The sequence below is a fragment of the Culturomica sp. genome, assembly GCF_003524185.1.
In the GTDB taxonomy this organism is placed as follows: Bacteria; Bacteroidota; Bacteroidia; order Bacteroidales; family Marinifilaceae; genus Culturomica; species Culturomica massiliensis.
Genome location: NZ_DOED01000032.1, coordinates 3,170 through 43,877, shown reverse-complemented (window position 1 = coordinate 43,877; position 40,708 = coordinate 3,170). Strand labels below are relative to the sequence as shown.

Annotated in this window: 29 protein-coding genes; 14 read left to right on the top strand and 15 right to left on the bottom strand. The window is 42.2% G+C overall.

Going from position 1 to position 40,708, the window contains the following annotated elements; genetic code table 11:
- From DD657_RS11205 to DD657_RS11190, 4 genes are all read left to right on the top strand, one after another.
- A partial coding sequence (locus DD657_RS11205; RefSeq protein ID WP_287049913.1) for a hypothetical protein occupies nt 1-312 on the top strand: 312 nt, incomplete at its 5' end.
- A 484-nt stretch (nt 313-796) separates the two neighbouring features.
- Complete coding sequence (locus DD657_RS11200) at nt 797-991, top strand: hypothetical protein (protein WP_287049911.1); 195 nt, start codon at nt 797-799, stop codon at nt 989-991.
- Between the two features lie 42 nt (nt 992-1,033).
- A complete protein-coding gene (locus DD657_RS11195) occupies nt 1,034-1,366 on the top strand; it encodes a hypothetical protein (protein ID WP_287049909.1) in 333 nt (110 codons plus the stop codon).
- Complete coding sequence (locus DD657_RS11190) at nt 1,306-1,782, top strand: hypothetical protein (RefSeq protein ID WP_287049907.1); 477 nt, start codon at nt 1,306-1,308, stop codon at nt 1,780-1,782. Before DD657_RS11195 ends, DD657_RS11190 begins: the two co-directional genes overlap by 61 nt.
- A 143-nt stretch (nt 1,783-1,925) precedes the next feature.
- On the opposite strand, the gene DD657_RS11185 is transcribed toward DD657_RS11190, so the two are convergent.
- Both DD657_RS11185 and DD657_RS11180 read right to left on the bottom strand, forming a co-directional pair.
- The gene (locus DD657_RS11185) at nt 1,926-8,621 is read right to left on the bottom strand and encodes an aminotransferase class I/II-fold pyridoxal phosphate-dependent enzyme (protein ID WP_287049905.1); all 6,696 of its coding nucleotides are present in this window, start codon (nt 8,619-8,621) and stop codon (nt 1,926-1,928) included.
- Between the two features lie 737 nt (nt 8,622-9,358).
- Nucleotides 9,359-10,006 carry a porin family protein gene (locus DD657_RS11180; protein WP_193617567.1) on the bottom strand — a complete coding sequence of 216 codons (648 nt, stop codon included), beginning with the start codon at nt 10,004-10,006 and terminating at the stop codon, nt 9,359-9,361.
- Nucleotides 10,007-10,817: 811 nt separating this feature from the next.
- Between DD657_RS11180 and DD657_RS11175 the strand changes: the two genes are divergently transcribed.
- Nucleotides 10,818-11,435, top strand: coding sequence for a cytidylate kinase-like family protein (locus DD657_RS11175; RefSeq protein WP_068691663.1), 618 nt, complete (start codon nt 10,818-10,820; stop codon nt 11,433-11,435).
- 75 nt (nt 11,436-11,510) lie between these two features.
- Nucleotides 11,511-12,503, top strand: coding sequence for a DUF3810 domain-containing protein (locus DD657_RS11170; protein WP_287049902.1), 993 nt, complete (start codon nt 11,511-11,513; stop codon nt 12,501-12,503).
- Between the two features lie 26 nt (nt 12,504-12,529).
- Here the strand turns inward: DD657_RS11170 and DD657_RS11165 are convergent, their stop codons facing one another.
- The 4 genes from DD657_RS11165 to DD657_RS11150 all read right to left on the bottom strand — a co-directional run bounded on the left by DD657_RS11165 (nt 12,530) and on the right by DD657_RS11150 (nt 17,307).
- Nucleotides 12,530-13,231, bottom strand: a complete 702-nt coding sequence (locus DD657_RS11165) for an inorganic diphosphatase (RefSeq protein WP_287049899.1) — start codon at nt 13,229-13,231, stop codon at nt 12,530-12,532.
- A gap of 237 nt (nt 13,232-13,468) precedes the next feature.
- On the bottom strand, nt 13,469-15,175 hold the full coding sequence (locus tag DD657_RS11160) for a hypothetical protein (protein WP_021989145.1): 1,707 nt from the start codon (nt 15,173-15,175) through the stop codon (nt 13,469-13,471).
- Nucleotides 15,176-15,177: 2 nt separating this feature from the next.
- Nucleotides 15,178-15,702 (bottom strand): exonuclease domain-containing protein, encoded by a 525-nt coding sequence (locus tag DD657_RS11155; RefSeq protein WP_021989146.1) that lies wholly within the window; start codon nt 15,700-15,702, stop codon nt 15,178-15,180.
- 9 nt (nt 15,703-15,711) lie between these two features.
- On the bottom strand, nt 15,712-17,307 hold the full coding sequence (locus DD657_RS11150; protein ID WP_287049914.1) for a YfcC family protein: 1,596 nt from the start codon (nt 17,305-17,307) through the stop codon (nt 15,712-15,714).
- A gap of 169 nt (nt 17,308-17,476) precedes the next feature.
- Between DD657_RS11150 and DD657_RS11145 the strand changes: the two genes are divergently transcribed.
- From DD657_RS11145 to efp, 4 genes are all read left to right on the top strand, one after another.
- A complete protein-coding gene (locus tag DD657_RS11145) occupies nt 17,477-18,373 on the top strand; it encodes a diaminopimelate dehydrogenase (RefSeq protein ID WP_068691655.1) in 897 nt (298 codons plus the stop codon).
- 265 nt (nt 18,374-18,638) lie between these two features.
- Nucleotides 18,639-19,214, top strand: coding sequence for an L-threonylcarbamoyladenylate synthase (locus DD657_RS11140; protein WP_021989149.1), 576 nt, complete (start codon nt 18,639-18,641; stop codon nt 19,212-19,214).
- Between the two features lie 13 nt (nt 19,215-19,227).
- Nucleotides 19,228-19,914 carry a tRNA (adenosine(37)-N6)-threonylcarbamoyltransferase complex dimerization subunit type 1 TsaB gene (gene tsaB / locus DD657_RS11135; RefSeq protein ID WP_287049894.1) on the top strand — a complete coding sequence of 229 codons (687 nt, stop codon included), beginning with the start codon at nt 19,228-19,230 and terminating at the stop codon, nt 19,912-19,914.
- Nucleotides 19,915-19,983: 69 nt separating this feature from the next.
- Nucleotides 19,984-20,553, top strand: coding sequence for an elongation factor P (gene efp, locus DD657_RS11130; protein ID WP_021989151.1), 570 nt, complete (start codon nt 19,984-19,986; stop codon nt 20,551-20,553).
- An 86-nt stretch (nt 20,554-20,639) separates the two neighbouring features.
- On the opposite strand, the gene rnc is transcribed toward efp, so the two are convergent.
- Genes rnc through DD657_RS11115 form a run of 3 tightly spaced genes read right to left on the bottom strand, consistent with a single transcriptional unit; the run spans nt 20,640 to nt 22,898 of the window.
- The gene (gene rnc, locus DD657_RS11125; protein ID WP_021989152.1) at nt 20,640-21,383 is read right to left on the bottom strand and encodes a ribonuclease III; all 744 of its coding nucleotides are present in this window, start codon (nt 21,381-21,383) and stop codon (nt 20,640-20,642) included.
- A gap of 21 nt (nt 21,384-21,404) precedes the next feature.
- Nucleotides 21,405-22,643: a beta-ketoacyl-ACP synthase II gene (gene fabF / locus DD657_RS11120; RefSeq protein WP_068691649.1), complete on the bottom strand. Its 1,239-nt coding sequence runs from the start codon at nt 22,641-22,643 to the stop codon at nt 21,405-21,407.
- 18 nt (nt 22,644-22,661) lie between these two features.
- A complete protein-coding gene (locus tag DD657_RS11115; RefSeq protein WP_009137766.1) occupies nt 22,662-22,898 on the bottom strand; it encodes an acyl carrier protein in 237 nt (78 codons plus the stop codon).
- Nucleotides 22,899-23,066: 168 nt separating this feature from the next.
- Here DD657_RS11115 and purN point away from each other — a divergent pair, with 168 nt between their 5' ends.
- The 4 genes from purN (at nt 23,067) to DD657_RS11095 (ending at nt 28,836) form a co-directional block, all read left to right on the top strand.
- Complete coding sequence (purN, locus tag DD657_RS11110; RefSeq protein ID WP_021989154.1) at nt 23,067-23,636, top strand: phosphoribosylglycinamide formyltransferase; 570 nt, start codon at nt 23,067-23,069, stop codon at nt 23,634-23,636.
- A gap of 59 nt (nt 23,637-23,695) precedes the next feature.
- Nucleotides 23,696-27,382, top strand: a complete 3,687-nt coding sequence (gene dnaE / locus DD657_RS11105; RefSeq protein ID WP_287049888.1) for a DNA polymerase III subunit alpha — start codon at nt 23,696-23,698, stop codon at nt 27,380-27,382.
- A 128-nt stretch (nt 27,383-27,510) separates the two neighbouring features.
- A complete protein-coding gene (gene trxA, locus DD657_RS11100; protein ID WP_021989156.1) occupies nt 27,511-27,828 on the top strand; it encodes a thioredoxin in 318 nt (105 codons plus the stop codon).
- An 84-nt stretch (nt 27,829-27,912) separates the two neighbouring features.
- A complete protein-coding gene (locus DD657_RS11095) occupies nt 27,913-28,836 on the top strand; it encodes a DUF58 domain-containing protein (RefSeq protein WP_021989157.1) in 924 nt (307 codons plus the stop codon).
- Here the strand turns inward: DD657_RS11095 and DD657_RS11090 are convergent.
- The 6 genes from DD657_RS11090 to DD657_RS11065 form a co-directional block, all read right to left on the bottom strand.
- Nucleotides 28,833-30,374 carry a sulfatase gene (locus DD657_RS11090; RefSeq protein ID WP_287049883.1) on the bottom strand — a complete coding sequence of 514 codons (1,542 nt, stop codon included), beginning with the start codon at nt 30,372-30,374 and terminating at the stop codon, nt 28,833-28,835. The genes DD657_RS11095 and DD657_RS11090 overlap by 4 nt on opposite strands.
- A gap of 21 nt (nt 30,375-30,395) precedes the next feature.
- Nucleotides 30,396-32,465, bottom strand: a complete 2,070-nt coding sequence (locus DD657_RS11085; RefSeq protein WP_437124781.1) for a Sip1-related alpha-galactosidase — start codon at nt 32,463-32,465, stop codon at nt 30,396-30,398.
- A gap of 23 nt (nt 32,466-32,488) precedes the next feature.
- Nucleotides 32,489-33,823 carry an alpha-L-fucosidase gene (locus DD657_RS11080; RefSeq protein ID WP_235837452.1) on the bottom strand — a complete coding sequence of 445 codons (1,335 nt, stop codon included), beginning with the start codon at nt 33,821-33,823 and terminating at the stop codon, nt 32,489-32,491.
- Between the two features lie 206 nt (nt 33,824-34,029).
- The gene (locus tag DD657_RS11075) at nt 34,030-35,919 is read right to left on the bottom strand and encodes a RagB/SusD family nutrient uptake outer membrane protein (RefSeq protein WP_068691641.1); all 1,890 of its coding nucleotides are present in this window, start codon (nt 35,917-35,919) and stop codon (nt 34,030-34,032) included.
- A 12-nt stretch (nt 35,920-35,931) separates the two neighbouring features.
- Nucleotides 35,932-39,435 carry a SusC/RagA family TonB-linked outer membrane protein gene (locus DD657_RS11070; RefSeq protein WP_287049878.1) on the bottom strand — a complete coding sequence of 1,168 codons (3,504 nt, stop codon included), beginning with the start codon at nt 39,433-39,435 and terminating at the stop codon, nt 35,932-35,934.
- An 82-nt stretch (nt 39,436-39,517) separates the two neighbouring features.
- On the bottom strand, nt 39,518-40,708 hold a 1,191-nt coding region (locus tag DD657_RS11065), incomplete at its 5' end, for a FecR family protein (protein ID WP_287049877.1).

Below are 40,708 nucleotides of genomic sequence, written 5' to 3'. Positions count from 1 at the left end.
AAATGGGGAGGCTTCTTCTGGGGGCCTTCTCCTATAGCACAAACAATGCGTTATCGTATTTTCAGAGATTTGATAGTTTTTACATCGGCCATTGTTATTTGTTGCATAGCTCCCTGGGAATCGGCAGGAATAAAGGAAGATTATTATCTATTTTTAAAAAAGATGGCATTTGTTCTATTGGTATTGTCCGTCATCCCAATCCTTATCGATATGATAATCGATATCAAAAAAAATATATTAAACATAGCGTCATTAAGTATAGCAATAGGTATAACAGGATTGGCATTTTTTGTCTTGTTTTTCAACTTTTAATTCTATAGGTAAGGACCGCAAGGACAATCCCTCCTTCCCTTTTAAAACCGAAGGTAAACAGGTTACAGAAATACCTGATTTAAAATGCATTACAAAGGATGATATCCATGCCGGTTATGCGGCACAAAAACTTTGGGATTGGATTTGGGACTAATATTTGATATATTCATCATGAAAAAAACAGGCAAAACTATCGGAGGTAGTTTTAACTTATTTATATTACTATGTTTTACTTTACTAATACTGATAAAACAAATCGTCGATAAATATGATCAATTCTATCTTGATTTTTGAAAAACACGATGTAGTATTGTTTTTGTCACTACTATAAGTTCGATATGCATAGTATTCGTTTAAAGGCATTTACATTTATTATAAAAAAGAATAAGAAATAGTATTGCTTTTACAGGTGTTTGTTATTCATCAGCAGGACGTGAAATTGTAGCGTTACTTGATCATTGGGAAATTTGGTAATTTAATTGTTATGAAAAAGAAAATAAAAACATTTTTTATTCTTTGGGCTATATTCAGCGTCGGCCTTTTTGGGGGAGAATGGTTGTTAGATATCGTTTTTCATAGCAAGAGAGACATTCTGAAAATTGAGATTATGGAATCTGTCATCATTGGCTTTCTTGTCGCTTCATTTTGGATAATTGGAAGTAAATCCTTGCATAAATAAGATGCAGAATATGTCTTTTTTCCTGATCATAAAATAACAATTATGAAAAATATTGTTTTTTTTATTCTTTTTCTTTCCTCCGGTTTGTTCATGTCTTGCAGATCCGTCATATATGCTGTATTTTTACAAGGCAGAACGGTTGTAGACAACGCGACATTAATGGTTAATCATACGGAAGGAAGGGAAGTGATTCTGATCCCGATGATGCATACAGGCCGGCAGGCTTACTACCAGAAAGTAAAAAATTACCTGGATACACTTAGGCACAGAGGATATGTCGTATATTACGAAGGAATAGGAACTGTAACCCCAGGATGCTTCCGGACAGTTTACGACCGAAATACGACACCATACAACGTAAATTCAGAAGAGTAACCAGTATGCATCTGACAGGTTATGACCGCAAGGACAATCCCTCTCTCCCTTTTAAAACCAAGGGTAAACAGGTTACAGAAACACCGGAGTTAAAAGGCATTACAAAGGAGGATATCCACGCCGATCTGTTTATCGCCGAACTGATAAAAAGATATGAAGCGGCAAAGGGGAAAATCGTATTAACAGAGTATGATTTTCAGACCGGCCTACTGGAAAAATACAAACTCAGCCGACAGGAAAAGGAACAATACAACTCATTTTTTATGTTACAAGAACTTCGAAACGAATATGTGAGTGAATTATACCGTACTTACCGACATCCCAAAGTCGCTATTGTTTATGGAGCAGGTCATTTTTGGTTTCTGTATGCAAAAATCAGAGATATGGGATTTGAAGAAGTAAAGAAAAAGATATAAAAACCCAAAATCACTGATTCTCCTTTCCTGAAAAGAATAAAAAAATCGCACAGAGAAGCGTCTCAATACCCCTCTGTGCGATAAACAGGATTCGAACATTACGCCGAATATGGGTAACAAATCCCCATACGGCGTTTTCCGTATTACTTTTTCCGTCCTTTAGAAGTCGCTTTTTTTGTAACTTCCTTGGTCCCGACGGTAGATTGTAACGAAGACAAATACTGTACGACAGCATATTTGGCTGCAGCTATCGTCTCGCGGTTCACCTTCTGGATCACACTGCCGCGGGCAACGTCTTCCGTCGTAATATATCCCTCCATCAATAACAACTGCACAATCATATTGTTGATATTGGTCTCCTCACTATATCCTTCCGCTATATACAACTGATCCACTTTTTCGGCAAATTCACAGGCAAAATCACCGTAATTCGGCAAACTCATCAATTCTTCGAACGTTTCGCTGAAGCTGCTCAATTCGATATTCAGATTCGGATTTACCAGCAACGGACTGAACTCTTTCTTCGGATCGACAGGAACAAAATTCACCAAATTACTCATATCTACTTTTCGGGTAATATCGTCCATCCGCCGGTAATCGGCTTTCCGCATATTTTCCAACTGATAGATAAAGAAATTATAACGCCATAATTCGGAACTGTTCATTTCCCCATGGAAAATAGGACGGTATTTTTCATTCAACAAGCGTTTTACCTTAATTTTGCCCTCATTGATTTCAGGACGTGTCACCCGTACCTCCTGAATCATCCGTTTCAGTTCCATAGCTGCTTTTTGCGGTCCGGTAATTTCCCGGCCTTTTTTACCGATTTCGGTAGAAAGTACCCCGCATTGAATATTCCGGGCCTTACCTTCCCCGTCTGCGCCCCCACGCATCACCCGTATCAGATTCATAACCGTTTCCAATTGTCCTTCCTCGGCAATAAACGGTTGTCCTCCCGGTGTACTGGCCAGAGAGTCAAAAATGGCACTGAACATTTTCCGGTCAACCGGCATTTCCCGGATCTCTCCGTCTCCATACGAAACCTCTGCCGGAAAACGGTTCTGGATCATATCGAACGCTACCGAACGTATGGTGTAACATACCCCGTTCCGTTCAAACTGCTTACCGATAAAAATCAGATTCACAACTTCCGTAATATCTATCTTATCCAGTAATTTATAAGAAGAAGCCAGATAATACTGCTTATTGCTATCGTCAAAAGCCCAATCCAGAATATCATCCAGATAATTACCGTGGCGGGCCATGACAGTGACAATATTCTTATCCGCCGTATAGCGTTTCAGCGTACGCTGGAAATTCGGTCCGTCCTGGCTGGTCGCTTTCTCTTTCCGTTCCCCGTGGGCATCGATATACAGTACAAAAGTCTCCGGATTATCTACCCGTGTAATACCGGCTTCATCCTTAGAATAATTACTGGCACTCAGCATGATATCGATTTTATAGGGCATCGTGATGTCGCACATCCCGCTCACCGTGCTCCGGGAATTCAGGTCTTCGACATTACTGTCGGCACTGCTCTCGAACAGGTATTTGTAATATTTGATATAATCCGGGTCAAAATCCGTTGTCCGTGAGAAATCCCCGACTTCGGTTCCTATCCCGTACAAATTTCCTTCTGCATCCTGAAATTCATGGAACATATCACCGGCAATCAATTTCACCGAGCGTACTCCCTGTAAATTGTTCCGCAACCATTTCAATATAAAGGCAGCTATCATTTCCGATTTACCGACACCGCTGTCACCGTTGATTTCCACGACAAAAATACTACCGTCGTTCTCTTCAACAGCAAACAACGACCCGTGGCGCGGATTGCCGCCGATCTCTTTCATTTTCTCATTGATCACTGTCAGTCGCGGCTTCTTCACATCCCCGAAATAATCCACTTTTTGTTTCAATGGGGTAACGATCGTTTTGATGTTCCCGTTCGGTCCCTTGATATCAAAATAACCGATTTGCGGGAAAGAAATCAGTTTTTCCGGGGCACCCAGAAAACTGATCACATCCGGCACAAAATGACGTATATCTTTCAGACTGATATCCTCCGTATAATTCAACCGGTAATTATCTGTCAGGTATTTCATATACCCTTTCTGAAAAATCACCAGCTCTTTCACCATACCGTGTTTTACCACCTTACACCGGTAATCGTCCGAATCCATATTAGCGATAAAACGGGCCAAACGATCAGTAAAAAACGAAGAATCAGGACGTAAATCAAGCAACTTCAAATAATCGTTCGGTCCGGCTTCCTCCGTAAAATCCTTTTCCCTGGTCTCTGCCCGGTCTATCTTATGGAAAGGATACTCCCTTTTCTTGGCATCCGTGACGATACGGGTGTGTTCCTGTACCGGCTGTTCCGAAGAAATAACCCCGCATTTCTGCATCAATTCATTGATCCAACGAATTCGTCCGTCGTCATAGCTTTCCAGCACTTTATTTTCCATTTCGAACCCTTTGTAAATAGAGATACCGTGTTGTACCATCTCGTTCACGCTGGAGTTCTGTTTTCTGAAAGCCGTTTCTACCAAACGTACCATGATATGCGTATAGCGTTTGTAATAATCCGTTCCTTTGGTGCGCTTGATCATGCTGATATAAAACAACACCACCCGACGGCTGACCCGGTGAATCTCACTTTCAGCCACCTTGATGTCTTTCTTCCGCATAATATAATCGTTGATCTCATTCAATTGCGAAGGCATGATCTCGTTGATAAATTCCTCCCGGAACATCCGAAGCTCATTGTCATCACAGTTTTCGATCTTTTCACTGAAATATTTCAATTTCCCGATCACCAGATCGTAAAACGAATCGTCATTACGTAACAAATAAAGATACAATATCTTATCGGTCACTCCCAAGCTGGTATCATTGATCCCGGAAGAAATGGCATCCATGATATAACCGATCGTTTTCTGGGATAACAATGTCTCTTTAAACTCCGGCAATTCCCGTAATTTCCCGATAAACTCATCCACCCAGATATTCAGGTTCAGGTCTTTCAGCTTAATTCCGATCACCTCCTCAAAAGTTTCTCCGGCAACCTTGATAATTTCACTCCGGCTCGGTTCGAGACTTTCTTTCTCAAACGGCAAATTGAAATGAAGCAATATTTCCCGGATGTATTTTTTGAGAATCACATTGATACCTTCCAGTTTTGACTTATCGAGCTCCGGATTTCCGGTAGCATCGATAGCCAGAATCTTCACTTTACTGTCGGAAAAAAGAATATGCTCCATCTCGATCAAAATCTCCCGCATGATATTCTTTTCCATCGGATCGTCGAGTACATTGTGATTCGGCTGAAAAGTCCGTTTATTTGTAATGTATTTCAAAATAACGGCCTTGCTGTATTTCGAACTGACCGTATTAAAATCCAGATCGGCGATATCCGGCACTTTCTTATAAATCTGTGCCAACAAATTCTCGTATACTTTCGAAAAAGCAGCACTCCGGATAAATTCGAGCACATCCCGGCAGGAACCGATCTTATCACCATGCAATTCGATAACCGAATTCACCGAGCGGTCAATAGTCGTAATCGTAACCCCGCTTTTTTCCGGCGAAGCGTGATACAATGTCCGGATATCCCGGATCTGTAAAGAAGGCGCCTTGTCTTTCTCCGACTTACCGGACAACGGATAATCGGCAATGATCGCCTCTATTAATTCCTTATCTTTTTTATAACTAAAAATTTCGCCTAAAATTGTGTGACTTTCTATCTCTTTATAGACCGGATTTTCCCGTTTGGCTGCAAACATCAGCCAATATTTCAGGAAAATGGTAAAACCGTCCTCCAGCTCATTTTTAAATACCTTGATATTTTTTTCATTATCCGACAAAAATCCCCCCAAGGCAAAACGCACCACTCCCGTTGAATAGGGTACTGCTGCAATTCCTCTGTTCTGAGCCAGGTATTGACAAAAACAAAGCAAATCGGCATACGAAAAATGTCCGTCTACCCGGAAATTAAACAGATACGAACCGTCGGACGGCAAATAAGTTATTCCGCATTCCGGATATTTGGCCAAAGCCCGTTCTGCAGCCTCTTTCGCCCACTTCATCCGTTCCAGCGACTCTGTCCGGAAATTTTTATTCACCCGGAACCGGTTCAGATTTTTTACCAGCTTATTCTGGTAATATACAAAGAAAGGTTCGTTCTTGTATTTAAAGTCATCCGGCAAAGACAAAATATCCAGCTTATCCAGAGATACCAATTCGTCCAATAAAAACAAATACAACGGGCTCCCCTCGAAACCGGCCGTCTTATGCAATTGCCGGTTAGCCCGGCTATTGGCATTCGCCTGTTCGGTACGCCCGATCTGGTCGTTAATGAATTTCACCAAGCTTTCCTTGATCTTATAACGGGAAGCGTTTTTCGGCAGCTCACTTTCCATCGTATCCTTGATTTTCTTCGCCACTTGAGCCACTTCCAGCAAATTGTTCAACATCAGCAACGAATTATTATTTCCATGCGAACTGGAATTGTGCTGACGCACAAAAGCCGCCACAGCATGTGCCTGCGGAGTAACCGCCAGTGCCCCCAAACGATCCCCTGTTGCCGATAAATTTTTGGTAGTCGACAAAGAAGAAACAGCCCGGATATTCCCCTGGGCATTGATATTATTAATAATATAACGGGAAATCGTCCGCCATTTCGGCATGTTGCTGTCCGTCACCTTCACACTATCCGCATAAGCTTCATCCAGAAACAAAGTGATCTTAGACGTATTCATCAAACGCAGAAATCCATTTAAAGCTTCCGTATTAAAATCCGTATAACCGGTCGGATTATTCGGATCGTTGATCAGAATCGTCGTATTCTCACAGAACAAATCCCACAAACTGCCGCTATCGTCGAACAAAGCCAACGTTGATTTAATGCGGAGCAACTTATCTGTCAAGCGCTCATACGCCAAACGGCCGTCTTCCAGGTTTTCAATCTCAATATCAAACGGATTGATATCGAAGGTATCTTCCGGCAATAAATCCTTATATTCCCAGGCCTGAATAGCATTGTAAATGATATAAGGTTTCGGACGTCCGTTCGGATTGAATAACAGATCCCGGATAATCATCTGCACGGAATCAGATACCGATGTTTGTTCCAGATTCCCTAAAGCCGATAAGAAATTCTTTACAATATCCTGCTGACCGGAAGTCAATGCCCGGTACTTGTCCCGGATACCCAGATCGATTAAAAAATTATCGAAACGCCCCTTATTATTCGATTCATTATCTACTTTCGTAATATAAGCCTGGTATTTTTCAAGAAACAGATTGATCCCGAAATTTTTATGAAAATGATTTTTCAGAGTACGTTCATAATTGCTGGGAATAATATCCAAAATCAAACGACAGGCTTCCACCACCTTTTCGTTCAGCGTATGAAAAGGTTTTTGCAACAGATACTGTCCGTAGGTACGAATCTGATTTCGTCCTCCTCCTTCCAGTACACTCAAAACTTCGATATTGGCATTATCGGAATAGAAATACTGACGAATCCGGTTTTCGAATTCTTCGATCAATTCCTTCGTCTGAATCTGACGTTTTTCTTCCCGGTGACAATTCTCCAGAAAATAAATAAAATCCCGCAGTTTTTCCAAAGAATACTTATCCTGAACAATCTTACGGGAAAACATATCCAGTTTAAATACATTCAGACGTTTCAACGGATCCCCGCCTCTACCGACCTGCTCCGTCAATATCCGATCGATCTCCTTCTCATATTCTTTGATCTGCACCTCGATTTTTTCCCGGAACTCCGTCAAGTACAACGGATTTACATTTTCCAGAATCAAACGCAGATTCAATTGTGTATTTGCCGGAGAACCTAATTTCTTCGTATGTACCTTATTTAAAGTATTGATTATACCGTTATGAAAGCAAAATACCAACGAAGTATTGGAACTGCGCGATTCCTTGGAGTCGTCTACAATCACCAAACGGGTCAGCAAAGGAAACCATTTCTCTCCCGAATACAAATTTACACGCATGTGTTTCACTTTTACCACAAAAATAGAAGTCGTATCCACACACATCTGTTCGTATAAATCTTCTGCCGACGGATTTTCCAACACCTGTACACTGGCCTTGTTGAATACGTCTCCCCGGATCAGACTGACAGCCTTATCCGCATTTCCGGAAACGACGGTCCGGATCATTCCGTTCAATCCCTTAAAATTCACCGTCCACCGGGTACGATTCAGAAAATCGGCTACTTCGGCTTTTGTCGTATAATGAGTACTCTGGCTGATCATCTGCTCCAAAGTATCCATCAGATAATTCCAGTGCCCTTCATTCAAATCCCCCGTAACCCCGATCACATCCCGGTATTTCCGCAACTCACTGACCTGACCGCCCAACTGCATCTGCGAAATAAAATCGATATGACTGCTCTTTACCGGAGGCGTACCTACAGAAAAATCATGCGTATCTTTTATGTTCCGAAGCCACACCTTATATTCCGGAGAAACCGCTTCCGTATCCAGGAAACCGCTCAACTTCTTCGTAAACTCGGCACGACGCCCACTCAGTTCAAAAGCCTTCGAACTGGCATGCGGACAAAGCATCAAAGAAACATCCGTATATCCCGGTATATCCTCCCGGAATTTTAATAGATAACGATTGATCTCCGCTTGCTGTGCTGCCGGATCATCCGGCTCCTCAAAACAAAGCTTGACAAAACTGGTCAGATTGTCATAAATATGACGCGGCAGAAAAATTTCCGCCCGTTCTCCGAGCGATTCATAAAGATTCAATAGCTGTTGAGCTTCACTGCTCAAAAATGCCCTGGGTTCTCCTTTGATGTACATACTCTATTGTTACAGGTTTCAAGTCACTATATAAAAAAAGCTCGCCTTTCAGCGAGCTTCCTGATTCAAATGTATCTTTCCGGTGATGTAAAAGAAGCCCGCAACGTAGTTCTACGTTTCATAAATCGATCTGCCAGCTTCATATTTCTGATCACCATAAATCCGAAATTTCATAATTACAGAATTCATCTTACGGTATTACAATGAATTCCAGGGACAATATTAAATATTAATTATCGGAAAAGAAAGCAATTAAGACATAAACGGGAAATCAATCCACGAAAACGTTTGTATTTTGTGTTTTTTATATACCGAAAATGAAATTCTCCAATTATACATGAACAATCATTCAATATTTATCCAAATCATATTAGTTAATCGACTTAAAAACCAAAAGAAAATACCGGAGACAAATAGACTCAAATCACTGTATTTAAATACATTAAAAAAACAATATTACCGGGATTCAGATTAAAAATATGATTTTTAACCATCAGAGCGGTTTAAACTTTATATAGAACAATCGTTCAAATATTTATAGAAAAATAGCATTCCATTCAATGGAATAATCCCTACAATTTACACCACAAAATAAGCCTGTCAAAAATGCTTTTGACAGGCTCTGCAACCAATTTTCAGATTCATTTGATTTACGATTTACGATTACGATTCCTCTTTTTGCAGGGAAAAGTCGTGTGTATCATCTAAAATCGTAAATCTAAAAATTAAAACTCCTTTTAAAAAGTATATCCGACAGAAACGGCAAAATTCCGATTTTTAATTTTCGTATCGTCCCACGAATCTTTATCGGCAATATTCGTCAATCCGAGATCATATTTTACACCGACATAAATGGCATTGAAACTGACACCGGTACCGAAACTCAATCCGAAGTCAAAACGTTTTAACCCAGCTTCATCCTCTCCGGTACCGAAAGCATCTTCTTTTTCATCACCCTCTTCTCCTTCATATTTAAATTTTCCTCCGATTCCGTAAGCCAGATACGGTCCGGCATTTACATGCCATTTGATATTATCGGACAAAGAAAAGCGATAAGAAGCCAGGATCGGCAACTCCAGATAGCTCAGATTTACTTTCGTTTTGTAGCTATCGTCTTCTTTATTTTCAAATTTCACACCTTTATTACCGTAATACAAACCGGGCTGAATATAAAAGTTTTCAGTCAGACCCCAATCCAAAAAAGCTCCGATGTGAAAACCGACTTTGGTTTTCTGATCGAAATCTCCATCCTTCATAACATCTTTCAAATCTTTACCGGCTGTCGTTAAATTTAATCCGGCTTTTACACCCCATTTGATTTCCTGGGCTTTCACGCCCACAACAAGTGCAGCAATTAAAACTGCCGATACAATCATTCTTTTCATATTCATTCTTTTTGTGCCCCAAAAGAGCTGATTAATACTAAAAACAAACCGGGAAGAGCAACCAAATCAAATAACACGTAAAAACGATCATTTTTATAGGGGACACCTTTTTCCAAAAAAAGAAAGAATAAAAAAAGTTAACAAATTGAATAAAAACTAATTGCATTTTTCTATCTTTGTCACAAAATCGGTGTGTGTTTATCTTAATTAAATGATCGTTTTTATCAATACACAATCATCTTATTATCAAACAAATATCCAAAAATACATGTAAAACAACCGATTTTATATCATAACAAAAAATCCCGTTTTTGAAATTAACAGCCAAATCTATGGGAGAAATTTATGTGTACGACACAAGGTACGTCCGGATAAAAAGATCTGTGTAGACCCGGATTATAAACTCAATTTGAAATTAAAATTCTTCCGCCGGCACTATGGTTGTAACCCTGCTCAATCGCAACCTCCACTAAGCCATAAGTTTTAATGTAGATTTACAATTCTTTTAGGGTTGGCTTGCGGGCTCAACCTAAAATCATAAATCATAAATCGTAAATCTTTTAGGGTCGGCCTGTGCGTTTAATCGTAAATCTAAAATCGTAAATCTAAAATTCTTTTAGGTCGGCCTGTGAATTTAATCGTAAATCTAAAATCATAAATCGTAAATCTATATTTTACACCTATCCTTTTATCCTGTCCTTTTTTTTATTATTATTGCATAAGATAGACTGAACCTCGATATATCCCCGTAAACCGGGACCTGTATTCAGATGAAACTATCCAAGTTAAAAACCAGTCATATCCTTTCAAAATGGAAAAAATAATTGTTACGATCGGCCGGCAATTCGGGAGCGGAGGTCGGGAAATCGGGAAAAAATTAGCAGAAAAACTGAATATCTCATATTACGACAAAGAGTTATTACAATTGGCAGCCAAAGAAAGCGGTTTGTGTTCCGAACTTTTCGAAAAAGCCGACGAAAAAACATCAGGCGGCTTTTTGCAAGCCCTTGCGATGGGTTTTTCCATGAACGGAGCCATATATCAACCCAACGACTATTTCACGGATGCGACTTTATTTCAGGTACAATCGGACGTTATCCGTAAATTAGCCACAGAAAAATCCTGTATCATTGTCGGGCGGTGTGCCGATTATATTTTACAGGATGAAAAAAACTGTACGAACGTTTTTATACATTCCAACATGCAGGATAGAGCCGAACGGGTAAAAAAATCTTTAAACCTTCCGGAAAAAGAAGCTTTGGAACTCATTCGTAAAACAGATAAAAACCGCTCCAGCTATTACAATTATTATACAGACAAAACCTGGGGAGCAGCCTCATCCTATCATCTAAGCATCGATTCGTCGATACTGGGGACGGATAAAACAACAGAGCTTATCGAGTTCTTTATCCGCCAGAGAATAAAATAACCAGTCGGACAATACATGCATAACGGGAAAAAATGTTCAGTGCTTCTGCTTATTGCTTTTATAATAGCAATAGGAATGGTCCGTTTCTTCCCCGCCGCAGGAGAGTTTTATGCCCGTCATATCTATCCGGGTATTACTACTGTCCTATCTGCCTTTTCTTCTGTTTTTCCATTTTCAGTCGGAGACTTATTCATCCTGTCAGCTTCTCTGTTCTTACTCATTTATTTTCTCCGCATTCTTATCCGGAAAAAGAGCCGGAAGGAAAGAATTTTCAATTTATTGCTGATACTGGGTTGGATTTACGTATGGTTCTATCTGGCCTGGGGTTTGAACTATTTCCGGGAAAATTTTTATGCACGCACGGGTATAACTCCGGTTTCTTATACCGAAGAAGAATTCCGCCACTTTTTAACCGATTACGTAGAAAAATTAAACAACAGCTACACCGTAACCCATTCTCCGGATTCCCTCCCGGTAGCTGAAGAAATACAAAAAGGATATGCCCGTCTTGAAAAAGAATTCGGTCTGATTCACCCACCGGCCCATTTAAAAGCCAAAACCATGCTAATCAGCCCGCTATTATCTAAAGTTGGTGTTACCGGTTATATGGGACCTTTCTTCTGTGAATTCAATTTAAACCGGGAATTACGGCCGGAAGAATACCCCGGTGTATTTGCTCATGAAACAGCCCACCGATTAGGTATCTCGAGTGAAGCCGAAGCAAATTTCTACGCCTGGTTGATATGCAACCGGTCTGAATCAGCGGCCATACGTTATAGCGGTAACTTTATACTTTTGGGGTATGTGCTTCAAAATGCCAACCGTTTGCTTTCCGAAGACGAATTCAAACAATTCACCACCTCCATCCGTCCTGAAATTATCGGGCAATACAAAGCCTATTTAAAATACTGGCGCAATAAATACAGTCCGGGCATCGGAAAAATTCAAAACTATATTTACAACCTGTTTCTGAAAAGCAATCAGATAGCTTCCGGGACAAAAAATTATTCGGAAGTAATCGGGATCATTATTTCCTGGGAGAAAGCATCCGGACACGCTGCAAATTAAAGTACGCCTTCATTTTTAGATTACAGTTAAAACTTCAAATTGCAAAAGTGTTCCGCCAGACTCTGCATATCCGGAAAAAGTAAATTCGCGCCGGCCCTCCGCAACTGCTCGTCAGGAATCGGTCCCGTATTGACGGCAACCGTAAAAATTCCCGCAGCCACACCGGCTCTTACCCCCAAAGGTGCATTCTCAACGACCATTGCCTCGAAAGGCTTTACTCCGGCTTTTTCCAAACCTTTCAAATAAGGCTCCGGATCAGGCTTACCGCGTTGCACATCAAAAGCCGTCACCATACGTTCCGGCGCAAATACACCGGGATACACCCGGTTTAACCGATCCAATAAGGAACGCTGACCGGAACCTGTCACCAATACCGGAATCAATCCTCTCCTTACAACTTCCGTTAACATCTCTTTTGCTCCGGGCATCGGTTCGGCTTCTCCCAGCTCGTTAAAGCGGCGGCTTTTCTCGCCATAAATATACTCAACCTCATGATCGGTTGCATCTCTTCCATAAGTCCGTTGATAGATATGATCGATTGTCCCCTTACCTGTCGCTCCTTCATACTGATAAAACTCCTCCCGCACACAGGGAATTCCCATCCCGGAAATCGTCTCATACCATGCCAGCGTATGATTCTTCATCGAATCGAAAAGTACGCCGTCCATATCAAAAAGTACCGCTTTCAACGCCGCATGCTCAACGTGGCAGCGACCTAAAAAACGCATATATGCTGATTCTATATCATACATTATTTTATCCGATTATATTCGACATATAAAGTGTAAATCGCTTGACAAAGGAATTCGTCATCGGATTTACTTAATCTAAAATCGTAAATCATAAATCGTAAATCTTTTAGGGCCAGCCTGTGCGTTTAATCGTAAATCTAAAATCATAAATCTAAAATCTTTTAAGGCCGCGCTGTGGGCCCAATCTAAAATCTAAAATCGTAAATCTAAAATTTATATATATTGTTTCATTCCGGCAAAAGGATTAAAATCATCCGAATAATTAAAACGTGTAACATTGGTCAGATCCTGACCAGACAGCCACTCCAACACCCCGACCTGCAATCCCGAACAATCAACAATCGAGGGTACCAAATGATCTTCGTAGCAACGAACAACCATATCCGTCTGTATCTCATAATTCCGGAAAGAAGAAGAAACCGCTATAGAGTAACTCTCTTCCCCGGTCTGTATCTTCAACATACGCTCGTCAAAATCCATAAAAACAACTCCATTTTCAAACCTCACCTCACAATAGCGTTTCCGGAAAAGATCATTTATAAATTTTCCGACCAGTAATGTAAAACAATAGCCGTTCGTCTTCCCCTTACAACCTATAAATGTTTCGGTTTTTATATCTTCATATACGCCTAAACTCCATTTCACATCCGTCCATACAGCCTCTTCTCCCGATATAATCCGATTAATCAATGCAGGGTGGATAAATGTCTCGAATAATTGCCCACCCGTTGCCGAATCGTTCGCCCAGTCCCGGGCATCCTTACCTTCCACCAAAAATATCCCGACGTCCTTGATCTTCCCCAATCGCTCCCTGATTTCAGCCAACATCTTTTTATTCAATAATTCCGGAAAGGTCAGGTATTTCTCATAAAAAGACAACGGATTGAAAAAATAAGTCAAAGGCAGTGCTTTCTCCTGCACATAATAACTCAATGAAAAGATTTTATTCCAAATAGAAGGAATAGCCATTAACTTTTTCAACAAGGGAATCTCATATTTTACAGAAGTCAAAGGCTTCTCCAGCACGATAAACATATTATCGTTCATAAAACTTTCCAAATACGGAAGATGCTTATACGAAGGTGTTGCTATCCACAAAATTTCAGAATCCCGGGCCGTCGCAGCAATCTCAAAATCATCCTCAAACAATCTCAAGCCCGATTTTACGGTCGTAAAGAAATCAGGATTTACCGGAGTATTTTTTTTGTGAAAAATAACGATATCCCGATAAGGACAAAGCCTCTGAAGTGCCGGATAAAGCCGTTTACAGACAACATCTCCGGCGCCGATAATCGTCATAAAATGGCTTCTCTTTTCGGTCTTGACTGATTCCGACGGTAAGGTCGATATCACCACACTGATAATAATCGCAATATAAAGCACACTCAGAATCGTTACATAAAAAGGAAAATCTGCAGACGGGAAATTACCGGCCAAAGCCTGAAGAGTTATATTGAGATCGGCATTTTCTATTAAGGATATGGCTTTGGCTTGTGAAAAAAATACAACCGGAATCAGTACAAAATACTCCATCTGATGGCATATCGAATATTTTTCTTCATAAAATCTCCGGAATACATTATAATACAACAACCAAACCGACGATTCGATCAAATAATAAAACAAAATATACTTATTCCGAAAAACAAAAAAAATCCCTAAAGCAAAAAAGATAAAATAAAGTTCAACCAGCAACACCGGGATATTTATTCTTTTACTCCCTTTATCCAAAGAAAACTGCTTGATACAAAAAGCAATTTTCCGATAAATATATTTGATGATCTGCAATAAAGAAAACAAACGTATGATCCATAAAAGATGGAAAAGAGTAAATGACAATACCGACACCGAATCTTTCCAAACCCAGGCGTTTTTACTGGGAAAAGTCGATATCCCGCTGATTATTTTTTTTAAAGACATAATTATTTCCTTTGAGACAACAGACAATTAGGGGCCTCCAATAACTTTAACATAATGGCAGCACATGCTTCTGCATCGGCCAAAGCATGGTGATGCCTTGTCAGATCATAGCCGCAATAAGCCGAAACCGTGTGTAATTGATAGTTTTCCAATCCTTTAAACGACTTACGTGCCAAACGGTAAGTACAATAAAAAGGATAACCGGGATAAACCATTTCATATAAAGCATGAACCGCCTTTAAACACCCTTCATCGAACACACTGTTGTGAGCCACCAGGGGAAGTCCCTTAATCATAGGCAGAATTTCCCGCCACACGGTCGGGAATGCCGGAGCTTCCTCCGTATCTTCCCTTGTCAGGCCGTGAACTGCCGTATTTCGCCGCGAATAAAAATTAGGAGCCGGATGTATTAAACTATAATACTTGTCTTCGATGTTTCCCTCCTTTACAACGACCACCCCTACAGAGCATACACTCGTAGATTGCCAGTTGGCCGTCTCAAAATCAATTGCAGCAAATTCATTCATAACCCGAAATTAAAATCCCGGCAATTCGAACCAAATTGTCGGCAACAACAATACAAAACCCAACACAATAAAAAATATCAATATTTTCACAAACCATTTCACCCACACCTCATAAGGTATACGAGCGATACCCAATGCTCCGATCAGAACGGCCGAGGTCGGAGTAATCATATTCGTAAAACCGTCTCCAAATTGATAAGCCATTACAGTCGCCTGACGTGAAATACCGATCACATCGGAAAAAGGCGCCATAATGGGCATTGTCAAAGCAGCTTTGGCCGACCCGGAAGGAATAACGATATTGATCAACGTCTGAATCAGATACATCACACCCAACGAAACACTCTTGCCGACATCATTCATCAAAGCTGCCAAACTGTGAAGAATAGGGTCTATAATACGACCATCCTGTAATATTTCGATTATTCCACCTGCCAAACCGACAACAATCGCAGCCGAAAGAATATCCTTCGCTCCTTCCAAAAATAATTTTATGACTTCATCCGACGACCTCCCGAATGCAAATCCCGACAAAACGCCCATAGCTAAAAAAAGTGCAGAGATCTCCGTCAAATACCAACCATGCCCCATTACCCCTATGACTAAAAAGACAATCGTGAATCCCAATACCGTCAGAATAAAAAAATGAGACGACTTCCGGAGTCCTAAAGCACCCAATAAAGCATACAAACCAGTCATCACAGGTAAGGCATAAAAAGAAATAACAGCATCTCCCAGGCGGAACTCCGTCAACGGATAATAAACCGAAAAACCGATTAAGGCCACCAATATCAGAAAATATACGACACAGGAAGCCCGGGAAGTATTGTATTCGACTGCCGCCACATTCTCACTCCCCCGGTTCCGCCAATATTCATCAGCCTCATACATGGGGGAAAGGGCCGGATTGCGCTTTATCCGGGCCGCATACCACAAAACGACAGCAATCAGAACAGCCGTCAGTATTCCCCAACAAACCAAGCGATATTCGAACCCGGAAAACAAAGGCAAATCGGACAACCCCTGAGCGATACCAATCGTAAAAGGATTTAAAACCGCACCGGAAAACCCGACATGAGCCGCGACATAAACCATACAAAGTCCTGTAATCGAATCATACCCCATTTTAATAGCCAAAGGAACGATAATAATTACAAAAGCCAGTGTTTCTTCACTCATTCCGAAAACAGAACCAAAAAGGCTGAACAGAATGATAACCAAAGAAATGACGACATTATTGACTCCGATACGCTTCATCCACTTATAACGCTCCAATCCCCGGGTAAAATGTAAAAAAGAAAAAATCCCCACATCTACAGCTTTGCTGCTATTCATAATCTGAAATGCTCCGCCGATAATCAATAAAAAAGCAATGATTCCCGCCTGCTTTTCGAATCCCTCCAATAAAACGCCGAAAACCTGCCAGGTTTGAGGAGATTGTTCCACCCGGTGAAAAGAATCATCAACAATAATCGTGCGCTTCACCCCATCTAATTCGACGGTCTGTCTGTCGAATTCTCCTGCGGGAATAATCCAGGAAAGCACGGCACAAATAAGAATTATAGCAGCGATAATCGTATAGGTATGAGGAACTTTTTTAAACAACGCCATAACATCTGTTTTAGATCAGGCGAAGATAGCAGAAATAGTTGAAAATCGTAAATCAAAAAATTAGACATCCGTTCACGAATCAGTTGAAGGCTAAACAATCTATACAGCGCATTTTGATGTATAACGAATTATTCGCAAATTTGTAATTCAAAAAATAAAGTCTATGAAAAAAATAAGAGCCGCCATTGTAGGATATGGCAACATTGGGAAATACGTATTAGAAGCGCTTCAAACCGCACCGGACTTTGAAATTGCCGGAATCGTCCGGAGAAACCCCGAAAATAATCCGGTAGAGCTGAAAGCTTACCCGGTAGTTGCCAATGTAAGTGAACTGAAAGAAGTAGATGTAGCAATATTGTGCACGCCAACCCGTAGTGTCAAGGCATATGCAACGGAAATGCTCTCTAAAGGTATTCATACCGTTGACAGTTTTGACATTCACACCCAAATTACCGACTTGCATTCACAACTGAATGAGATTGCCCAAAAGCACAACCGGGTTTCCATTATTTCTGCCGGCTGGGATCCGGGAAGTGATTCGATCGTCCGGGCCTTGCTGGAAGCCTGTGCGCCTAAAGGCATTACTTATACAAACTTCGGACCGGGCATGAGCATGGGACATACCGTAGCAGTAAAAGCCATTGAAGGTGTAAAAGCGGCCCTTTCGATGACCATACCGACAGGAACCGGTATTCATCGCCGGATGGTTTACATCGAATTACAAAATGGCTATGATTTTCACGAAGTTGCTGCCCAGATAAAAGCCGATCCTTATTTTGCAAGCGATGAAACTCATGTACTTCAGGTAGACAGTGTAGATGCCTTATTAGACATGGGACACGGTGTCAACCTGACCCGGAAAGGCGTTTCAGGCAAGACGCAAAACCAGTTATTCGAATTCGATATGAAAATCAATAATCCGGCCCTGACCGGTCAGATTCTGGTATCCGCTGCCCGAGCCGCTATGCGTCAGAAACCGGGATGTTACACCCTGATTGAGATTCCGGTGATCGACATGCTTTACGGAAACCGGCAAGAACTGATCAGGCATCTTGTTTAGTAATCTCCCGACACACTAAAAACAGGATGTTTTAGGGTTAAACCGACATTAATTTTAGACTTACGGTTTTTGATTTACGACGTTTTCTACAAAAATCAGAAGGCAGATGCAAATAATCTAAAACCGTAAATCTAAAATTTAATAAAAAATGTCTTCGATAAAAACAAGCAAACGGAAGTCTTCGAATATACATCCAAACATTTTTATTATCCTGTAAACTTTAGTACTTTCGCAAGGCAGAATTTTCAATTTTGCCTCAAAAATCATGACAGATAAGTTAAAAGAAGAAGTATTCAAAGCAACTGAAATTCTTAAACAAGGAGGAGTTATTCTCTATCCTACAGATACGATTTGGGGACTCGGTTGTGATGCAACCAACGAAAAAGCCGTAAAACGCATTTACGAAATCAAACAACGTGAAGACAACAAATCAATGCTCGTTTTACTCGACGATGCAGGAAAAATAGCTTCTTATGCAGATGTCCCGGACATTGCGCTACAACTGATAGAAGTCAGTGACAAACCGATGACGATCATTTATCCCAATGCCCGCAATCTGGCATCCAATTTAATCAATGCCGCAGATCAAACGATAGGCATCCGTATCACGGAAGAGGAATTCAGCAAATCCCTGATATTCCGGTTTCGCAAACCCATTGTTTCTACGTCGGCCAATATCAGCGGACAGCCCTCGCCCGGTTGTTATGCGGAAATCAGTGACGAAGTTAAAAATGCAGTCGACTACATCGTCGACTTCCGTCGGGGCGACAAACAAAAACATACTCCTTCGAGCATTGTCAAACTTGACACAGACGGTACAATCCAGGTAATCCGAAAATAATAAACATACATTCATGGCACTTATTCTCAATATCGATACAGCGACTTCCGTATGCTCTGTTGCTTTGGCCAAAGAGGGACAAATACTCGGAATAAAAGAAAATACGGAAGGGTTAAATCATTCTGTACTACTGGGCACTTTCATCGACGAACTGCTGAAAGAATTCAATATGGAAGTCAAGCAACTGGACGCTATAGCAGTAAGCATGGGTCCCGGTTCATACACAGGCTTACGCATCGGTGTATCTATGGCCAAAGGCCTTTGCTATGGAGGTCAGAAACCCCTGATTGCAGTGAATACACTCCAGGCTTTAGCCCGGTCTGTATCGGATAAACTGAAAGAAGAAGCCTGGTATTGTCCAATGATCGACGCCCGAAGGATGGAAGTATATACAGCCTTTTTCGACCGGGCCAACCGGCCCATGGCCGATACGAAGGCTGAAATCATCACACAGGATTCTTTCGCAGCCATTCTTTCCGCCCGCAAAGTATATTTTTTCGGGAACGGTAGCCACAAAACCCAAACACTCATAACTTCCCCTAATGCTCATTTTTTGGAAAACATAGAAAGTTCGGCTTCTTATATGACAGAAATTGCCGAAGAAAAATTCCGGGAAGGTCATTTTGAAGACGTCGCTTATTTTGAACCTTTCTATCTGAAAGACTTCGTCGCAACCGTTCCGAAGCACAAAGTCATTTGATTAGAAGAGGATATAAAAAGTTTTTATTATTTTTGTGACCAGAAAGAATAATAAAAATAAATCTAATCAATGGCAACAACAGCTGATTTTAAAAACGGATTATGTATCGTTTTCAAAGACGACCTGTACACAATCGTACAATTTCAACATGTAAAACCGGGGAAAGGTCCGGCATTCGTAAGAACAAAGCTCAGAAACGTCAAAACAGGCAAAGTACTTGAAAATACATTTTCATCAGGTACGAAAGTAGATACGGCACGTATCGAACGTCGTCCGTATCAGTTTCTTTACAAAGAAGGAGAAGACTATGTTATGATGCACACCGAAACTTACGAGCAAATAAATATTCCCGAAGAATTGATCAACGCCCCGCAATTCCTGAAAGAAGGCGATAACGTTGAAATGGTTGTACATGCTGACACGGAAACTCCGCTGTATGTCGAATTACTGCCGACAGTTGTTTTGGAAATTACATATACAGAACCCGGACTGAAAGGTGATACGGCTTCTTCTACAGCTTTAAAACCGGCTGAAGTAGAAACCGGAGCCAAAGTGATGGTTCCGCTTTTCCTTGAAACGGGCGAAAAAATCCGCATCAATACAGCGGAAGGCAGTTACGTTGAAAGGGTAAGAGAATAACAATACCTCATAAATTTAGATTGTAGATTTTAGATTAAATAAATCCGGCAACAAATTCTTTTGTCAGGCAATTTAAAATTTACAATCTAAATTTCGATATTTCCGTCCGCTACTTTGGTGAGTCCGTCGATGACAATTTTTGCAGCATTCTGTTCTGCCTCCTTTTTAGACGCTCCTGTTCCGCTTCCCATCACCTCGCCCCCAACGCTGATAATGCAATTGAAGTGATCTCTGCGGTTTCTTGAATTTTCCGTAATATTGAAAGCCAACTCCTGCTTATTTTTCTGTCCCCACTCAATCAACCGGCTTTTATAATTACGATCTACGGTCACCAACTCCCGGATATTAAAGAAATTGGGAAAAATAAATTTCTCGATGAACTTCTTCGTGTTGACAAAACCCTGATCCAGAAACATGGCTCCGATAAACGCTTCGAACACATCTCCATAGACATGTTTATTCTTAGAGATATCGGATTTAGCCACCACCGCTTTATCCAAGCCGATATTGATCGCCAACTCGTTTAATGATTCCCGGCTTACAACTTTGGAACGGACACGGGTAAGAAATCCCTCGTCTTTACTAGGGAAAAATTTATACAACAATTCAGCAATAATAGCCCCTAAAACAGCGTCTCCCAAAAACTCAAGACGCTCATAATTCAGTACCGTACCGTTCTTTGTATATTTAGAAGCTGATTTATGAAGAAGAGCCAATTTATAGAGGCTTCGATTGCCCGGAACAAAGCCCATCTGAGAAACAGACAATCCATAAAACTTATCTTTCCGATGAAGATAAAGTCTTATGGATTGAATCAATTTACTAACCACTGCCTAAAAATTTAGAAGTGATTATTTTTTAATTACAACACAGGCATTGTGCCCTCCAAAGCCAAAAGTATTACTGATGGCAACATTCACTGTCCGTTTCTGGGGCGCGTTAAATGTAAAATTCAACTTCGGATCGAGTTCCGGCGCCAAAGTGTGGAAATTAATCGTAGGAGGAACAACATCATTTTTTACAGCCAACGTACAAGCAATAGCTTCTACGGCACCGGCAGCTCCTAAGAGGTGACCGGTCATTGATTTGGTTGAACTGATATTCAACTTGTAAGCATGCTCGCCAAACGCTTTCCGGATAGCTGTCGGTTCGGAAATATCGCCCAAACCTGTAGAAGTTCCATGAACATTGATATAATCAATGCTTTCCGGCTTGATTCCTGCATCTTCAAGAGCCAACAACATAACTTCATAAGCACCTTCGGGATCCGGAGCTGTCATATGATAAGCGTCGCAATTACCGGCACCACCTGCTAATTCAGCATAGATACGGGCACCTCTTTTTACGGCATGTTCATACTCTTCAAGAATCAGGCTTGCCCCACCTTCTCCGATCACGAAACCGTCGCGATCCGCATCAAACGGGCGGGATGCAGTTTTAGGATCATCATTGCGGGTTGAAAGGGCTTTCATAGAATTAAAACCACCCACACCAGGAACGGTGACAGCAGCTTCAGAACCCCCGGCAACAATGACATCAGCTTTTCCTAAGCGAATTAAATTCAATGCATCGACAATAGCGTGAGCCGATGATGCGCAAGCAGAAACCGTCGTATAGTTCGGACCCTTAAATCCGTTTTCTATAGCGATCATAGCTCCTGCCATATTAGCAATCATCTTTGGAATAAAGAAAGGGTTGAAGCGTGGTGTTCCGTCTCCCTTTGAAAAAGTATCACACTCTTCAAAGAACGTTTCCAAACCACCGATTCCAGCCCCCCATATTACGCCAATTCGTCTCTTGTTCATCTGTTCCAGATCCAAACCTGCATCTTTAATAGCCTCTCTTGCAGCAATAATACCGAATTGAGTATAAAGATCCATTTTACGAACCTCTTTTTTATCGAAATATTCAGTCGGTTCGTAATTTTTCACCTCACAGGCAAACTGTGTACGAAAATTTGATGCATCAAAACGAGTAATAGGACCGGCGCCACTAACACCTTTAATCAAATTGTCCCAAAACTCCGGTACATTTTTACCAAGTGGATTTATTGTTCCAAGACCTGTAATTACTACTCGTTTCAAATTCATAAAATAGATATTGGTTTTTTACTTTGCGTTAGCTTCTACGTAAGAGATAGCATCACCTACAGTAGTGATCTTTTCTGCCTGATCGTCCGGAATAGTGATGTTGAACTCTTTCTCCAATTCCATGATCAATTCTACTGTGTCCAAAGAGTCAGCTCCCAAATCATTCGTAAATGTAGCCTCCGGAGTAACTTCAGTTTCATCTACTCCTAATTTGTCAACAATGATAGCTTTAACTCTACTTGTAATGTCAGACATAACTTTAAATTTTAATTAGACATTTAATTTAATTCATGCACATTTTTCAAACGCGCATATTTTTCAAACTCGGTGGCAAAGTTAGAGTTTATTTTTTTTCTAAAAAATTTTTTGGGAGGAATATAACTTTTACTACCTTTATGCAATTGATTTATAACGATTTACAAAATGAAAAAAATAGCAATATTTGCCTCTGGATCAGGTTCTAACGCTGAAAACATCATCCGGCATTTTGCTTCTAACAATCAAATTTCCGTCGATTCGGTCTTTTGTAATGTAGCCGATGCCTATGTTTTGACAAGAGCTCAAAAATACCATATACCGACCTTTGTATTTGATAAAAAAGAACTCGTTGATCCGGACCGGCTTTTAAAACAACTTCAGGAAAGACAAATCGATTTCATTGTCCTGGCAGGCTTTCTGTGGCTTATGCCCCCTCATATCACAAACGCCTATACACGACGTATCATCAATATCCATCCGGCCTTATTACCCAATTATGGAGGAAAAGGCATGTACGGCATGAAAGTACACGAAGCTGTCATTGCCGCAGGAGAAAAAGAAAGCGGTATCACAATACATTATATTGACGAACATTACGACAAAGGGACCGTCATTTTCCAGGCCAGATGCGATATCAGCCAAGCCGACGATCCGGAAAGCCTGGCACAGAAAATACATGCTTTGGAATATGAATATTTTCCTAAAGTCATTGAAGAAACCATTAATAAATTTTAGATTGCAGACGAAACATGACTTTTCATGTAATCATAAATCAAAAATCGTAAATATACAGAATGAAATTTACTCATTTTCACGTACATTCTCAATATTCGATTCTGGACGGAGCAGCCAGCATTCCCGGTTTGGTAGACAAGGCGGCAGCGGACGGTATGACGGCATTGTCACTTACCGACCACGGCAATATGTTCGGCATTAAACTTTTTTATGACACCTGTAAGCAAAAAGGCATTAAGCCCATATTAGGCTGCGAAGCTTATGTTGCCCGGGTATCCTTATTCAACAAAGAAAAACCGATCGACCGTTCGGGAGAACACCTTATTATATTAGCAAAAAATCGTACCGGTTATCTGAACCTGGTGAAATTATGCTCTACCGCCTTTGTAGACGGCTTTTATTACCGCCCCCGTATAGACAAACGGGAACTCGAAAAACACCATGAAGGATTGATTATCTCCTCTGCCTGTCTCGGAGGTGAAATCGACCAAAAAATCATGGCCGGAGACCTTGCAGGAGCCGAGGCCGCTGCACAATGGTATAAAGACCTGCTCGGAGAAGATTATTATCTGGAGGTAATGCGTCATCCGGCAGCAGACCCCAGACAAAGAGCCGAAATCTATGACAATCAGCAACTCTGTATTCAGGAAAAAATAAAAATAGCCCAAAAATTAGGTATCAAACTCATCGCCACCAACGATGTACATTTTTTGAATGCAGAAGATGCAGAAGCGCACGACCTGTTGATTTGCCTGAACACCCGGAAAGACATCGATGACCCGAACCGGATGCGCTATACCCGCCAGGAATGGTTTAAAACAACACAGGAAATGATAGACCTTTTTCCTGATTTACCGGAAGCCATCGAAAACACACAGGAAATCGTTGACAAAGTCGAAGATTATCAATTGGACTCCGACCCCCTGATGCCTGTATTCCCCATTCCGCCAGAACTCGGAACAGAAGAGGAATACCGCCGGAAATATACCCAGGAAGACCTTTTCAATGAATTTACCCGGGATGAAAAAGGGAACGTGGTCATGTCCGAAGAAGAGGCCCATAAAAAGATCAAAAAATTAGGAGGTTACGAACGGATTTACCGTATCAAACTGGAAGCCGACTACCTGAAGGAATTGACCATGAAGGGGGTGATAAAACGCTATGGCGAAAACCCGTCCCCTGAAGTCATGGAACGAATCAACTTCGAATTACACATCATGAAAACCATGGGATTTCCCGGTTATTTCCTGATTGTGCAAGATTTTATTCAGGCAGCCCGGGATATGGGCGTAATCGTAGGTCCGGGACGCGGTTCTGCAGCGGGCAGCGCTGTCGCTTATTGCTTAGGTATTACCAATATCGATCCCATCAAATACGATCTGCTGTTCGAACGTTTCCTGAATCCGGATCGTATATCGCTTCCCGATATAGATGTCGACTTTGACGACGATGGCCGCCAACGGGTGCTCGAATGGGTAACGCAGAAATACGGTGCAGACAAAGTTGCCCACATCGTAACTTTCGGCAGTATGGCTGCTAAAATGGCCATCAAAGACGTTGCCCGGGTACTGAAGCTCGATTTGTCAGAAGCCAACCGTCTGGCTAAAATGGTCCCGGAAGCTCCCAAAATGACATTGAAAAAAGCCTACAAAGAAAATCCGGACCTCGCCAAAGAAAAAGATTCTCCGAACCCACTGATATCAAAAACAATACATTTGGCAGAAACCCTGGAAGGCTCCGTCAGACAAACCGGAGTGCACGCCTGTGGAATTCTGATCAGCCGGGATCCGCTCACAGACCATATTCCAATCATGCCGACAGAGGGCGAAAGCCTCATGACAACACAATATGACGGCCACTTTGTTGAACCGATCGGACTGATTAAAATGGATTTTCTGGGATTACGAACCCTTTCCATCATCAAAACCTGTCTGGAAAACATCAAAAAATCCAAACACCTCGTCCTCGATGAAAACGAAATACCCCTGGATGACGAAGAAACATTTAAACTATTTTCCCGCGGTGAAACTACCGGACTGTTCCAGTTCGAGTCGCCCGGTATGAAAAAGCACCTTCGCGCATTGCAACCGAACCGTTTTGAAGACCTGGTAGCCATGAATGCTTTATACCGTCCGGGGCCGATGGAATATATCCCGCAATTTATCAAGCGTAAACACGGAGAAGAACCCATTGAGTACGACCACCCGATGATGGAGCCCTATTTGAACGACACCTATGGAATCACCGTATACCAAGAACAGGTAATGCTTCAATCCAGGGCACTGGGACTCTTTACCCGAGGTCAATCGGACACCTTGCGGAAAGCTATGGGTAAAAAGAAATTCGAGCTATTGGCCGAATTGAAAGGCAAATTTGTCGAAGGCTGCAAAAAAAATCCGGACTTCGTCAAAGGAGCGCAGGAGAAAGGAAAAAACATTGAAGAACTGGTCAACAAAATCTGGGGAGACTGGGAAGCATTTGCTTCTTATGCATTCAATAAATCACATTCCGTTTGTTATGCCTATATCGCCTATCAAACCGGCTTCCTGAAAGCCCACTACCCTGCCGAATTCATGGCAGCCAACTTGAGTAATAACCTTTCGGATATTACCAAAGTGACCGTTTTCATGGACGAATGCAAACGGATGGGCCTAAAAGTTCTTGCCCCGGACGTCAATGAATCATACAATGATTTCATGGTAAATACCCATGGCGACATCCGTTTCGGAATGGCCGCCATAAAAGGAGTCGGAGAAGGAGCTGTCGAAAAAATCATCGAAGAACGGGAAAAAAACGGTCCTTATAAAGATGTCTTCGACTTTTTCGAACGCATCGACTATAAATCCGTCAATAAAAAAACATTGGAAAACCTGATTACTGCCGGAGGTCTGGACAGCTTCGGTTATCACAGAGCCCAATACCTTCAACCTGTGGATGCAACAATGACCATACTCGACACATTGGTAAACTTCGGGCAAAAAAATCAGAAAGACAGTATGAATTTACAGGTATCCCTTTTCGGAGGCATGGAAGGCTATGAGGTAACCCGTCCCAACATCCCGCATTGTGAGCCCTGGACTGATCTGGAAAAATCCAAAAAAGAAAAAGAATTAATAGGCATTTACCTTACCTCTCACCCCCTGGATCAGTTCAAATTGGAAATCAAAGCCCTTTGTACTCCCTTGGATGAACTGAACAGCAATATGCCTGCATTCCGGGACAAAGACATCACAATTGCAGGCATTATCATTAATAAACGTGAAGGTAAAACCAAAAAAGGAAATGATTTCGGCATCCTGACCATAGAAGATTTCAGCGGTAGTTTTGAATTACCGTTATTCGGAGAAGACTATATCAAATACCGGAACTATTTTATCCTGGAAACGGCTATATACATTAAAGGAAGAGTTCAGGCCAAAAGATGGTCAAGTGATCCGGACGACCTCTCTTTCAATATCCTGAGCATCGATTTACTAAACGTAATAGGCGAAAACCTCGTAAAATCCGTTACCCTGCTTGTCGATATCGAACAATTAAACCTGGAAACTTTAAACGAAATCAATAACCAATTCATCAGGCAACATCAGGCAGAAAAAGAAACAAATAATATTCCTCTGAATTTTATCCTGTTCGATAAAAGCGGATACAATGTTAAAATGTTCTCACGAACCTGTCAAATAGAACGTTCCAGAGAATTGTATGAATATTTTGAAAATAATGATGCCATTAAAATGAAAATTAATTAATTTCGCAAAGTGAACAGAGAGTATCTATAGAATTTCCCGGAGAAAAAAAATTTCCGGAAAATATGGATTGTAATACATGCATGTGATTCATTTATAAACAGAATAAACTTATAACTAAAAACAATATCATGGCTATAGTAGTTAACGATTCTAATTTTGAGGAAGTAGTGTTAAAATCCGAACTTCCTGTTATGGTAGACTTTTGGGCAGAATGGTGCGGTCCCTGCAAAATGATGTTACCGATTGTCGAAGAAGCAGCTACAGAATATGCCGGGAAATTAGTCGTTGCCAAAGTTGATGTTGACAGCAGCCCGGGTACAGCAGCTCGTTTCGGTATTCGTAATATCCCGACAATACTTTTCTTCAAAAACGGAGAAGTAGTAGACAAGCAAGTCGGCGCAGCCCCAAAAACATCATTGGCTGAAAAAATCAAAGCCGTACTCTGATACTAAAATGGAGAATTGAAAGTCATTTAATTTATCACTTTCATTCTCCATTCTTATTTTCAACCTTTCATTTCCCATTCATTTGTGTCTGTATCCTTAGAAGAAATTGTCCAATACGAACAATTTGACAATCTCGAATTTATTGCCTCCCAGATTGTCGAAGGGTTTATTACAGGGCTTCACCGGAGTCCGTATCATGGCTTTTCTGTAGAATTTGCAGAACATCGTGTTTACAACAACGGAGAATCCACTAAACACGTCGATTGGAAACTTTTTGCCCGGACAGAAAAACTGTTCATAAAACAATATGAAGAAGAAACCAACCTACGCTCTTATATTGTATTGGATACTTCTTCATCTATGTTATTCCCATACAAATCGGGAAAAATCTCTAAATTATCATTTTCCGTATACTGTGCGGCAGCATTGATTTATATGCTGCGAAAACAACGGGATGCTGCCGGATTATGTTTGTTTTCGGATAAAATCGAAACATTGACCGATACCAAACTGAATACGACACATACACAAATGATCTATTCTCTGCTGCAAAATCTGATCAAAGAAAACGCCATTCCGTTAAACCGCCCGACCACGACAGCCAATATCCTGCATCAACTGGCAGACAGTATTGGCAAACGTTCCTTAATCGTTCTTTTCTCAGATATGTTCACCAACGGCGACACCGAAGAACTGTTTGCAGCATTACAACACCTCCGCTATAACAAACACGAGGTCATACTCTTCCATGTCAAAGACAAAAAAATGGAAGAACAATTTCAGTTTTCCAATCGTCCGCACATTTTTATCGATCTGGAAAGCGGCAAAGAAATCAAGTTCTCGCCCAACGAAATCCGGGAAACCTACAAGCAAAAAATCGCCGAATTCTACAAAGAATTAAAACTTCGTTGCAATCAATTCCGCATCGACTTTGTAGAAGCCGATATAAATGAAGGATTTCGTGAAATTCTTCTTCCTTATCTGATCAAAAGAAGCAAACTTTATTAACGGACTTCATCCGGCCACGGACAAGGCTTCCCCGTCTTCTTAAAAGAAGGACGTTGGGCGTTCACCGACCGAAGATATTTCCCCAACTCTCCGGATAATTTATGGACTAATTTCGGATTGCGGCTGGCACAATCATCCTTTTCGCCGATATCTGCCCGGATATTAAACAACTCCTTTTTCCCGGTCTCATAATAATATACCAACTTCCAATCACCGTTTCTCACTACCGATGTTGCACCGATTCCGGGCCCCGTATTTCCCCAAAGATTCGGGTAATGCCAAAATAATTTACGCCCTTTAAAGGTATCGCCGGTTTCTTTTAACATAGGAACAAAGCTAACTCCGTCGATATGCTGTACTGTCTTATAATCAGTAATTCCGGCCATTTCCAGTATCGTAGGATAAAAATCTTCGATAATCAACGGCTTATCACAAACAACACCGGGTTTCACAACGCCGGGCCATTTCACCAGCATAGGCTCGCGTATGCCCCCTTCATAAGCAGAACCTTTCCCACTGTTTAACGGTGCATTTTGAGTATGTGGCACTCCATCCCTCCATCCCGGTTCGGAAGCCAGGCCCCCGTTATCGGACATAAACAGGATCACCGTCTGATCCGCCAAATCGTATTTCTCCAAATAATCCATCAAATCTCCCAGACTTTTATCCATTCCTTCCACCAATGAAGCATATGCAGCATCCTTCGGTTGAAGCCCCTTATCCAGATATTTTTGATAAAAACGCATATCGGCATCGATAGGTACATGTACGGCATAATGAGCCATATACAAAAAGAAAGGCTGACCGTATTCCCGGGATTTGTCCAAAGCTTTCATTGCTTCGAGAGTCAAAGCTTCAGACAAAAAAGTGCCGCTGCCCCAATAGTGTTCCAATCCCGGCACGGCAAACCAGGGATTCGGTTTTCCATCCGTACGGTTACCGTAGTTTTTTTCACTTAAATAACTGGTCGGTGCCCCTCCGGCATGTCCGGCAATATTGACTTCAAATCCAAAATGATAAGGACTTTCTCCCGGTGTATTTAAAGCCCCGAAATGCGCCTTTCCACAATGAATCGTATGATAACCGTTATCTTTCAACACCTGCGCCAAACCAGTTACCTGAGTCGTATGCTCTATACCCGGAACCTGACAAATCCCGTTTACGTTCCACTCCGGCAATTGCAAAACATCACTCTTCCGGTCAGTAGACTGATTTTTAGGATAAGTCCAGTTTGTCACCCGGTGTCTGGCGGCATTCATACCTGAAAATAAACTGCAACGGCTGGGCGAACTGATACTACATGCATACGCTTGGGTAAACTTCATTCCCTGCGCAGCCAGACGCTCCATATTCGGAGTTTCAAACATTTTATTATAAGGTGTCTCCTTTTCCCAAAAAGGCACTGAAGTATCCTGCCATCCCATATCATCCACCAAAAATAAAATGATATTGGGACGTTTTTCTAACTGGGCAGACTGTCCGTAACCGGTCAGCCCAGCCAAAGGAAGAGCCAAAGTCAATAAAAACTCTTTATTCATAACATTTTGTATTTCATGATTTTACAAATCAATCACTATTCGCTGCGGTTTATCAACCGCAATACTTCGCAATCCGGGGGTTTCTCCCGAATCACACCACACTTTCAATATCCCGCAATCGGCAACATCCACAACTAAACGATGCGGATGACAGGATACAATATTTACCGTTGCCGGAGAAAGATACTTCTCCTGCAAGCCGATAACAGCCCACCCGTCTGTCACAGGACAAAAGTAAAGTAAACGATCGCAGAATCCTTTCAAATCCACCTGCAAACTATCTTCCAAAATTTCTGCCTTCCGGCTTTCCCAGTCATAAACCACCATTCGTTCCGGCATACTCACCCGCTTACCTGTCATACACTCCCGCTGCAAATAATCTTCCCGTCGCAAAACAGCCGTAATATTGCGGTATTCCGAAGCTTTATTCAAATTATAACATATCATAGCCATAGCCTTCTCACCTACCGGAGCAATAACCCGAAAAGCCTTTCCGCTATACACCGGATTGGTAAACACAGACTCAGGCGCCGGCACGGCCGGAGCTTCAGGACGGTACAAAAGGCCTTCTTCATTGACCAGCGGCCAAATCAATTCTCCGGCAAAATCTTCCGGAGCATCCGACAAATAAACAGGTCCGCCGGAAACAGCCTTGGAACGGGCCATCATCCCGCCGCAAACCGTATCACACGAATGAAACATATCGTGGTCAGGCCACACGGTTTGCCCTAACCACAAGGTATTCATATACGACTGAAACAAATGAGAGCGGGCCATATCCTCATCAAATTTCTTATAATCGATACTTACCCGGGTCACAGCACTGTAACGCGTATGATCCGTATTCAAAACATTCTGTGCCATACAATTGATAAGCCCTAATCCCAAGCGATGCGCTTCCTTTTCCAACGCTTTATTACATTCCCGGGCCTGATATATAACCCGTCTTCCTCCCATATACAAAGGCAGAACAAAAGACTGTACATCGATTTTCAGAAAATCGAAACCGTAAGATCTCAAACTTTCCAGATAATAACGGTAATAAGCCTCAATATCCTCGCTACGTTTACCCGGCAACAGCGAATGCTGAAATACATACAAATGCTTACGGACATATTCCGGAAAATCATTCTCCAAAGCGATACCCTGCCAAAAACCGGGAAATCCATACCACAATCCCATCCAGCGGATTTTATCCGGATCACGCATATTGAGCAACGGAGCCCACCCGGAAGGAAACTTCAGACTATCCGGCTTAAAGCTGGTCAGTTGCTCCGCTTTATTGCGGACATGTCCGTCATCGATCAACACATAGCGTACCGGCAATCCGGACTCTTCTATCCGGCAAATATCTTTCTCCAACTGCCCCTCATTGATATTCCGGTAATAATGCTCCCAGGTACACCATCCCAAATAAGAAAAAGGTTCATACCATTTTTTATCTTTTCTGGCAGATAAATCAGCAATCCTCCGGTCTGCCGTCAGCTTTTTATATGCCTTATCCAAAGTCCCGTAAACGGAAGTATCCGATGACGATAACAAAAAGGGCACCTTCCCGTTCAATGTGTCCAATCCCAACGTAGAAACCAGAACATTCACCGTCCCATCGGTATTTACACGAAACCAGCTCAAACTATTTTCCCCAGCCACCGCTTTCAAAAAAAGACACTTTCCATCCTTCAAATGCAATAACAAAGCATCACCCGCCACACATACTTTCCCATTCGACGGAATACCCGGATAATCATCTGCCCTCAAATCCGCAATTTTCTTAAAATACCAAGGCAAAAGCCGATTCGTATTATTCGGCCAACTATGATCTCCCGCCCGGAAATCCCGGCTAAAAAATACACCTTCTACATACTCCGGCAATATCAACTTATAAATCAGTGTCGTCTGAGCTTCCGGCAACTGTTTTTCCTCCCAGATTTTCTCGGCTGCATGCTGACGCAAATCCACGGGAACTCTCATTGCATAAGCCGGTACAGTATCAAAACTCTTTCCCCGTTCATATAAAAAACAATTCTCCTCTTGAGCATATCCTTCCGCGATCTGAAATACGATGAAAAAGATCAAATAAAACTTCCGCATACCGGATTTTCCCTTGTTCCTTTTCATTTTTCACCTCCATATACGCTGAAATTCAGGACATCCGGAACATCTACCGCTTCCACAACCGTCAATCGCACAACTTTCGTTTTCAAAGACGGAAATTGCTGTATACGTTTATGCCCCACAGACTCTCCCTCACACACAGTTTGCCACATTCCGTCCACTTTAGCCTCTACCTTATACCGCCGGATTCGTTCACCTTTGCTGATATCTTCCTGTATAATGCAACTATGTATTTCGGTCTCTTTACCCAATTTTAATTCCAAGCGATTCCCGCTCCCTTTAACGGATTTCAAAGGAGTAGCGAACCGCTCCCGTACCGCATCCCCGAATTCTTTCAGCCGAAGCGAATCACCGGCAGGAAGCAGACCGGAAGGATCGGGAGTCAGGCCAAGTATCAAGGTCGCATTCCGTCCGACAGATTTACGATACATATTCATCAAATCAGTCAAAGGATAAACGGCATCTTCATCTCCGGGCTCCCAAAACCATTCGTGCCTCCCCTCTGCCCCGCGCAAAGGAGTATCGGCCATAGCCGGAACCCAATATTTTCCGTTCGGATCACCGTGCTTCAACAAAAGCAAATGTTCCTCATCCGAATCCGACTGCTTATGATGAGAATAAGGTTGCGGAAAAGAGGACCAGCAAGGGTAAGCTACCGTACCGGTTTCCGAACCACCCCAACGGAAATCAGCTCGTTGCACATTGTGATAAAATAAACAATCAGGCTGATATTTTGTAACCACAGGCAATACATCCGGTCCGTCTCCTTCCGGATCGTCCGCACCTCCGTCAAACCAGATCAGAAACAAATCACCGTAACGGGTACACAACTCTTCCACCATCTTTTCACACATCTGTTTATACCATTGTTGACGGTTACGGGCAAATACCCCCTCTCCCTGCGCTTTGAAATTATGAATCCCCAGCAGAGAATTCCAACGAATACCGACATAAATGCCCGGCATAATCCCATATTTACGGCAAGAATTCACAAAATCACGTACAATATCCCCTTTTCCATCCCTCCATTTTACAGCCTTCAGGCAATAGGGATTCACATCACTCTGATACAAAGCAAAACCTGTTTCATGCGTGGCCGTCAATACGGCAAATTTTGCTCCGGCATTCTTTGCAGCAACAACCCATTGATCGGTATCCAAATGTTCCGGATTAAAAATATTATAATCTGCGACCGGCGTAATCCGGTTATTCCCCTGCCCGTATTTTTTCCCGTCAAACACATGCAGATCATAATGGAAAACAACTCCCAATTCAGCCTCGTGCCATTTCAATTGAGACCGCGACGGCACAGGATGCCCCGCCGTTTGAGCCATTGTCCCGGATAATAGAAAACAAAAAGTAAAAAATAAAAAACACTTCCTCATTTTATAAAAATATCATTATTTACAAAAATATAAAAATTATTATAAACGGAAACAACCGAAAGAATCACTACATCAGGAATTGCAATCCATAATACGGCAATGTATTACAGATTGCAATCCGATCTTCCGGATATAAACCGGCTTCATTCAGAATATCAATACTCGGCTTTCGAACCGACTTCTATCTTCCAGCCCGGATTCTGATAAATCACCGAAGTCGTAACGTCACCTCCCTCTTTCGGCGTACTCTTCGTAAAATGGTAATAGGCAATCGGATCCAGGTAATGAGCCTGCGGAAAATTATAACCACCGAAAGCCAGATTATTCCGATTGATAGACAACGGACGCAAATACTTATACGAACGGGTGGAAACATTGGGAGCATCTGATTCTCCTTCCGGTTTCAGATTGTCATATAACTTATACATTTCATCCCACAAATTGATACCTTCGATATAATATCGCTGCATTTGATCCAAAGCCCTCCAGCGGTACAAATCGTCTTTACGCATTCCTTCTGCAATAAATTCACAGCGGCGTTCCCGGCGAATATTATATAAAGTGGCGTCTACCGGATTACTTCCGGAATATTTTGCCAAATCACGCTCCCGAGACAAATCAGTATGAGCTATCGTATTATTAAAATCCGTATCCACACCGGCACGTCTTCGCAACGCCTGCCAATACTCCCGGCTTTTCCCATCCAAACTACCGTTTTTTACATAGTCAGCCTCAATATAGTTCAAATAAGCCTCCGCCACCCTGAAAATAATACAAGGGGATACATACTGTACATTGATCAGATATTCTGTATTTACCAATCCTTTCTTTATAGAATACCCTGTCGTCGTCCTTACTTCAGCATCCCCACCCGTCAAATCCGGCTTTTCGAAATAAAAATCAGGACGTAACTGATCACCGGCAACCAACACAGAAGATGTTAAACGTATATCTCTATCGTGTAAAACATCTTCCAATGTCTCATCTCCTTTATAAACAGCATCGGCATAAATCGGTAAACCGCTCGTCATTAAAAAACTTTCCACCAAAGAGCGGGAAAACCCCGTATTTCCTCCACCGTTACTCTGCAAATAAGATTGTACATAATGAGACACCTTTTCTTCCAGACTGTATGCCCGGAATAAAAGTACTTCAGGCACTGTATTGAGATTTGCCATTCTGAACATACCGGCATAATCGTCGTACAAAGCGATCGAAGAAGCCACCTCGTCAGCAGCCGTCATCGCCTGTGTCAGGAAAAAGTCAATTTCCCGGTTTAAATCGATCGTAAAATCTGCCAGATAATCCGCATTCGCCCCCGGCCAGTCAGGACCACCGGGAACACGGGCAGTGCCGGCATGGTATTTTAACCAGGTACCTTCATATAAAGCAACCCTGGATTTAAACAAAAGAGCCGCATTCCGGGTCAACCGGTTTGAAGCCGGAGCAGCCGGTTGCATATACAAAATTGCAGAATCCAGATCCGACAAGATAAAACGGGCAACCTCATTTCGGGGCCTGCGTTTATTGGCTTCTACCAATTCGCTGTAATTGTCGTCCAACACCTTGGTGATAATCGGGAAATCTCCGACAGCCGTCAATTTGGAAAAATAAATATACGCCCGAAAAAAATACATCTCACCAATATAATGGCGGATATTGTTTGTAACACCTGAAATTTTCCCTTCTCTGTATTTTGGCAATACATCTTCAAAGAAATAATTGCAATCCCGTATAGATTCAAAATTCCAGGCTCCACCGGATTGTCCTACCGTCTTCTGACCCAGAATAAAATTTCCGTTTGAACTTTGAGACGTCTGATTATCACTATTATTATCGTAACCGTATTGCCCGATTCCGGAATATCCGGCAGGAGTACGGAACAAGGAGTATTTTGCTGCTCCGTAAGCCGCCAGTTGATCTTCCGTATTCAGGTATACATTCGGAGTCACGGCCGCCTTCGGTTCGAGATCCAGGAATGCATCACAAGAGACGGCTCCGGTCCCCAGAAAAATAGATAATACAATGTATATTATTCGTTTCATAACCTTTCATTTTTAAAATGTAACATTTAATCCGCACGACAAAACACGGGAAAGCGGATACACCTTACCGTCTGAATACTTCCCGTCATACGCTTCTGGGTCGAATATTTTCGACATTTTTGTAAGCGTAAACAAATTATCCCCGGAAAAATAAACCCTCACCCGTGAAAGACCTATTTTCGCGACAAGATGCGTCGGTAACGAATAACCGATCTGCAAATTTTTCAACCGGAGATAAGCAGCACTCTGTACATAACGGGTCTGATTCTGGTTGTTTTTCTGGGTACCGAATATAGGACGGGGATAATACGAGTTTACATTAGCTCCCAACGGATCACCTTCCGGCCGGAAAAAATCATAATGCTCTTTCAGTCCCATAGCCTGCCACATATTACCCGTTGCTCCCCAAAAGTAATTTCCACCCAACAGGGCATCCCGTTTACCGACTCCCTGGAAAAAAGCCCTGAAATCAATACCTTTCCAATCGGCACCCAATGTCAATCCAAAAGAATAACGAGGGGTCGTATTACCGATCACTTTCAAATCACCCGGATTCTTAGCCGTATAATCTCCCGTCGTAATCTCGCCGTCATCATCCAGATTCCGGAACATCACATCGCCCGCAGCCCATGCCGTACCGAGACGCTCCTGATTCGTATGGGCCAAATGAGCCTGCATTTCCGCATCCGTCTTTGCAATACCCACGGTTTCATAACCCCAGATTTGCCCCAATATCTGCCCTTCATAATAAGTTCCCAAAGATTTACTTTCATTCGGATATTTGGTTACCTCTCGTTTGAAATCAGAAACATTAAAAGATATCGTATACCCGAAATCGCGGATCCGGTCGTTCCAGGTCACCTGAAATTCCCATCCTTTCGTCACCATCGTCGCATTGTTCCGTTTCGGCAAATTACCGGTAGCGATACCGATAACGGTAGAAACTTCTGCCGGCGGACCGACCATATCCTCTGTGGTACGTTTATACCATTCTCCGGATATATTCAGGCGATTATTCAGCAGGCCCAGGTCCAAACCGATATTCAGACTCTTTACTTTCTCCCAGGTCATATTCCGACTGTTCATATAAGGAGCCCACGCTGTATTCGGTTTTTTTCCATCGATCAGCCAACTGCCGTTCGCAGTACCTACCGGTTGTGTCAAATAAAAAGGATAATACGTAGCCGTCGGATTTCCCTCTACATACGTATTCTGGTTACCCAGCATACCCCAGGATACCCGAGGTTTCAACATATTGACATAAACGACATAATCTTCCCAGAATTTTTCCCGGGCTATATTCCAGCCAACCGAAAATGAAGGGAAAAAATTCCAACGTTCACTCTTCATAAAACGGGAAGAACCATCGTAGCGACCGTTAATTTCCAACAGGTAACGACCGTCGTAATCATAATTGATTCGCCCGAAGAAACCCGCCGTAGACCATTGACCGAGATACCCACTCGTCACATCTTTACCTGCCGCTGTATTGATAGAAGGAACTTCGTCCGTAATCACATCGTCCCGCCTCACACCGACATCCTCGGTCTGAAACAACTCGGCATTGAATCCGATCATTACTTTAAAATTGTGCATTTCATTCAATGTCAGCGAATAATCGGAATAGGTACTCACTGTTGTCAGGTTCGTTTGCTGACTGGCATAATAAGCCCAGGTACTTCCTTCAGGAGAATTATCGTTGAATTTCATCAGCTTCGGAGTACCGTCTGATGTATATTCGTATACCTTAGCCAGATTCTGTCGCCAGATCGTATTTACCAGCCGATGACCGAAATCGGCCGTAATATTCCAGTTCTCTAAAGGAGTGATTACCACATTTCCTTGAGTATATATCTGATCCTTACGCCGGAAATAACGTCCTCCGTTCTCAATCTGCTCCAACTTCGAATTACGCATATAATGACCGTTCGGATCCTTGAAAGGCATCGTTGGCCATGTACGGGAAATGTCGTGATAATACAAGCCATTATCATCGGCAAACAAAGGTTTATCCAGATCTTCCCGGATCAAGCGGGTCCGTAACCCTACCCGTAACCAATCCGTTACCTGGGCAGAAATATTCCCGGCCACATTAATACGTTCAAACAAATCGTCTCCGTATTTCAAAAGCCCTTCCTGGTTCATATATGCAGCAGACATAAAATAACTCAGACTTTCGGATCCTCCGTTCACATTGAACGAATGCTCCTGAGTAAAAGCCGTCTTGTCAAAATGTTTCTTCGTCCAGTTTTCATTGGCATTTGCCTTTGTATGAAACTGAAACATACCGTTATCCGGATTAGGAATCGTCGTCGTTTTCAATTCTCCTTTCTGATAAGCAAGAATACGTCCGATCGTCTCGTCGTCAAAAACAACACCTCCACCTCCGTTGAGAGAAGCCCGGTTAAAATACATCGCAAACTTATACGAATCAAGCATGTCCGGTAAATTGATCGGACGGGCAAAACGAAAACTGTTACTGTATGTCACTGTAGCCCTGCCGGACTTACCCGACTTTGTCGTAATCAATATCACCCCGAACGGAGCCCGCGATCCGTAAATCGCTGCTGCTGCCGCATCTTTCAACACGGATATCTTTTCAATATCATCCGGATTCAAAGCATTCATATCCCCTTCGATTCCATCGATCAATATCAATGGCGCTCCGCTCGATCCCGTTCCGATCGTCCCTCCTCCGCGGATGTTCACATTCAACGTATTTCCCAAAGCACCACCGACATTATTTACAGAAAAATTCAACCCGGGAACAACACCCTGCAAAGCCTGACCGACCGAAGCTACAGGACGCGAATCGAGAGCTTTTACATCAACAGTTGTAACAGCTCCGGTAAGATTCTCTTTCCTCTGGCTACCGAATCCCACCACGACAACTTCTTCCAATTGCTCTGTGTCTTCCAGCAGAACGATATTTAATTCTCCCCCCTTATTCACCTTTACATCCTGTGTCACATAACCCACACATGAAAACCGAAGCACCGCACCCGGCAATACCTCCAACTCGAATTTACCGCCGATATCCGTCGCTACTCCTTTACCCGTACCTTTGATTAAAATACTTACCCCGGGAATTGTTCCGTTCTGATCCGATACTACACCGTAAACTTTCAATTTTTCAGGTTCCGGAAGTTGAGATTCCAGCGGCTTAACCACCACCATGTCCCCTATAAACTCAAAAGAAAACCCCGGCCCAAAAACCCGTCCTAAAACAAGATCAAGAAATTCATTCTCTGCTTTCACACTCACTCGGCTCTCCACATCAACCTCCCGGTCACTGTAAAAAAAGTCCAAACGGGTCTGGCTCTCCAATGCATCAATCACACGCTTCAACTTTACATCTTGCAAAGAGAGAGAAACACGTTGCATCTGCGCCTCTACCGTGGCACTCAGATTCTGTCCGTAACAAAGAAGGAGGATGAAAAACAATTTCAACACCCAAAAACGCCGGAAAAACAATTTCACGCCTCCACTTTCATCTACATTCGATTTTTTTTTCATAGTTTTGTTGAATTAGATTTAACAATCGTCCCTGTTAAGGGACATCCAGCCGGTATTTGTTGCTGCAAATACCGGCTTTTTATCATCGTACAACAACCCGCCTGCCGTCTATCTCAAACTCCACACCACGTGTCGTCTTCGTTATCAAATCAGCAATCTCTTCAATAGAAAAATATCTATAAATGACTCCGGTAAAAAGATAAGACCGGGCACGTTCATTCTCAAAATAAAATACCACATCATACCATCTCTCCAGCCAGCAAGAAAGGTCTTCCAGACTCATGCGGTCAAAATAAAACTTACCCTTCAACCAGGAAACGCAAGCACTGACATCCACTTCTTTGACACGCACAACACCGTCACCCACTTCAGCCTGCTGACCCGGTAATAATACGGTATAATTTTTCTGTAAGAAATCCCTCACCCAAACCAATCCTTCCACAAGCGTAGCCTTAACATTCCCTTCAGTTGCATAAGCACAGACATTGAATTCCGTCCCCAAAACCTTTAAACGCATCCGGCCCGATTCTACAATAAAAGGCTTCGTCGTATCTGCCGTAACCTGAAAATAAGCCTCTCCATCCAAATAAACACGCCTTTCACAACCGATAAAAGAAACCGGAAACCTTAAACGGGAATCCGAGTTCAGCCGAACCCGGCTACCGTCCGACAACTCCAACTCATAATCCGATACACGGGGAACCACCAGTGTATGAAAAATCTCCCGTTCAACAGGTACATTCACCCGACCATAGGAAACTGATCTAAAAGAATCGATCCGCATACGGATATTCCGATCGTCAAACACCGTATCCCGCTCGATGGCAGATAAGTCAACCTCTTTACCATCATCCAATACTAATACCGCACCACAAAACGGTTTTAAACCGACCGGTTCCGACACCGGACTGTAAATCTCATATTTCTGCTTACTCTCTCTCACCACACGAAAAGCAACCACCATAAACAGGGAAAAAATAAAAACGGCAGCATACTGCATCGAAACACGAATGACGCGAAAACGCCGCTCACGAGCACGGATCCGGGAAAGAATATTCCGCCAGATCTTTTCCCGGTCCGGGCTAAAAGCCTCCTCACAAACCTCCAGCTCTCCGGAAATCAATCGTTTCAAATCCGGAATCGTTTCACTCATATCACGCAATAACCTCCACCCCTCCTTTTCCTTCTTCTCCCAACATGAAAAAAACAGCCTTGAAATAATATCCTTATCTTCCATATTTTCAATGACATTCGTAAAAATTAAACGACCGTT

Bases quoted from the DNA above. Each gene is read 5' to 3' on its own strand.
- DD657_RS11200 (WP_287049911.1), top strand. From the start codon at position 797: ATGAAAAAGAAAATAAAAACATTTTTTATTCTTTGGGCTATATTCAGC.
- DD657_RS11195 (WP_287049909.1), top strand. From the start codon at position 1,034: ATGAAAAATATTGTTTTTTTTATTCTTTTTCTTTCCTCCGGTTTGTTC.
- DD657_RS11190 (WP_287049907.1), top strand. From the start codon at position 1,306: ATGCTTCCGGACAGTTTACGACCGAAATACGACACCATACAACGTAAA.
- DD657_RS11185 (WP_287049905.1), bottom strand. From the start codon at position 8,621: ATGTACATCAAAGGAGAACCCAGGGCATTTTTGAGCAGTGAAGCTCAA.
- DD657_RS11180 (WP_193617567.1), bottom strand. From the start codon at position 10,006: ATGAAAAGAATGATTGTATCGGCAGTTTTAATTGCTGCACTTGTTGTG.
- DD657_RS11175 (WP_068691663.1), top strand. From the start codon at position 10,818: ATGGAAAAAATAATTGTTACGATCGGCCGGCAATTCGGGAGCGGAGGT.
- DD657_RS11170 (WP_287049902.1), top strand. From the start codon at position 11,511: ATGGTCCGTTTCTTCCCCGCCGCAGGAGAGTTTTATGCCCGTCATATC.
- DD657_RS11165 (WP_287049899.1), bottom strand. From the start codon at position 13,231: ATGCGTTTTTTAGGTCGCTGCCACGTTGAGCATGCGGCGTTGAAAGCG.
- DD657_RS11160 (WP_021989145.1), bottom strand. From the start codon at position 15,175: ATGTCTTTAAAAAAAATAATCAGCGGGATATCGACTTTTCCCAGTAAA.
- DD657_RS11155 (WP_021989146.1), bottom strand. From the start codon at position 15,702: ATGAATGAATTTGCTGCAATTGATTTTGAGACGGCCAACTGGCAATCT.
- DD657_RS11145 (WP_068691655.1), top strand. From the start codon at position 17,477: ATGAAAAAAATAAGAGCCGCCATTGTAGGATATGGCAACATTGGGAAA.
- DD657_RS11140 (WP_021989149.1), top strand. From the start codon at position 18,639: ATGACAGATAAGTTAAAAGAAGAAGTATTCAAAGCAACTGAAATTCTT.
- tsaB (WP_287049894.1), top strand. From the start codon at position 19,228: ATGGCACTTATTCTCAATATCGATACAGCGACTTCCGTATGCTCTGTT.
- efp (WP_021989151.1), top strand. From the start codon at position 19,984: ATGGCAACAACAGCTGATTTTAAAAACGGATTATGTATCGTTTTCAAA.
- fabF (WP_068691649.1), bottom strand. From the start codon at position 22,643: ATGAATTTGAAACGAGTAGTAATTACAGGTCTTGGAACAATAAATCCA.
- DD657_RS11115 (WP_009137766.1), bottom strand. From the start codon at position 22,898: ATGTCTGACATTACAAGTAGAGTTAAAGCTATCATTGTTGACAAATTA.
- purN (WP_021989154.1), top strand. From the start codon at position 23,067: ATGAAAAAAATAGCAATATTTGCCTCTGGATCAGGTTCTAACGCTGAA.
- dnaE (WP_287049888.1), top strand. From the start codon at position 23,696: ATGAAATTTACTCATTTTCACGTACATTCTCAATATTCGATTCTGGAC.
- trxA (WP_021989156.1), top strand. From the start codon at position 27,511: ATGGCTATAGTAGTTAACGATTCTAATTTTGAGGAAGTAGTGTTAAAA.
- DD657_RS11090 (WP_287049883.1), bottom strand. From the start codon at position 30,374: ATGAATAAAGAGTTTTTATTGACTTTGGCTCTTCCTTTGGCTGGGCTG.
- DD657_RS11085 (WP_437124781.1), bottom strand. From the start codon at position 32,465: ATGCGGAAGTTTTATTTGATCTTTTTCATCGTATTTCAGATCGCGGAA.
- DD657_RS11080 (WP_235837452.1), bottom strand. From the start codon at position 33,823: ATGGCTCAAACGGCGGGGCATCCTGTGCCGTCGCGGTCTCAATTGAAA.
- DD657_RS11075 (WP_068691641.1), bottom strand. From the start codon at position 35,919: ATGAAACGAATAATATACATTGTATTATCTATTTTTCTGGGGACCGGA.
- DD657_RS11070 (WP_287049878.1), bottom strand. From the start codon at position 39,435: ATGAAAAAAAAATCGAATGTAGATGAAAGTGGAGGCGTGAAATTGTTT.